Source organism: Enterococcus sp. LJL51 (assembly GCF_054871795.1).
Genome location: NZ_JBTXLW010000001.1, coordinates 403,701 through 461,371 on the forward strand (window position 1 = coordinate 403,701; position 57,671 = coordinate 461,371).

General features: G+C 39.0%; 57 protein-coding genes, 1 riboswitch and 4 other annotated features (1 of these 62 only partly in view). Of the genes, 18 read left to right on the top strand and 39 right to left on the bottom strand.

Annotated elements, in window-relative coordinates; genetic code table 11:
* Positions 1–277: 277 nt before the first annotated feature.
* The 10 genes from ACYSNQ_RS01915 to ACYSNQ_RS01960 form a co-directional block, all read right to left on the bottom strand.
* Entirely contained in the window at positions 278–1,573 is a 1,296-nt protein-coding gene (locus tag ACYSNQ_RS01915) for a PTS sugar transporter subunit IIC (RefSeq protein ID WP_426081082.1), read from the bottom strand.
* Positions 1,574–1,690: 117 nt separating this feature from the next.
* The gene (locus ACYSNQ_RS01920; RefSeq protein ID WP_426081084.1) at positions 1,691–2,392 is read right to left on the bottom strand and encodes a DUF4310 family protein; all 702 of its coding nucleotides are present in this window, start codon (positions 2,390–2,392) and stop codon (positions 1,691–1,693) included.
* A gap of 165 nt (positions 2,393–2,557) precedes the next feature.
* Complete coding sequence (locus ACYSNQ_RS01925) at positions 2,558–3,337, bottom strand: DUF4311 domain-containing protein (protein WP_426081085.1); 780 nt, start codon at positions 3,335–3,337, stop codon at positions 2,558–2,560.
* Positions 3,338–3,361: 24 nt separating this feature from the next.
* The gene (locus ACYSNQ_RS01930) at positions 3,362–3,715 is read right to left on the bottom strand and encodes a DUF4312 family protein (protein ID WP_426081086.1); all 354 of its coding nucleotides are present in this window, start codon (positions 3,713–3,715) and stop codon (positions 3,362–3,364) included.
* Positions 3,716–4,087: 372 nt separating this feature from the next.
* A complete protein-coding gene (locus ACYSNQ_RS01935; RefSeq protein WP_426081087.1) occupies positions 4,088–4,444 on the bottom strand; it encodes a glycine-rich SFCGS family protein in 357 nt (118 codons plus the stop codon).
* Positions 4,445–4,472: 28 nt separating this feature from the next.
* Positions 4,473–4,814 (bottom strand): PRD domain-containing protein, encoded by a 342-nt coding sequence (locus tag ACYSNQ_RS01940; protein WP_426081088.1) that lies wholly within the window; start codon positions 4,812–4,814, stop codon positions 4,473–4,475.
* Between the two features lie 4 nt (positions 4,815–4,818).
* Positions 4,819–6,687 (bottom strand): BglG family transcription antiterminator, encoded by a 1,869-nt coding sequence (locus tag ACYSNQ_RS01945; RefSeq protein WP_426081089.1) that lies wholly within the window; start codon positions 6,685–6,687, stop codon positions 4,819–4,821.
* A gap of 3 nt (positions 6,688–6,690) precedes the next feature.
* Entirely contained in the window at positions 6,691–6,888 is a 198-nt protein-coding gene (locus ACYSNQ_RS01950) for a hypothetical protein (protein ID WP_426081090.1), read from the bottom strand.
* 316 nt (positions 6,889–7,204) lie between these two features.
* Positions 7,205–8,194: a Gfo/Idh/MocA family protein gene (locus ACYSNQ_RS01955; RefSeq protein WP_426081091.1), complete on the bottom strand. Its 990-nt coding sequence runs from the start codon at positions 8,192–8,194 to the stop codon at positions 7,205–7,207.
* A 238-nt stretch (positions 8,195–8,432) separates the two neighbouring features.
* On the bottom strand, positions 8,433–8,774 hold the full coding sequence (locus tag ACYSNQ_RS01960; protein WP_426081093.1) for a type II toxin-antitoxin system PemK/MazF family toxin: 342 nt from the start codon (positions 8,772–8,774) through the stop codon (positions 8,433–8,435).
* Between the two features lie 612 nt (positions 8,775–9,386).
* On the opposite strand from ACYSNQ_RS01960, the gene ACYSNQ_RS01965 reads away from it, so the two are divergent.
* Entirely contained in the window at positions 9,387–9,722 is a 336-nt protein-coding gene (locus ACYSNQ_RS01965) for a hypothetical protein (RefSeq protein ID WP_426081094.1), read from the top strand.
* A gap of 82 nt (positions 9,723–9,804) precedes the next feature.
* On the opposite strand, the gene udk is transcribed toward ACYSNQ_RS01965, so the two are convergent.
* Positions 9,805–10,428 carry a uridine kinase gene (gene udk, locus ACYSNQ_RS01970; RefSeq protein WP_426081095.1) on the bottom strand — a complete coding sequence of 208 codons (624 nt, stop codon included), beginning with the start codon at positions 10,426–10,428 and terminating at the stop codon, positions 9,805–9,807.
* 437 nt (positions 10,429–10,865) lie between these two features.
* On the opposite strand from udk, the gene ACYSNQ_RS01975 reads away from it, so the two are divergent.
* Positions 10,866–11,318 carry a GNAT family N-acetyltransferase gene (locus ACYSNQ_RS01975; protein WP_426081096.1) on the top strand — a complete coding sequence of 151 codons (453 nt, stop codon included), beginning with the start codon at positions 10,866–10,868 and terminating at the stop codon, positions 11,316–11,318.
* Positions 11,319–11,386: 68 nt separating this feature from the next.
* Here the strand turns inward: ACYSNQ_RS01975 and ACYSNQ_RS01980 are convergent, their stop codons facing one another.
* The gene (locus ACYSNQ_RS01980) at positions 11,387–12,076 is read right to left on the bottom strand and encodes a YjjG family noncanonical pyrimidine nucleotidase (RefSeq protein ID WP_426081097.1); all 690 of its coding nucleotides are present in this window, start codon (positions 12,074–12,076) and stop codon (positions 11,387–11,389) included.
* A gap of 20 nt (positions 12,077–12,096) precedes the next feature.
* Entirely contained in the window at positions 12,097–12,819 is a 723-nt protein-coding gene (locus ACYSNQ_RS01985) for a 16S rRNA pseudouridine(516) synthase (protein WP_426081098.1), read from the bottom strand.
* A gap of 299 nt (positions 12,820–13,118) precedes the next feature.
* Between ACYSNQ_RS01985 and ACYSNQ_RS01990 the strand changes: the two genes are divergently transcribed.
* The 3 genes from ACYSNQ_RS01990 to ACYSNQ_RS02000 all read left to right on the top strand — a co-directional run bounded on the left by ACYSNQ_RS01990 (position 13,119) and on the right by ACYSNQ_RS02000 (position 17,049).
* Entirely contained in the window at positions 13,119–13,733 is a 615-nt protein-coding gene (locus tag ACYSNQ_RS01990) for a 50S ribosomal protein L25/general stress protein Ctc (protein ID WP_426081099.1), read from the top strand.
* A 253-nt stretch (positions 13,734–13,986) separates the two neighbouring features.
* A complete protein-coding gene (locus ACYSNQ_RS01995; RefSeq protein ID WP_426081100.1) occupies positions 13,987–16,410 on the top strand; it encodes a VaFE repeat-containing surface-anchored protein in 2,424 nt (807 codons plus the stop codon).
* Between the two features lie 315 nt (positions 16,411–16,725).
* Positions 16,726–17,049, top strand: coding sequence for a DUF960 domain-containing protein (locus ACYSNQ_RS02000; RefSeq protein ID WP_426081102.1), 324 nt, complete (start codon positions 16,726–16,728; stop codon positions 17,047–17,049).
* Between the two features lie 262 nt (positions 17,050–17,311).
* On the opposite strand, the gene ACYSNQ_RS02005 is transcribed toward ACYSNQ_RS02000, so the two are convergent.
* On the bottom strand, positions 17,312–18,949 hold the full coding sequence (locus ACYSNQ_RS02005; RefSeq protein ID WP_426081103.1) for a peptide ABC transporter substrate-binding protein: 1,638 nt from the start codon (positions 18,947–18,949) through the stop codon (positions 17,312–17,314).
* Between the two features lie 165 nt (positions 18,950–19,114).
* Positions 19,115–19,342, top strand: a binding site (T-box leader).
* Between the two features lie 84 nt (positions 19,343–19,426).
* Positions 19,427–19,676 (top strand) — a binding site (T-box leader).
* 119 nt (positions 19,677–19,795) lie between these two features.
* Here ACYSNQ_RS02005 and ACYSNQ_RS02010 point away from each other — a divergent pair.
* The 3 genes from ACYSNQ_RS02010 to ACYSNQ_RS02020 are packed head-to-tail and all read left to right on the top strand — an operon-like array spanning position 19,796 to position 21,922.
* Entirely contained in the window at positions 19,796–20,437 is a 642-nt protein-coding gene (locus ACYSNQ_RS02010) for an amino acid ABC transporter permease (protein ID WP_426081104.1), read from the top strand.
* A 16-nt stretch (positions 20,438–20,453) separates the two neighbouring features.
* Positions 20,454–21,089 (top strand): amino acid ABC transporter ATP-binding protein, encoded by a 636-nt coding sequence (locus tag ACYSNQ_RS02015; protein WP_426081105.1) that lies wholly within the window; start codon positions 20,454–20,456, stop codon positions 21,087–21,089.
* Between the two features lie 14 nt (positions 21,090–21,103).
* Entirely contained in the window at positions 21,104–21,922 is an 819-nt protein-coding gene (locus tag ACYSNQ_RS02020) for an amino acid ABC transporter substrate-binding protein (RefSeq protein WP_426081106.1), read from the top strand.
* 157 nt (positions 21,923–22,079) lie between these two features.
* Here the strand turns inward: ACYSNQ_RS02020 and abc-f are convergent, their stop codons facing one another.
* The 4 genes from abc-f to ACYSNQ_RS02040 form a co-directional block, all read right to left on the bottom strand.
* Entirely contained in the window at positions 22,080–23,687 is a 1,608-nt protein-coding gene (gene abc-f, locus ACYSNQ_RS02025; RefSeq protein ID WP_426081107.1) for a ribosomal protection-like ABC-F family protein, read from the bottom strand.
* Between the two features lie 347 nt (positions 23,688–24,034).
* Entirely contained in the window at positions 24,035–24,436 is a 402-nt protein-coding gene (gene fosX / locus ACYSNQ_RS02030; RefSeq protein WP_426081108.1) for a FosX/FosE/FosI family fosfomycin resistance hydrolase, read from the bottom strand.
* Positions 24,437–24,707: 271 nt separating this feature from the next.
* The gene (gene leuS, locus ACYSNQ_RS02035; RefSeq protein ID WP_426081109.1) at positions 24,708–27,221 is read right to left on the bottom strand and encodes a leucine--tRNA ligase; all 2,514 of its coding nucleotides are present in this window, start codon (positions 27,219–27,221) and stop codon (positions 24,708–24,710) included.
* Positions 27,222–27,342: 121 nt separating this feature from the next.
* Positions 27,343–27,568, bottom strand: a binding site (T-box leader).
* A gap of 47 nt (positions 27,569–27,615) precedes the next feature.
* A complete protein-coding gene (locus ACYSNQ_RS02040; protein ID WP_426081110.1) occupies positions 27,616–29,646 on the bottom strand; it encodes a LysM peptidoglycan-binding domain-containing protein in 2,031 nt (676 codons plus the stop codon).
* 300 nt (positions 29,647–29,946) lie between these two features.
* Here ACYSNQ_RS02040 and ACYSNQ_RS02045 point away from each other — a divergent pair, with 300 nt between their 5' ends.
* From ACYSNQ_RS02045 to mnmM, 5 genes are all read left to right on the top strand, one after another.
* Positions 29,947–30,597: a DUF1700 domain-containing protein gene (locus ACYSNQ_RS02045; RefSeq protein WP_426081111.1), complete on the top strand. Its 651-nt coding sequence runs from the start codon at positions 29,947–29,949 to the stop codon at positions 30,595–30,597.
* 1 nt (position 30,598) lies between these two features.
* On the top strand, positions 30,599–31,648 hold the full coding sequence (locus ACYSNQ_RS02050; protein ID WP_426081112.1) for a DUF4097 family beta strand repeat-containing protein: 1,050 nt from the start codon (positions 30,599–30,601) through the stop codon (positions 31,646–31,648).
* Positions 31,649–32,029: 381 nt separating this feature from the next.
* Positions 32,030–32,680 (top strand): phosphatase PAP2 family protein, encoded by a 651-nt coding sequence (locus ACYSNQ_RS02055; protein ID WP_426081113.1) that lies wholly within the window; start codon positions 32,030–32,032, stop codon positions 32,678–32,680.
* Positions 32,681–32,696: 16 nt separating this feature from the next.
* Entirely contained in the window at positions 32,697–33,665 is a 969-nt protein-coding gene (gene mnmL, locus ACYSNQ_RS02060; RefSeq protein WP_426081114.1) for a tRNA modification radical SAM protein MnmL/YtqA, read from the top strand.
* A complete protein-coding gene (mnmM, locus tag ACYSNQ_RS02065) occupies positions 33,665–34,228 on the top strand; it encodes a tRNA 5-(aminomethyl)-2-thiouridylate-methyltransferase MnmM (protein ID WP_426081115.1) in 564 nt (187 codons plus the stop codon). Before mnmL ends, mnmM begins: the two co-directional genes overlap by 1 nt.
* A gap of 197 nt (positions 34,229–34,425) precedes the next feature.
* On the opposite strand, the gene ACYSNQ_RS02070 is transcribed toward mnmM, so the two are convergent.
* The 5 genes from ACYSNQ_RS02070 to ACYSNQ_RS02090 all read right to left on the bottom strand — a co-directional run bounded on the left by ACYSNQ_RS02070 (position 34,426) and on the right by ACYSNQ_RS02090 (position 40,957).
* A complete protein-coding gene (locus tag ACYSNQ_RS02070) occupies positions 34,426–35,349 on the bottom strand; it encodes a sensor histidine kinase (RefSeq protein ID WP_426081116.1) in 924 nt (307 codons plus the stop codon).
* 1 nt (position 35,350) lies between these two features.
* Positions 35,351–36,022 carry a response regulator transcription factor gene (locus ACYSNQ_RS02075; RefSeq protein ID WP_426081117.1) on the bottom strand — a complete coding sequence of 224 codons (672 nt, stop codon included), beginning with the start codon at positions 36,020–36,022 and terminating at the stop codon, positions 35,351–35,353.
* 63 nt (positions 36,023–36,085) lie between these two features.
* Positions 36,086–37,156 carry an acyltransferase family protein gene (locus tag ACYSNQ_RS02080; RefSeq protein ID WP_426081118.1) on the bottom strand — a complete coding sequence of 357 codons (1,071 nt, stop codon included), beginning with the start codon at positions 37,154–37,156 and terminating at the stop codon, positions 36,086–36,088.
* A 316-nt stretch (positions 37,157–37,472) separates the two neighbouring features.
* Positions 37,473–39,242 carry an ABC transporter ATP-binding protein gene (locus ACYSNQ_RS02085; protein ID WP_426081120.1) on the bottom strand — a complete coding sequence of 590 codons (1,770 nt, stop codon included), beginning with the start codon at positions 39,240–39,242 and terminating at the stop codon, positions 37,473–37,475.
* On the bottom strand, positions 39,239–40,957 hold the full coding sequence (locus ACYSNQ_RS02090; protein WP_426081121.1) for an ABC transporter ATP-binding protein: 1,719 nt from the start codon (positions 40,955–40,957) through the stop codon (positions 39,239–39,241). The genes ACYSNQ_RS02085 and ACYSNQ_RS02090 overlap by 4 nt, the downstream gene beginning before the upstream one ends.
* A 229-nt stretch (positions 40,958–41,186) precedes the next feature.
* On the opposite strand from ACYSNQ_RS02090, the gene ACYSNQ_RS02095 reads away from it, so the two are divergent.
* Positions 41,187–41,843: a TetR family transcriptional regulator gene (locus ACYSNQ_RS02095; protein ID WP_426081122.1), complete on the top strand. Its 657-nt coding sequence runs from the start codon at positions 41,187–41,189 to the stop codon at positions 41,841–41,843.
* A 67-nt stretch (positions 41,844–41,910) separates the two neighbouring features.
* Here the strand turns inward: ACYSNQ_RS02095 and ACYSNQ_RS02100 are convergent, their stop codons facing one another.
* From ACYSNQ_RS02100 to ACYSNQ_RS02170, 15 genes are all read right to left on the bottom strand, one after another.
* Positions 41,911–42,153, bottom strand: a complete 243-nt coding sequence (locus tag ACYSNQ_RS02100) for a GlsB/YeaQ/YmgE family stress response membrane protein (protein ID WP_426081123.1) — start codon at positions 42,151–42,153, stop codon at positions 41,911–41,913.
* 49 nt (positions 42,154–42,202) lie between these two features.
* The gene (locus ACYSNQ_RS02105) at positions 42,203–42,730 is read right to left on the bottom strand and encodes an Asp23/Gls24 family envelope stress response protein (RefSeq protein ID WP_426081124.1); all 528 of its coding nucleotides are present in this window, start codon (positions 42,728–42,730) and stop codon (positions 42,203–42,205) included.
* A 71-nt stretch (positions 42,731–42,801) separates the two neighbouring features.
* Positions 42,802–42,996: a DUF2273 domain-containing protein gene (locus ACYSNQ_RS02110; protein ID WP_426081125.1), complete on the bottom strand. Its 195-nt coding sequence runs from the start codon at positions 42,994–42,996 to the stop codon at positions 42,802–42,804.
* A gap of 13 nt (positions 42,997–43,009) precedes the next feature.
* Positions 43,010–43,570, bottom strand: coding sequence for an alkaline shock response membrane anchor protein AmaP (amaP, locus tag ACYSNQ_RS02115; protein WP_426081127.1), 561 nt, complete (start codon positions 43,568–43,570; stop codon positions 43,010–43,012).
* A 154-nt stretch (positions 43,571–43,724) separates the two neighbouring features.
* Complete coding sequence (locus ACYSNQ_RS02120; RefSeq protein WP_426081128.1) at positions 43,725–44,009, bottom strand: hypothetical protein; 285 nt, start codon at positions 44,007–44,009, stop codon at positions 43,725–43,727.
* 214 nt (positions 44,010–44,223) lie between these two features.
* Positions 44,224–45,009: an alpha/beta hydrolase gene (locus tag ACYSNQ_RS02125; RefSeq protein ID WP_426081129.1), complete on the bottom strand. Its 786-nt coding sequence runs from the start codon at positions 45,007–45,009 to the stop codon at positions 44,224–44,226.
* A gap of 28 nt (positions 45,010–45,037) precedes the next feature.
* Complete coding sequence (locus tag ACYSNQ_RS02130; protein ID WP_426081130.1) at positions 45,038–46,513, bottom strand: MDR family MFS transporter; 1,476 nt, start codon at positions 46,511–46,513, stop codon at positions 45,038–45,040.
* A gap of 184 nt (positions 46,514–46,697) precedes the next feature.
* Positions 46,698–47,885, bottom strand: coding sequence for a methionine adenosyltransferase (metK, locus tag ACYSNQ_RS02135; RefSeq protein ID WP_426081131.1), 1,188 nt, complete (start codon positions 47,883–47,885; stop codon positions 46,698–46,700).
* Positions 47,883–47,998: riboswitch (SMK box riboswitch) on the bottom strand. (Overlaps the previous gene by 3 nt.)
* 434 nt (positions 47,999–48,432) lie before the next feature.
* Positions 48,433–48,864, bottom strand: coding sequence for a hypothetical protein (locus ACYSNQ_RS02140; RefSeq protein WP_426081132.1), 432 nt, complete (start codon positions 48,862–48,864; stop codon positions 48,433–48,435).
* Positions 48,865–49,035: 171 nt separating this feature from the next.
* Positions 49,036–49,731: a DUF1003 domain-containing protein gene (locus ACYSNQ_RS02145; protein WP_426081133.1), complete on the bottom strand. Its 696-nt coding sequence runs from the start codon at positions 49,729–49,731 to the stop codon at positions 49,036–49,038.
* A 356-nt stretch (positions 49,732–50,087) separates the two neighbouring features.
* Positions 50,088–50,456, bottom strand: coding sequence for a 50S ribosomal protein L7/L12 (gene rplL / locus ACYSNQ_RS02150; RefSeq protein WP_426081134.1), 369 nt, complete (start codon positions 50,454–50,456; stop codon positions 50,088–50,090).
* A gap of 59 nt (positions 50,457–50,515) precedes the next feature.
* Entirely contained in the window at positions 50,516–51,013 is a 498-nt protein-coding gene (gene rplJ / locus ACYSNQ_RS02155) for a 50S ribosomal protein L10 (RefSeq protein ID WP_426081135.1), read from the bottom strand.
* An 87-nt stretch (positions 51,014–51,100) separates the two neighbouring features.
* Positions 51,101–51,236 (bottom strand) — a sequence feature (ribosomal protein L10 leader region).
* Positions 51,237–51,381: 145 nt separating this feature from the next.
* A complete protein-coding gene (rplA, locus tag ACYSNQ_RS02160) occupies positions 51,382–52,071 on the bottom strand; it encodes a 50S ribosomal protein L1 (protein ID WP_426081136.1) in 690 nt (229 codons plus the stop codon).
* A 110-nt stretch (positions 52,072–52,181) separates the two neighbouring features.
* Positions 52,182–52,604, bottom strand: coding sequence for a 50S ribosomal protein L11 (gene rplK, locus ACYSNQ_RS02165; protein ID WP_426081137.1), 423 nt, complete (start codon positions 52,602–52,604; stop codon positions 52,182–52,184).
* Between the two features lie 169 nt (positions 52,605–52,773).
* Positions 52,774–52,971, bottom strand: a complete 198-nt coding sequence (locus tag ACYSNQ_RS02170) for a hypothetical protein (RefSeq protein ID WP_426081138.1) — start codon at positions 52,969–52,971, stop codon at positions 52,774–52,776.
* A 150-nt stretch (positions 52,972–53,121) separates the two neighbouring features.
* On the opposite strand from ACYSNQ_RS02170, the gene sdaAB reads away from it, so the two are divergent.
* The 4 genes from sdaAB to ACYSNQ_RS02190 all read left to right on the top strand — a co-directional run bounded on the left by sdaAB (position 53,122) and on the right by ACYSNQ_RS02190 (position 56,484).
* On the top strand, positions 53,122–53,790 hold the full coding sequence (sdaAB, locus tag ACYSNQ_RS02175) for an L-serine ammonia-lyase, iron-sulfur-dependent subunit beta (RefSeq protein ID WP_426081139.1): 669 nt from the start codon (positions 53,122–53,124) through the stop codon (positions 53,788–53,790).
* 88 nt (positions 53,791–53,878) lie between these two features.
* Positions 53,879–54,739 carry an L-serine ammonia-lyase, iron-sulfur-dependent, subunit alpha gene (sdaAA, locus tag ACYSNQ_RS02180; RefSeq protein WP_426081140.1) on the top strand — a complete coding sequence of 287 codons (861 nt, stop codon included), beginning with the start codon at positions 53,879–53,881 and terminating at the stop codon, positions 54,737–54,739.
* 301 nt (positions 54,740–55,040) lie between these two features.
* Positions 55,041–55,709, top strand: coding sequence for a TetR/AcrR family transcriptional regulator (locus tag ACYSNQ_RS02185; protein ID WP_426081141.1), 669 nt, complete (start codon positions 55,041–55,043; stop codon positions 55,707–55,709).
* Positions 55,699–56,484, top strand: coding sequence for a CPBP family glutamic-type intramembrane protease (locus ACYSNQ_RS02190; protein WP_426081142.1), 786 nt, complete (start codon positions 55,699–55,701; stop codon positions 56,482–56,484). Before ACYSNQ_RS02185 ends, ACYSNQ_RS02190 begins: the two co-directional genes overlap by 11 nt.
* A gap of 322 nt (positions 56,485–56,806) precedes the next feature.
* Here the strand turns inward: ACYSNQ_RS02190 and ACYSNQ_RS02195 are convergent, their stop codons facing one another.
* Positions 56,807–57,671 carry the 3' portion of an amidohydrolase gene (locus ACYSNQ_RS02195; protein WP_426081143.1) on the bottom strand. 446 nt of this gene lie beyond the right edge of the window, so only the last 865 of its 1,311 coding nucleotides appear in the window; the start codon falls outside the window, past its right edge; its stop codon occupies positions 56,807–56,809.

Genomic DNA, 57,671 nt, shown 5'->3' on the forward strand with positions numbered 1-57,671 from the left:
TTATAAATTCTGCAAGAAATGGTCTACATGACCAGCTGCTGGTAAGGTTTTATCTCACCTATAAAATAGAAGCTTTTAACGAAATAACACCTGTGCAAAAATCCAATAAACTTATTAAACTTCATTCAGCCAACTGAAAGGGCTGTTTCCCAAAAGTTTAGGCAAAGATACTTCTATTATGTCTTGTTTCTCTAGCAAAATTTATCTATTTGGATTGAAAAGGGTCGAACGACACAACTGTGTCATTCCACCCTCCCCCATGTATTTGTCAATACTCTTATGCTTTTTCTGCTTCCAGCTCTTTATCAAGCTGTTGTTTTTCATAAATTTTGAAAAACGGATAGTAAATTGCCAGTGTAATCACAAAGTTGATACATACTAGTATGCCTGCCATTACACTATAATCCGTACTCAGCCATGCAGCAATTGGTGCCGGCAGGGTAAAGGCTAAACGCACAGCCATCATAGGAACCACATTTGATATTGTCAGGAAATAAGACAAGGTTGTTGTCACAAGCGGCGCAACAATAAATGGAATCCCAATGATTGGGTTCATAACAATCGGCGTACCAAAAATTACAGGTTCATTAATGTTAAAGATTCCGGGAAGGAAAGATAGTCTTCCTAAGCTTTTTAGATATTTCGATTTTGAAAACATCATTAGTATAACAAGTGCCAGAGTTGTACCCGCACCACCAATCCAAATGAACCACTGTAAGAATTGCTCAGTGAATATATTTGGTAAAGCGTCAGCACTAACTCCACTGATAAACGCTTCGTTATTTTCAGCAATCGACATGTCCCAAAACGGACGAATAACCGGCCCCATGATAGCAGGACCATGAATTCCCAATACCCAGAAGAAACAGATTAAGAACACTGTCAGCAATCCGCCAAACAAACTATTTCCAGCCAATACGCCTTTCAACGGCATTAGTAGATTACTTAAGAAGCCGTTCAAATCAAACCCAACGATATGACGTAGCCCCCAAAACAATAACAGGATAACGGTTCCCGGAATCAAAGCTACAAAGGAATTGGATACTTCAGGCGGAACGCCATCAGGCATCTTAATCGTAATGTTTCTTGAAACAAAGAATCGGTAAATTTCTACAGTCAGAAGTGCTGCCACGATAGCGCCAAATAATGAAGCTGCGCCTAAATTCGCCAAATTAATATAACGCCCTGCATTAATCACCTCTGGAACATCTTCAAAAACCCTTGTAGGAGGTGCCGCTGTTACTAAAAAGGCTACCAGCGCTAAAATCCCACACATTAGCGTATCTAGTTTATAGCTTTGAGCTAAAGAAGAGGCGATCCCAAATGTTGCATATAACGCCAAGATTCCCATCGTATATCTTGATGGAATATCCATTACAGCTTGATAAGGTGCAATGAACTCCATATAGGAATCAATCGGGATATTTTGAAAAAGTGTAAAAAATGAACCCACAATGGTCAATGGCATTGTCGCAATTAACCCTTTTCTAATGGCAACCATATGTCGTTGTGAGCCAAATTTGTTTGCTACAGGCATTAAATGTTGTTCCATCCATAATACAAATCCGTTCATTTTGTTCCCCCCGCTACTAAAGATTATAATGTTATAAAATTATTTCGTTTCCATAATAACACGATACTCTTTTAATGTAAACGGTTTTTACTGTTTCAATGAAGAATTCTGCACTAATTATTGAGTCAACTCAACTGGGAAAAATGCGCCGAAAATCATGGCTCCAAGGATTGCGCCTCCAGCAATAGGTTTTTTCCATGCATAGAAAATCATTGCACCAATTGTTGAACCAATTCCGATAGGAATAGATGCACCTGCTGCACTTAAGATAATCAACGGTCCTAAGAAACGTCCTGATGCATTTCCAGCGCCCATCATTACGTCTGCACCAAATGTTGATCCACCTTGATTAATTGTAAACTTACGAATCAAGATAATGATACCGCCGACAAGTAAGCCCAAAACTGCACCTGTAATTAAAGCTAATGCAAAGTTTTCAATAGGTGCTTTGATGTTCATACTTAACAGAATTGCAGGTACACCAATACCTAATCCAGTTAAAATTGATCCACCTAAATCCAGAATTCCGACTAAAGAGCCTTCTAATATTCTGGCAAACAGGAAGCTGGCTCCAAAAGCTGCAGCTGCACCATATGAACCACCATCAAGCCCTGCCTTCAGCATTGCAACAATGGATACTTCGTTAAAAGCTCCCACACCATGTACTACATACATATGAGTTCCAGCAAAAACAGCGGCAGCCATTAATCCAACTAATATTGGAAATGACCAGTCAGCATACCAAAAGCTTTTTGCTTTTAAAGCTGCCTGAATTTCTATTTCATCTTGTGACCATTCTGCTTTTTCTTGTTCATTCATTTTTTTCTTCCTCCTTACTTATATAAATCATGCAAAGAAAAGATATCATCTGCCGTACCGTTTCATTTTAAAGCTAGTGAAACTGACTGTTAAACGTCCATCATACACAGAAGTGACAACTTCTCATATAACAAAAACTTTCACATGATTTATACGGATATCTAATTATTTCACAGTGAATACATTATGCAGATCATTTAACCAGTTTGGAATGTCCAGTCTGAAGCTTTCAATCATCTGCAGGTCAAAACCACGGAAGAAGCCACTGAATACAAAGAGTAAAATAATCGCTGCCATCATTCCTTTAGTCATACGAGTCCAACCTAGTTCATCAACGCCTTTACCGATTAGAATCCCCAAAACAACACCTGGAACTGCATTGCTCATTACTAATTGAGACAGTCCGCCAAATAATGTACCCCAAAAGCCTGTGCGCTTGCCAGCATCCAAAGCCGCCAGCCAGAACAACACCGGCATAACTGTATTAATCAAAATAGTTGCTGCCGGAACAAGTACAGCTACTGCTGTAACCTGCAGTGATTCCGGAATTGCCGCTGCTGTGCTGTTCAGAAAAGCAACGGTGATGATTCCAGCAATAGCTCCAGCAATCCCCATTTTCTTGGGATCATGAACAGTTTGTGTCACATCTTTATTTTTAATTAGCAATGCTGCTGCTGCCCAGTTTGGTACGATTCGGTGCGTCACATCCTGTGTGAACGCTCCAGCGCCAACTGCTGAAGCCCATGCATTGAAGAAAAATCCCAAACCAAATGAAAAATGAGAAGCTGGGTCTCCCTCTGCGGCATTCATCTCTCCTAATGTTCTAAACGCTCCTAACCCCTGTGTTTGCGGCGCATGGAACATTCTTGCTGCTCCAGCACCTGCTGCAAAGCCAAGTAGTCCGCCAATAATAACTGATTTAAATAGAATAACTATTAAGTCCACTTGCTTTTTCCTCCTTACCCTCTTTTAAATTTTCTTCGTTGTAAACGGTACAGCCACCCCATTAGGATCTGTTCCATCAACTATTTGGAAGGGAACATCCGCCATAGCTATTTTGCTGATTTCCACTTCCACATTTAACTCCACTTCATAACTTGTTCGTTTTCTTGGAAAGAAGAAGAACAGAAAGCGTTCTGTATAATTCTTCTCTACCGCAGAAAGGATATCAATATCAATGGGCTCAATTCGTACCAAGACATCTGTTGACTCTTTTAAGATTTTTTTCGATACATCACTTAAAGCACTGGCAAATGCTGCCGCTTTATTCTCCCCTTTACCTGAGACCTTCACGATTTGAGTAGTTTTTTCCGTTGCGCTCACTGTTCTTCCTCCTATTAATTTTTGTCCACAACAGCCCTGCTTCTCTTTATGGCTGTTGTCTTCTTTGGTGGTCCGGTAGCCAGCATCTCTACGCAGGTACATCCTGCTAGAATGATGGTCCTCCTATTAATTTTTGTCTACAACAGCCCCGTTTCTCTTTTCTGCTGTTGTCTTCTTTGGTGGTCCGTTAGCCAGCATCTCTACGCAGGTACATCCTGCTAGAATGATGGTTCTCCTATTAATTTTTGTCTACAACAGCCCTGTTTCTCTTTATGGCTGTTGTCTTCTTTTATCGTTTGCTGATTAATCTTGCTTATAACTTCTAACTCTTGACCTATTTTCAAAAAAACAGAATCGCTTTTTTAACAATGATTATTCACCATGTTTTTTGACAAAAGCTTCTGTCAAACGCTTCCCAAGCTCTTCCTGGTCCATAAATCCAAAGCCCAGTACAGTTTTACCATCATTAATAGCGGTGATCCCCTCTTCGATTGAGCGCATGCCGTGACGTTCCGGGTAGCCGTATTTATTGGCAGCGGTTAAGGCCCCTGCACCACCGCTTCCACAAAATGAGATGCCCATGTCGGCATTTTCCTGCTGCATAATATCGCCTAAACGCATATCAGCGCCCATTCCTGGAACAACAACTGCACGTCCGCCTGCTGCTTCAACACCCTTTGCGACATTTTGACCTTTACCTAAGCGATCTGCGATTACTACTGTTATCATGTTTATTCCTCCCAAATTTAAATTATTTTTATTCAGCTATATTTTGTTTAGCAGCTTCAAAGTGTATAGATAAAACATACATTTCATCCACTGGTAAATTACCGATATGTTCAACAAGTGCTCCGGCAATTGACAGAGCTTCTTTCGACACCTCTTCAAACATTGCCGGGTCAACACCAGTCATTTTTTCATTTGCTTTTGAACGTTTAATCATCTCATTTACATGATTAATCAAAATCGTCCACTGTAGTTCAGTTGGAACAACTGAAGCTGCTTCCAATAATTCTTCTGTTTTTCTTATTGACTCTTCCAGCTCCTGTTTATACTCAGATTCATTCACAATTTTTTCTGCATCGTCTGTTAATTTCATCTCTTCACTCCTCTCTGATGTAATTCAATAAAGCTGTGATTTCCGCCTGATTAACTGTTAGGTTACTTTTAGCGAATATCTGCTCAATTTGCTCGACTAATTGCTGTTGAGCCATCAGGGTTTCTTTTACGATGTTCCCTTCATTTTCATATTGACCATCAAAAATGATTCGATGGACCATCAACATCACGTGAAGTAGAAAAGCTTCTTTATATTCTTCATTCAGCTTTTCGTTAAAAGCTTTCAGCAACTCTTCATAGATGATGTACGCCCGCATCAGAATATCCCGGCTTTCTGCTTCCAGCCCCCTATTTTCTTTTAAGGGCTGCCTTGGAATCAGTCTAGGAATACTCCCTTCTCGAACACTGGTCAGAATCTTATTGACCTCTTCCTGAATTTGCTGTATATCACCTTCTGAAGGCAACGGATTGACCTTGATAAACGGCCGGTTAGCAACCTCAATGGGAAAAATACTTAAAACCAAATCAGGATTTTTTTCTTCGATGATTTCTGCTGCATTTAATACAGAAGCAAAACCAGCAATTTCAACATTGGATACCTCCTCCAATATTTTCTGCTCAATCAGACTGGTCACTCCCAAGCCGGTTGAACACACATAAACGATTCTTACAACATTAATCTCATGCTGAGTTTTCTCATATGCTACAAGAAAGTGCAACGCAATATACGCAATAAATGAATCGTTAATGAAAAGCGCCGTATTTTTAATATCCCTGCTGCTGGCATGTGTTATTGCTGTAAACAACTGTGGATACTTCGCCTTAATATCATCGACAAAGGGATTGTATTCATTGATGAACAAATGTTTTTTTGTCAGACGCAAGGATAGATGGGCAAATAAATTAGTGAATAGCTGCCTATCCCTATAAAACGGAAAATTAATTTCTTCAGAAACATCCTTGATTAACTTTTCAGTCAGCTGTGCTACATCCTGATGATTTCCCGCTATAAATACATCGCTATAGATATAGAGATATTCATCAGCCAGCAGAGGCAGCTCGTAATGCTCGAACACATTACTCATCAGTAAAAACGGCAGTTCCTGCTTGTCCTTCAGCTCTTCCTGATTCGCCAGTATTTTGTACCCATTCATTGTATGATTCAGCTGCATTCTTGATGCAGCAATTGCTACTCTTAGGGTAATTGAAAGGATCTCAGCATAGTTGAACTGATCGAACAAAGATGGATCCAACAGTTTGGTCATCTCATTCAGCGCCACCTGATAGATTTCCTGGAAAATTGTATTTGCTCCTATACGGACATCAATCAATCGTTTTTGATTACCTGACTGAACAAAGCGGCTCATAATTTGATAGATATCATATTCAGTAATTTCTTTTTGACTGATGTATTCCATTAACAGCCGAACCTTATTCTCTTCTCCCTGAATAGAAAAACCTAGACGGCTCTGCCGCTCAAGCTCCAAGTCATAACCTTCAATGAATTCTTCCAAACGATCTAAATCCTTTAGAACTGTATTTCGACTAACTTGAAGTTCGTCTGCCAGCTCTTGCGATGTTAGATAATCTTTCGTCAGAACCATGCGAAAGATTAAGTGATTCATTCGCAGCTCTTGATCCGGATAGGTTTCAAACCGATCAACCTCTAAAACCTCATTTTTTAATGTCAGTCGTTCTGAATCAGGAAGCTCCAGCCAAATTCCTTTGTTTCTTCGTGACTGAAGACTAATGCTTCTTTCCTGAAACCATTCACGGACATTGTCTAAATCATACTTGATTGTGCGAACACTCACATTGAAAGCTTCAGCTAGCTCCTTTGTTGTAATACTGTCTTCCAAGTCCAAAAGCATTAGTAAAATATTGATTTCTCGTTTTGATAAGTGCAGTGACATTCCTTACTCACCTTCATTCCTTCTCCTTACATCTGCAACTATAGCTTGATTTCCTTTAGGGAACAACACAAAAAAGTTGCACTTTTGTAAGTGCAACTTTATCCAAATGTTTTTTGTAACGGCAAAAGAAACCAGACCTGCTTTCCACTTAAATCCTTCGTATTCATTTTGAAAACGCTGTACAGTCAAGTCTTTTTTCATATAATTAAGTGCAATCCCTTAAAAAAATATCGGATTGTAAAAGGTTGCACTTACCTCCATTTCTGGTTAGGTGCCCTTATTTTAAGTACAAAAAAAAGAAGATAAAATATCTTCTTTTTTTCTACAGTACCCATATTAACATACAGATAGATGGATTTTCTCCACAAAAATTCCATCCGACACCTACAATCCGGTAGTGATGAGTGAACATCCGTGCCTCTGTTTCAACTAACCACCAGCCGATAAATCGGAACAATCAAGATTGTCTGGTTAAGTCAACTCGTCGCATGTCCTAAAGTCTAACATAATTTATTTTTTATTTCAACTTTTCTTCGTCTAAATCTCCGTCTTTAAACCATTGTCTATACATACTTTCTACAAGACTAACTGTTTCTTTTGTTATTTTTTCAGTCATTATCGGGCTTTCTTTCAGCCCTTTTTCAAGACACTCATTCACATGGTCAACTTCAAAGGAGAACTCGCTGTCAAATTCACTTGTTAAGTATTCCTCTGAGCCATCCTCATACCGAACTACTCCTTCGGCAGATTTCCAGAAATTCGGAATCTCAATACGTCCCTTTTCACCATAGATGACCAGTTCATTAGGTAAATCCAATTCCACTGTAATAAAAATACTAGCTAGTATCTGGTTGGGAAAGGTTACGGCTAGCTCGAAACGGTCATCTGTTTTCCCAGGTACTATAGAAGCTTGTCCTGAATAGCTTTCAGGCGTCGCATTTAGTACATACTGTATGTATTCTAACGGATAACTGCCGGAACCATGAAGGGCTCCTCCACCCGCTTCCAGAGAATGGAACCAAGGCAGATGGTCGATATTAGGATAGGCAGTGACTGAACGTATATACTTGATTTTGCCTATTTTTTCTTGCTGAATAATGTCTCTTACCATTGCTGTCACCGGTAAAAATACTGCTTTTTGTGCCTCCATCAAAAAACAGTTCTGCTGCTTTGCCAGCAAGAACAGTTCCTCTGCCTCAGCTAAGGTTAATGTGAAAGGTTTCTCCAATAGCACATTTTTTTTATTTTCCAGCGCTAGTTTAGCTGCAGCATAATGCCCTTTATTATAGGTTGCAATATAAACAATATCGACTTCTTCATCCTGACATAGCGCTTCATAGCTGCCGTAAGCTTTCGGTATCTGCAGTTTCTCAGCCAGTTGCTGAGCTCTGCTGAGCTCTCTTGCTGCAATCGCAACAGCCTCTCCAGCTGCACTTTCCCTAATTCCCTGTACAAACCTTGGTACGATTTGTGCTGTACTCAAAATACCATAACGAATCTGTTTCATGCTGCCGCCTCCTTTATTATTATGTTTACACTACACTGAAAATAAAGAAAACTCAAATCTTGACTAAATAAAAATAAGGGCTGAGACAATAGTATGCCTTCTGCCCTAAAATCGAATAAATCTTGTTTCAAATTTGATTACAAATAAAAGGTAAACATCTAAAACTTTCGGGTTTCACCGTAGTTTTCAGACATGTCCTTAGTCATTCAATCGTTTTCTATGTATCTACCAAAATGGTCTATCGGATGCCAATGCTTACTTTCAGCGCCTGATTTACTTTTTCCATATCACCTTCATGAAGTTTACAAATTTTCTGCAGAATCCGCCCTTTATCCAGCGTTCGAATCTGCTCCAGCAAAATCAGAGAAGGGGTCATCTCTTCCTCGTGTGGAATGTTAACCTTGACCTGGGTTGGCTGCATCTTTTTTCTAATATTTCTAGTAATGGGTGCTACAATCAGTGTTGGGCTGAACAAATTTCCTTTATTATTTTGAATAATTAAAACAGGGCGAATTCCTCCCTGTTCAGAACCCACTACTGGTGAAAGATTTGCGTAAAATATTTCTCCCCTTCGAATCATCTTTCTTATCTCCCTCTTTCCAAGAAAAACCTTTTTTACAAATTATAACATGATTCGTACAGAAATGTTTTTCAAGAATTTCCAAAAAAATGCAAAAAATTGATAATCGATAGCAGAATATACGACAATTTATCAAAAAAACCTGTTTATTTCTTAAAATAAAAATCTTTCTGATTATTTTAACGTATTTTTGGTTTTTTCAAGATGATTCATCAGATTATTAGAATATTGTTATTACATATGATAAGATAATATTTGTAGTACTAGTTATTTTTTCTCTTGTGATTCCCATTAAGGATTTTATATACGAAACTAAGAACAGACACTGCTTCAACCGTTTAGAATTCTTTTCTTGGGTTAGCTTGTCCATTTAACTCAACCAAAGCTCTTACGCTGAACAGCAGAAAAATCCACATTCATTTCCACTGAAGATTAATGAGCTAGCCAACGTACAGAAATACAGTTGGCTTTTTGAATTAGCTAACGTAAATAAGCCCGTTTTGTGGAAGCCCAAACAAGGTTATCGATTGATTTTATTTAATGGAAACTATCTGAATTTACTCAAGGGATGAAATATGTTGGAATTACCAAATTCAATAGAAGGAGTACTAGATGAATATTTATTCGGTTAAAGTTTCACCTAATCGACCATTTAACAATTCTGAGCTCACTTATTTACTAGAAAGATGTGCCATTCTTTCAAAAAAGGCCAAGGCACTGGATTATATTAAGGAATGTCATTATAGATACGACAGTGAAACCGAAACTTTCAAATTCGATTTTGTCTGTATTCATGATAAACACTTTTCTTTTAGCATCGTAAAAGATGACCGATTAGATGATTATATTTTTTCCATGCAAAAATATGAGAAATGGTCTGTTTTAAAAAAAGAATTTCTTAAGTCTCTAGCAGTTATTCATCAGCTGCATACAGAAGCGCATAGTTAGAAAAAAATATATACAGTAAAAAACCGAAAGCCTTCTAGTAGCTTTCGGTTTTTCATATTCTTCCTGGCAATTCAACTTAAAATCAGCCGAGGATACTTTTAACTTTTGTTGTAATCAAATCTATCGCTACATGATTTTCTCCGCCTTCGGGCACAATAACATCCGCGTAACGCTTTGTTGGTTCAATAAATTGATGGTACATAGGCTTAACCACTGTCAAATACTGTTCGATCACTGAATCCAGTGTCCGTCCCCGCTCTTCCATATCTCTTTTGATACGGCGAATAATTCGAATATCATCATCTGTATCAACATACAGTTTGATATCCATCAGCTCGCGAAGTCTTGGATCTTCCAGAATCAAAATTCCTTCAAGAATAATTACTTCCTTTGGTTCCTGAATAATAATATCAGAACTTCTGGTATGCGCTACATAATCGTATACTGGTTTTTCAATTTTTTCATAGCTCAGTAATTGTTTTAAATGATCAATCAGTAAATCTGTGTCAAAAGCAAAGGGATGGTCATAGTTTGTAGTTAATCTTTCCTCAAAACTCAAATTACTTTGGTCTTTATAGTAAGAATCTTGTTCCAGCATCATAATTGAATGATTCGGAAAATGGTTAAAAATCGCCCGGCTAACACTCGTTTTTCCGCTGCCGGATCCACCTGTAACCCCAATGATTATCGGTTGCTTGTTTTTCATGCAGTTAAACCTCTTTCTTTATTCAGCAAATAGCCATTATCACTCCTTTCTATTATAATAAAAAGACAGAAGAATGCTACTGAAAATTCATTTTTTTTAGAATCAATTACGTAAATAACGTTAAAGTCTCTATGCATGAAGAATTTTTAGCTGCCAGTTCTACTTGTGCAGGAACCTTTAGTAGAATGGTAGGCGTACGAAAATAAGAATGATTGCGATAAGCAAGCATTTCCTTACTATGAGCTAGCTGCCAGTTCTACTTGTGCAGGAACCTCTAGTAGAATGGTAGGCGTACGAAAATAAGAATGATTGCGATAAGCAAGCATTTCCTTATTACCCAAGAACTTTTAGAGGAAAAATCGGCACACAAATATCCTGTGCAATCATCAGAATTCATACTTGTTAAGGAATTTAATTATTTTCAGGAGGAAAAAACTATGATTATCCACTTAACTAAAGAGTTGACTAAACAGCACTACCAGTTGCTTTTGGAAGCTGATCCTTCAAAAAAACTAGTTGATGATTATACAAAGCGGGGGCAGGTCTATACTATTTCTGATGCGGATTGTCTTATCGGCATCATCGTTTTACTGCCAACAAGACCAGACACACTTGAAATTGTCAATCTTGCAGTTAATGAACTATATCGAAAACAGGGCTATGCACAGCAGTTGATTACCCATGCTTTTACAACTGCTAAAAAGCACGGCTATAAAACAATAGAAATCGGAACTGGAAGCACTAGCTTGAATCAGCTCTACTTATATCAAAAATGCGGATTCCGTATGACAGGAATTGATAAAGATTTCTTTATACGTCATTATGATAAACCTATCATAGAAAACAACCTACAGCTTAAAGATATGGTGCGCTTAAGTCTTGACCTATAAGAAATAAGTAAATAGCCCTTTTACCGTTATGTTTATAACGGTAAAAGAGCTATTTACTGCTTCATTTCTCAGCCTAATATGGTGAACAGCTCATCCAGCCGGCTGATTTCATAAGACGGCTGAATTTTTGTTTCAGTTTGTTTAGTTACTTTTGCAGGGTTTAGCCAAACTGTTTCAATATTGGCCTGATTTCCCCCGGCGATATCTGAATTCAAAGAGTCTCCGATAATCATGGTCTTTTCCTGCTCAAAATTTGGGATACGCTCAAAGACATAATCAAAATATTCCTTCATTGGTTTCTGATAGCCTACCTCTTCCGAAACAAAAATATCTTTAAAAAGAGGCAGCAGCTTTGAATCCGTCAACCTTTTATACTGAGTTGAAGCAATGCCGTTTGTTACTACATATAAGTCATAATCTGCATGCAGCTGTTCCAGTATCTGCTTGCTGTCTCCCAATAAATCATGACCGTTACTTAAATGATTCATATAGCGGGCGCCTAGTTCTTTCCCGTCAGCTTTTCTTCCCAACTCTTCAAATAGTAAACCAAAACGGGTTTCACTAATCGTTTCTTTTTTTACTTTGCCCCGTTCAAAATCCTCCCATAGTTGACGGTTAATCCGATCATATTTCTGTCGAATTTCGTTAGTCAAAACTAGTTTTTCCTCTGAAAACAATGTGTATAAAGCCTTCTTTTCAGCAGCTTTAAAATCCAATAAAGTATCATCTACATCAAAAAGCAATGTCTTATAATTCATTTCCCCACTCATTTCTATAGTTATTTCTTGAAGTATAACATTAGCAGCTTCAATTCTTCAGGCTCTAATCGCCGATACTCACCTGGTTTCAGCTTCGAATCTAAAAATAAGCTCCCCATACTTAGACGTTTCAGATAGATCACCTTTTTGCCAACAGACAAAAACATTTTTTTAACTTGATGAAACTTGCCCTCCTGAATATCAAGATATGCCAGGCTTTGCTTAGAGGAACTGGAAAGAATATGCAGTTCCGCAGGCTGACATTGTTGTCCACCAGTAAAAGTGATACCTTCCGCAAATTGGCGGCAGTCTTCTATGCTTAGAGGTTCGTTTACTATTACCTCGTAACGTTTAACAACTTTTTTACTGGGATGAATCAGCTGATAACCTAGTGGCCCATTATCCGTAATCAAAAGTAGTCCTTCGGTGTCTCTATCCAGTCTTCCCACTGGATAGAGTTTTTCATTTTTGTCCCTATCTGCCAGAAGGTCCAGTACGGTAGTATGCTTAGCGTCCTTAACCGCTGTCACAGCCCCCTTCGGCTTGTTCATCATAAAGTAAGAATGACCAGTTGTTTTCAATGTCTTCTCAAAAATTTTTATCTCCTGAATGACCGGATCAACATTCATCCCTTCACTTTCTGCCGGCTTTCCATCTACTGTCACTGCCTTCCTTAGAAGCAGTCGTTTAACAGCCTTTTTCGAACCTATCTTTTCTCTCTCCAACAGCTTATCTAAACGCATCGTATTTTCCTCAATCTACTCATTCAATAATCATTAATTATACATAAAATTGGTTAAGTTACAAACAGAAAATATCGCTTTCCTTGACTTAAAGTCAAAAGCACGTTAAGGTTAAAGAGTAAAGTGAATCAGCGGTTTCTCAAAAACAGCGTAATGACCTGGAAGAGAAAAGTATTATAGTCATATTTCAGGGGATAATTCTGTTGTAATTATCCTCTTTCTGTTTTCCTTGAAATTTTTATGTTGTATTTTTGTTTAACCAATTAAATTCACTCACTATTGAAGGAGGAATTTAGGTTATGTCAGTATCATTAGAAGTTACAGAAAGAGCCGTCCGTCCCCGTTCACTTAGAAATGAGCTACGTCACTCAGGTAAAATCCCAGCAGTTGTTTACGGCTATGAAATCGAAAGTACGCCTATTACAGTCGACGGAAAAGAATTAGCCAAAATTTTACGCGACACTGCTGCGAACACAGTAATTGCGCTATCCCTTGAAGGGAAAAAAATCAATACGTTAATATATAAAACGCAACTGGATACTTTCACTGGTCAAATCAAACACATTGAGTTTCTGGCTGTAAATATGAAAGAAGAAACTGAAGTAGAAGCTGAAATCTCTTTAGTCGGAGAAGCGGAAGGTGTTAAAATTGGTGGTGTACTTACTCAAAACTTATACACTGTCCTAGTATCAGCAACACCAGAAAATCTACCTGAAAAAGTTGAAGTTGATATTAGCAAGCTAGCCATCGGAGATGCCTTAACTGTGGCTGACCTTCCTAAAAATGATGCCTTTACGATTGTCACAGATGGTGAAGAACAGGTTGTCAGCGTCACTGAAGCACAATCTGAAACAGCGGAAGATGAAGTACCGGCAGCACCGGCTGAACCCGAAGTTATCGGTGAAGAAGAATAGAATAGTCTCCTAAGCAATCTGTGAGCCATGCGGCTCGCAGATTTTTTTATTTTTAAGTTAATTCATTTCAGTTTTTTTTACGAATTTATTCTTGAAAGGCAAATTAAGAGTTCATAGAAAGGAGGAAAGCAACAGTTTAAATTTTCCTGATTAATCACCATACTTAACTTGCCTTCACGCTTCGTAAAATGAATCAATGCTAAAAAAACTTTTCAAAGCACTGATTACCTTATAACTTGAAAGGAGAAAATAAATGACAAAATTCCCAAGCCTTAGAAAGGGGTGGTTGGCACAGCTGAAAAAGGCAGCCGTCTGTTCCACGCTGCTTTTCTCACTGTTCCAAAGCCCTGTGCTTGCTCAAGCACTCACTCCATCAGAAGTCCAGCAAACAGAAGAGAATACCTATATTGAAAAAGAAAATTTCTCTCTTGATACTCCTCTAACAGCTAATCCCCCCTCCTCAACAGCACTCCCCGCACTTGATTCTCTAGTGCCTCATCTTCAAGTTATCCAGAAGAATAGAGCAGAAATAAACGGTTTTAACCTTCAAGGTCTAACGCGTCAGGAAATCATTGAACTGGCTGAACAGCGCTACGGCGACTATGCAGCCGCCGATCCTGGTTTCGGCCTACAAGTGACGACTGAATTCGGCGAGACTATTGATATCCCTTTTTCCAGAAAAGGCGGAAAAGCCTCCGGAACTGCCAGTGAGATGTACCCTTATACGTGGCATGTAACACATGAATCTCAAGGCAGCTCTTGGTACGGCTGGGGTTCCTATCTTGAAATCTATCATATTGATGGAAAATTAGCTTATTGTGTAGAACCAGGGGTCGTTTTTCAGCCCGGAGCAGGATTTACTCAGCAGACAGAATTCGCTGGAATGACTCCCGAGCAAAAAGAAGAAGTTAATCTAATTGTGAACTTCGGTGCAAAAGAAACAGACTCTGTGGAGTTCAAAGTTGCGACTAACTTTGCTATTTGGGAAGCAATGGGCTATCAGCTGCAGGACCTTAATCTGAGTAATTACGCTGACTATAAAAAAACAATCTATCAAAACATTGCAAATTACCAAAAAAAGCCAGCTATCCACCAAAAAGAATACACTGTAAAGGTTGGTGAATCATTAACAATCACAGATGATGAGAACCTGTTAGCCGGATTTACACTTAGCAGTACACCATCTTTCAGCATCAGTCATGATGGAAACTCTGTCACGGTCACCCCAAGTGCTGTCTCTAAAAGTGAAACCATTCATTTCTCAAAAGAAGGGTATTATTCCGGCAGCCAGTACTTTTACGTAAAAAACAACGCCCAGTCGGTAACCACTGGCGGCAGTGCTGTACCGACAACTGTTTCTTTGAAAATCAATGTCTTGGCTAATCCATCCGTAGGAACTATTTTAGCCACAATTGATGGTGGTAAAGAAATCGACAGCCGTAAGGAACAAATCCTTGAAGACCAGATTCAGTATAAGAACTTCCCCCCCGGTCCTTACACCCGGCTAACAAAGCTTCTTAAGCTTAACGAACAAAATGAAGCCGGCGAAGTCGTCTTCCAACAGGCAGATTCTATTCTTATTTCTCAGTCGGACGGGATAGATTCAGCTCGTTTAATCATTCCAGCTGATACGTTTAAAGCCAATAGTAAGTATGTCTGTTTTGAATATTACTATACAGGCTCAGAGATGGAGGAGAAGAATCTATTTGCACAACACACAGACGCTACAGACGCAGATCAGACAGTTTATACAAATAGCTTGCCGATTGTAGGGACTGTGATGGCTAGCATCGATGGTGAAAAGCTTATTGATAGCCGCAAAGAAAATATACTTATCGATTTTATCGACTATCAGTACTTCATCCCTGGTGAGTATACTCGAGTTACTCAACTGATTAAGCTTGATGATACACAAAATGCCAGTCAAATTATTTACGAGCAGGTAAGTGAGGTTCAGATAGATGAAGCAAACGGTCAAGATACAGCAGAACTAATCATTCCAGCTGATACATTTTTACCAGGAGACAGTTATGTCTGCTTTGAGTATTACTATACTGAAAAAAATACTGATGCAGAATATCTTTTTGCTAGTCATACGGACCCAAAAAGCACCAGCCAGACAGTCTATGCAAATGAATTACCTCTTGTAGGTACTGAACTGCTCACCAGCGAAGGGGGCAAAACCATTGATGCAACCGTCGACAATCATTTGGAGGATTGGATTACCTATGAAAACTTTCTTCCCGGCACTTACACTCGAGTTACTCAGCTTCTAGAAATTGTCAGTGGAAAAGAGCCAAAAATCGTCATTGAAAATAAAGACGTGGTCACGATCGAAGCTTCTTCTGGAACGGATAAAGCCGTGTTCAACATTCCTGCAAATACACTTAATCCAGCAGCTAAGTATGTTTGTTTCGAATATTACTATACAGGAGAAAGCACAAAAAAAGAGCAGCTGTTCGCAGAACACACTGACTCAAATGACGAGAAACAGACGATTAACACAGAGAAACTTGCTGTTAAAGAAATTGAATCAGAACAGAAAAAACAAGCTTCTAGCGGCTTGCTTCCAACTACTGGAGAAATAAGCGCTCAGTTTTCCTTGATTATCGGTCTAGTATTCCTTCTGATTCTCAGCTTATTTGTCTATAAAAAATCAAGAAAAGAAAAATCTTAATCTCTTATCTTAGAGAAAATTCTCTGGTTCAAGACAGAAAAAAGGAAAGTTATTATTGTTTGCTGTATACTACTATGTAAATCCTATTAAAAATGTAAGATAGTTTTATTTCCATTTATCCAGTCTCTAGCACAAACATCGTTGTTGGAAAAGTTGTCATTTAACTCAAACAACCATACAGATATTTAGAAACTATCCAGCTTTTTCTTTATGGGCTTATTTTTCTATCATGTGTTTCTGTATAGCAGCGCCAGCATTCATAATGGGAAATTTTTAGCAGGATTTATAGAGTAAGTGAAACGAGGAGGGATTCTTATGTTTGAATCATTTGACAGAAGCCGCAGCCGCTATGCTTCCTTTGGTGTTGTTTCCAGTCTTCCAGGAGAATTGATTGACAGTATCTGGCTGATTATAGACTTGAATTTAAAAGGAGTTATTCCGTTAACAAATATGCTGACCTTTGATTTAGTCAACAACAACGGAAAAATTACTCTGCGTTTCTCTCAGGAGTTCAGTGATGTAGAAATGGCTGTAGATTTAGCCTACAACTACTCTCCTGATTATCCAGATCGAGTGTTTGCATTTGATGATGGAAAAAGAGAAACCATCCTGTTGCCAACCGAAATTTCAGAACATTAAGAAATAGAACAATAAATAAGCTGTCTGAAAACCGAAATTGCTTTCAGACAGCTTATTTTTCTATGTCAAGCTGCATTGATGGGACAACATTTGGCGATGATTGCTCTCCACAATCATCTTCATTTTCGTCCCCATACCATTCTGGTATATGCACATGCTATTTTGTTAATAGGTAAAATAATCACTGGATTTTCTTGGAAATCAGAAAATCCAGTGATTATCGTATTTAAATGTATTAATTATTTATGGTGTTCCGTTGCTCTTATTCTTCTACATAAGCAGTCCGGTAAGAAATCGTCCGTCCAAATGAAAATACCTGAAGCTCTTTTAATCGATCAGATTTTAAATAACCAATCGCTCCCTGATACAACGGTAAAACTGCGGTATCTTGCTCTATAAGAATTTTCTCTAAATCCAGCAGTTCTTTCCAACGCTTCTCCGGCTCATTGGCTAAAGTAATTCGAGCATCGTTCAACCCAGCATCATATTTTGGATTATCATATCCAGCTGTATTTAAGCCGCTTTTAGAGTCGTAAAATTCCAAAAAGTTAATTGGATCAGCATAATCTGGCGTCCATGTACCAAAAACCAAATCAAAATTACTATCCGTCTGCAAATCAAGTCGGTTCTGCAGGGGAACTGATTTAAGAACAATTTTCAGTCCAGAAAGATTTTGCTGCAGCTGTCCTTGAACAAACTCAATCGTCTTTTTGGCAATAGCAGAATCAGCAGATAACAATTCTAGTTCGATTTCTTCTTTTCCAAGCTCCTGCTTTGCCAGCGCCCATTCTTTTTTAGCTGCTTCTAAATCATAGGCTAAAAAATCACCATTTTCTTTGCGGAAGTCTTCTCCAGTTTCAGGATTTTTCGCAAAATCCTTAGGAACAAATCCGTTTAGCGCTGTCGAGCCATCTCCTAAAATATCGGTCGTAAATGCTTCTTTGTCAATCGCCTGCAAAATTGCCTTACGAGCATGAACATTTCCAGTTACTTCACGTTTATGATTAGGGCTTAAATAACCCACTAATGCCTTAGGAACAAAATAGGCTTGTGGCGAATCCTTGTATTGAAGTGCATACGTATCAGCCAGCCCGGTATAATCTAAATCCCCATTATCAAAAAGATTTGCTCCAGTAGAAATTTCTTTTACAACCTGCACGTTGATAGTATCTAGCTTTACATTTTTTTGATCCCAATAATCAGGATTTTTAGATAATGTCCAGCTCTCAGTCGTTCCATCCCAACCGGAAATCAGAAAAGGACCATTCCCTACAAAATCATCAGAAGAAGTACCGTAAGCTGTCCCCTTATCGTTGGCAAATTTTTCATTTTTCGGCATAAAAGGTGTACCCACCAAAGCTTGAGCTAGATAAGGTGCTGGATACTCCAATGTCAGCTCTAAGGTTTGATCATCTAAAGCCTTCACACCAAAATCATCCAAGGAAGCCTTTCCTTCACGAATTTTCCTGCCGTTTTTAAATATATCCATCTGATTGCTGCTGCTTGATCCGTAAGCGGGGTCAACAACATTTTTGAAAGCAAACACAAAATCACCTGCCACAACAGGATCCCCATTTGACCATTTTGCTTCTCTTAATTTAAAAGTGTAAACCTGACCATCCTCACTGACTGTGGGCTCTGCTGCTGCCATTGCCAATTCCGGATCTTGGTTTTTATTCAATCGGTACAGCCCTTCAGACACCTGACCAATCATATCTGAGCTATAAACATCTGTATACTGCGCACTGTCCAATGTTGACAGCTCACCTCCGGAAGCCACATTGATTACCTGTTCTGCTTCATTTTTCTCTTCAGTAGAATTACTACTGCTTTGCTGACCCGTACTGCATGAACTCAAAATCAGAACCGCTGCTGCTGCCAGTAAACTAAATTTTTTCATCCTCTTTCCCCCTTTGAAACCATTCGTTCAACAGCTCACAAAATACCAGCTGTTATTTTGTTTTCTTCTCTTTATTTTACCTGAAAAAAATTGATTGCTTAACTTATATGCTTACAAACATTTATTTTTTTAGTTGACAGAAAGGAAGACGGGTGATAAAGTTATAAAAAAACAGAGAACAGAAGAGTAGCTTTGCTGATTGAAACAGAGAGTCTTTGGCTGGTGGAAAAAGACACAATACAAAGTGAACCACATCTGGGAGTTGATTTGCTGAAGGAAGTAGGCAGATTCGGGTAAGCCCGTTACAGCATAAAGTCATACATTGACTTTTTAAGACTGTTACTTGTGAGAGTACAGTGAACAAAGGTGGAACCACGATATTTCGTCCTTTGGCATTTATTGCCAAAGGACTTTTTTATTTTCAATATTGCAGCAGGCAGTACGTTATGCTATTGCTGCCAAGTCATTAAAATACAATAAAAACTAATGCACAGAACAAGTAGTTCCCGATTACTTCTGTCCAGAGAATGCCTTATTTGCTGAAAGAGGCAGCTGAAGTCCGGTAATGAACACATCTGAAAAAGTCAGTTTCTGAACAAATATAGTAGGAAGCTGCGGAACGCTCACCGTTACTGAGGAAACATTCAGAAAAATCTGAATGTTCACAAGATTACTGTTCGAAAGTCAGTAGTGAATTGAGGTGGAACCGCGAATCTTCGCCCTCTTGGCTAACGCCGAGAGGGCTTTTTTTATAAATCAGCTGAACACTCAGCAAAAAATCAGAACATCTATATAGATGACACTAAAGATTGGAAATTTATATAGATAGCTATTGGAGGAAGTAAGATGGAATATGTATGGGAAATTTTACCTGCTTTATTAAGCGGGGCAGCAATGACGATGAAAGTTTTTATCTTTACTTTATTAGGATCAATTCCTTTAGGGATTGTCGTTGCTTTTGGATTACAAACACGCTTCAAACCGCTAACCTATTTAATCAATACGTATGTCTGGTTAATGCGGGGAACACCTTTACTGCTGCAGCTGATTTTTGTTTTTTATGGCTTGCCTTTAGTAGGCATCGTTTTTGAACGTTATGATGCTGCTCTTTTTGCTTTCATTTTAAACTATGCAGCCTACTTTGCCGAGATTTTCCGTGGTGGCATTCAATCTATTCCCCAAGGTCAATACGAAGCCGCAAAGGTACTGCGGTTAACCAAACTGCAGACGATTCAGAAAATCATTTTGCCCCAGGTAGTAAAAATTGTTCTGCCTTCAATTGGCAACGAGGTAATTAATCTTGTTAAAGATACTTCGTTGATTTATGTCTTGGGTTTAGGGGATCTTCTAAGAGCCGGAAAAATTGCGATGAGCAGAGACGTGACAATTTTACCGCTGGCATTAGTGGGAATTATCTATCTACTATTTACAGCACTTCTAACACTTGCATCTAAAAAAATCGAAAAATACTATCAGTATTATAGATAATCGAGGAGGTACAGACATGTTGACAATAAAAAATTTAACCAAACAATTCGACGGTCGAACGATTATCGACCAGCTATCTATGGATATCCCTGACGGAGAAATATTAACCATTGTTGGTCCTTCCGGCGGCGGTAAAACTACTTTACTACGGTGCCTTGCCGGGCTAGAAACAATTGACGCTGGTGAGCTTAGAATAGATGGAGCAGTTTTTGATCCTGTTATGATGGATAATGCTGACCAAGTAGTAGGAATTGTTTTTCAGGATTTCCAACTATTTCCTCATCTCTCTGTTCTTGACAACGTTACCTTAGCGCCTGTTCTCTCCCTAAAACAATCCAAACAGGAAAGCATTAACGAAGCGTTGGAACTGCTTGACCGGCTAGGTCTTTCCGGAAAAGAAACACTCTATCCTTATCAACTTTCCGGCGGGCAAAAGCAGCGGGTAGCTTTAGCTCGTGCATTAGCTATGAAGCCAAAGGTTCTAGGCTATGATGAACCAACAAGTGCACTAGACCCGGAATTACGGCAGCAGGTAGAAGCAGTTATTTTAGGCTTAAAAGAAGAAGGAATCACTCAGATTGTTGTTACTCATGACATGCACTTTGCGGAGAATATCGCTGATCAATTATTAACGGTTGCTCCGGTTCAATAGAAAGGAACATTTTTATGAAAAAAACTTTTTTCTTATTTATTCCAATCGTTCTGCTCCTGACTTTATTTTTTACCGGCTGCAGTAGAAAAAGAAGCAACGCTGATCAGTGGCAGCGAATTGAAACAGAAAAACGCATTATCATTGGTCTGGATGACTCTTTTGTTCCAATGGGTTTCCAAAACAAATCAGGTGAAATTATTGGCTTCGATGTAGATTTAGCAAAAGCTGTTTTTGATTTATACGGCATAAAAATTGACTTCCAGCCGATTGACTGGTCAATGAAAGAAAATGAACTGCAAAATCAAACTATCGACCTTATCTGGAACGGCTATTCCAAAACAGCTGAACGGGAAGAAAAAGTCCTTTTTAGCAACGATTATATGAAAAATGAACAGGTTGTCGTTTCATTAAAAAAGAACAAGATTAATCAATTTTCCGATATGAAAGAGAAAATCCTTGGTGTTCAAAACGGTTCATCTGGCTACCACAGCTTTGAAGAACAGCCGGAAATTCTGAAAAATTTTGTTAAAGATCAGACACCTGTTTTGTATGACGGTTTTAATGAAGCCTTTATGGATTTAAAATCAGGTAGAATTGACGGGCTGCTGATTGATCGAGTGTATGCCAATTACTACCTCTCTCATGAGGATAATCTTTCTAACTACTCTATCGTGACTGGGGCATTTGAAGGAGAGACCTTTGCCGTGGGTATCCGCAAAACAGACCCTGAACTAGCAGATAAAATTAATGATGCTTTTGAAACACTACAGAAAAACGGTCAGCTGGAAAAAATCTCAAAAAAATGGTTTGGCGAAGATGTAACAAGTCATTAGCTTTTCGGACTACATTTAAAAGCTATGCTGAATGATACTGTCATTATCTATAAAAACTTCGTATTTATGATTCCAATAAAAATAACAGCAGCCAGACAGCTGTTCTCAATGAACTGCTTGTCTGCTTCTGCTGTTTTAGTTCTACGATTACTTCTCATTACTTTTCTTGATTCATGATTTCTGCATAGTTTCCAGTCTCTTTAGTAATGTTCTGGTGATCGATTACTAGAAAATGCTGAAACATTTTTTCCAGGAAGAAACGGTCGTGTGAAACGGCCAGCAAAGTACCTTTAAAATCACTTAGAATCTCCTCGACTTCTTCCCTTGTCTCTATATCCAAATGATTGGTAGGCTCATCGAGTAATAAAAAGTTAATCTGCTGCTGCATCAGCTTTGCCAGCTCCAGCCGAATTTTTTCTCCGCCGCTGAGAAACCTGAGCTGCGTCAGCACATCTTCTTTATAAAAGGAATAGCCAGCTAGAATTCTGCGGCTTTCCTGTTCACCTAAAGAGCATTCATACATAAATTCCTGTAAAATCGTTCGCTGAGGCTGTTCATACTGAATCACCTGAGGAAGGTAGCCGATTTTCACATTACTTCCCAAACGAAGTTCTCCATCACTTAGTTCTTCCACTCCCAGAATCAGCTTCATTAAAGTTGTCTTTCCGGCACCATTTCCCCCGATGATGGCTGTACACTCCTGCCAGAACAAGGTAAAACTACTGTGACCAAATAAAGTACGGGAATCATAGCTTTTGGCGATATCCTTAACAATAAGAACTTCCTTTCCAGAACGATCTGCTTTTTGAAAAATACCGCTTCCTAGATTTTGACTATCTACTTTAGGCTTTGGTACTTTTTGCATTTTTTCCAGACGATGTTCCAGCTGCTTTGCTTTTTTAAAGAACTTTTCATTATCGCCCTCATGCCCCCATTGTCTAAATCTTCTGATTGCCAGCTTCATTTTTTGAATTTCCTTCTGCTGTTCTGCAAAATCTCTTCGCAGTTTTTCCAGACGTTCTTCTTTCTGCTGCTTATATGCGGAATAATTTCCTTTATATTCCCAACCAGCACCATCTTCTATCTCAACTATTTTTTCTACAACTGTATTCAAAAACTGCCGGTCATGAGAAACAATCAGGCAGGTCGCTTTTTCATGAATAAGGTACCCTTCAAGCCAATTGATACGCTGGACATCCAGATGATTGGTAGGTTCATCCAACAGCATGACTTCCTGCTGCTGCAATAGAATTCTGGCTAGATTAACAATAGTCTGCTCGCCGCCGCTAAGCTCATTAAAGCGGGAATTCAATAAATGGGCAACTGATAATCCATTTGTAATCATTTCCAGCCGGTTTTCAATATCATACCCGCCAATTCCCTCAAACTCTTCCTGATAACGACCATAGCGCAGCAAAAGCCGGTCAAAATCTGCCTGAGGATTAGCCATCTGCTCTTCCAAATACTTGAGCTGCTTCTGAAGTCCATTGACTTCTTCAAATGAAGCTAGCAGATATTCCCTAACCGTCTGCTCAATTGCTTCTGGGACCTGAGCCAAATACCCGACTGTTGTATTCTTTTGAATACTGATTGTTCCTTTGTCTATTCCTTCAATCCCCGCAATCATTTTCAGAATTGTCGTTTTTCCAGAGCCGTTTGCTCCTACAATTCCAATCCGTTCCCCCTTTTCAATCTTTATATTTAAGTTTTCAAATAATGGATACGTGCTGTAATTTTTTTCTACTCCCTGTAATTGAATCAACATTGTTTTCCTCTTTTCTGCCATTCAGAACCTTGGAAATGTATCTTATAATGATATAAAAAAAGCCACAGGAAAGAAATACCCATGACCTACTACGTTATTTAATTCATTAATCGAATTCGCATGAATAAGTCTGAATGGTCTGTTTATTTGATTATTTTTCTATTTTTGAACACACTTGTCCCTTGATAGAAAAAATTGGAAATAATGTTATAGCAAAAATAAATAAATCCAAGAAAATCAAATACTCTATATGTTATTTTTGACATAACGACCATCACGCTTATTCACCACCTTATCTTTTTCTTATTTTCATATTGTAACATGAGGAGAGAAGCCATGCAATCTGTCTATTGCTGATAACGTCCTAGTCTCTCCTCAAGTGTTCCCGTATGCAGCTCAAATAGGTGGTTATCATAATCGTAAAAATAAATAGAACTGCCTTCTCCTTCAACTCTACTCCGACCATCTTTAAAATCTAAGCCTAACGCCTCGATTTTTCGGATATAGTCATCTAGATCATCCTGCTCAATTTTAAAAGCAACATGATTGTACGTCCTCGTTGGTAAGCTCTCACCTTCCATAACTGCTATCCATAGCTCACCAATTAGAAAAAATTTTTCCTTGGAAACTGAAAAAGTCTGCTCGCCGCTTGAATAAACCTCTTTTGCATCAAATAGTTCTTGGAAAAACCGAGCGGCTTTTTCTATATCCTTCACAATGAATGTCAGATGACTCAAGCCTTCTATCACTATCCCTCCTTAAATATCCTTTTCTTTTAGAGTAAAATTGGTTTGGAACAATAATAAATCCCCAACCTCTTAGTATACCTAACTCAGAATAAACGGTGGTCCCAAAACCGCTTCTTCGAAAATAAGCCGTACTCTATTGAAAATGTATGGAATCATTTTCCTAGAGTACGGCTTATTGCTAAGAAACACAGTGAGGTAGTTGATGTTGAACAGTACCTCTCTGATTCTTGAAGTAAAACACTTTTAGTCCAGCTTTATTTTCTTTATCGTTTTAGTTCGCTACAATATTTACTAGTTTATCCGGAACAACAATTACTTTACGAACTGTTTTCCCTTCAAGAAAGGACTTAATGCCTTCTGAAGCCATGGCTTTCTCTTCCATTTCTTCTTTACTTAGTCCTCTAGCAATAGCCAGCTTTTCTCTGACTTTTCCATTAACCTGCAGTACAATTTCAACTTCATCCTCGACTAGCTGACTTTCATCATATGCCGGCCAGGCAACATAAGCAACGCTGCCTTCATTCCCCAGGATTGCCCATAGTTCTTCACCCAAATGGGGTACAATTGGCGCCAATAGCTGAACAAAGCCTTCCACGTACTCATAAGGCAGAACCTCTGCTTTATTTGCCTCATTAACAAAGACCATCAACTGAGAAATTGCTGTATTGAAATGAAGCTGTTCTAAATCCTCGGTTACTTTCTTAACCGTTTGATGGTAAACTTTTGTCAGTTTTCCATCATTAACTGTGGTAATGCGGTCCCGCATTTTTCCTTGTTCATCTACAATTAGACGCCAAACCCGGTCAAGGAATTTACGGCTGCCTTCCAAGCCATTTTCACTCCAGGCAATCGATGCCTCCAAAGGTCCCATGAACATTTCGTACATACGCAGTGTATCTGCACCATATTTCTCGATAACATCGTCAGGATTGACGACATTTTTTAGTGATTTACTCATTTTGGCTGGAGATTCTTCCAGCTCTTCTCCGTTTTCACTGTTTACCCAGATGCCGTCACGTTTTTCCACCATATCCGTTGGCACTAAAGCACCGCGAGAATCACGGAAGCTTTGACCCAAAATCATTCCCTGATTAAATAATTTTTGATAAGGTTCTTTCGTGGGAACAATACCAATATCATAAAGGAATTTATGCCAGAAACGAGCATACAGCAAATGTAGAACCGCGTGCTCTGCCCCGCCGATATAAATATCCACAGGCAGCCAGCGCTTCAGCTTTTCAGGATCAGCAATCATCTGTTTATTATGTGGATCAATATAGCGCAAATGGTACCATGAGCTGCCAGCCCATTGCGGCATTGTATTGGTTTCACGCCGGCCTTTTTTACCAGTCTCAGGATCAACAACATTAATCCAATCCTCGATATTTGCTAACGGTGATTCTCCAGTTCCGCTTGGCTTAATATCATCAGTTTTTGGCAGTACCAGCGGCAATTCTTCTTCTGGAACAGTTGTTGTCGTTCCATCTTCCCAATGAATCACCGGAATCGGCTCTCCCCAGTAACGCTGACGGGAAAATAGCCAGTCACGCAGGCGATAGCTAGTTTCTGTTTTCCCAGCACCGTGTTCCTCTAACCACTGATTCATTACAGTAATTGCTTCTTCTTTATCCATTCCATCAAGAAACTCTGAGTTGATATGAGGACCATCGCCTGTAAAAGCTTCTTGTTCAACATCTCCGCCGGCTAGGACAGGAATAATTTCCAATCCAAAAGTTTTAGCAAATTCATGGTCACGTTCATCATGTGCTGGAACTGCCATGATTGCACCTGTACCATAAGAAGCCAGTACATAATCAGCAATCCAGATTGGGATTTTCGCACCATTGACTGGATTTACTGCATAAGCACCAGTAAAAACTCCAGTCTTTTCTTTCGCTAAATCTGTTCGGTTCAAATCTGATTTTTTCCCAGCCTCTTCAATATAAGCTTCCACTTGTTCTCTTTGTTCGTCAGTTACTATTTCCTGTACAAGCGCCAATTCAGGGGCTAATACAGAATAAGTGGCACCGAATAATGTATCAGGACGCGTTGTAAAAACAGTAAACTCCTTATCTGTTCCTTCCACTTTAAAGGTTACATTTGCACCTTCAGAACGGCCAATCCAATTTCGCTGCATTTCTTTAATATTTTCCGGCCAGTCAACAAGATCTAAATCGTCCAGCAAACGGTCTGCATATTTCGTGATTTTCAGCATCCACTGACGCATAGGCTTGCGGATAACATCATAACCGCCCCGCTCGCTTTTTCCATCGATAACCTCTTCATTTGAAATAACGGTTCCCAGCTCCGGTACCCAGTTTACAGCTACTTCTGCTTCATAGGCCAGCCCTTTTTCGTATAGCTTAGTGAAAATCCACTGTGTCCATTTATAATACTCAGGATCCGTCGTATTAATTTCACGATTCCAGTCATAGCTGAAGCCCAATGAATTGATTTGTCGTTTAAATGTTTCGATATTTTTCTTTGTAAATTCTGCCGGATCATTTCCTGTGTCCAGTGCATACTGCTCTGCAGGTAGTCCGAATGCATCCCAGCCCATTGGGTGAAGAACATTATAGCCCTGACTTCTTTTCATCCGAGATAAAATATCTGTAGCTGTATACCCTTCCGGATGGCCGACATGAAGACCTTGTCCTGATGGATAGGGAAACATATCCAACGCATAAAACTTTTCTTTTTCAGGATCATCATGGGTATTAAACGTATTGTTTTTCGCCCAATATTTTTGCCATTTTTTTTCAATCTTTTTGTGATCGTAATTCATTTTTCTCCTCCAATTATTCATTTTCAATACATTTGATAAATACTGGTATCCCTTACAGCTGTTATGCACAGGGCGTGTCTTTTACCTGATAAAAATAAAAAACGTCCTATGGAAAACAATCCCATAGGACGTTGAATGCCAACGTGGTACCACCTAAATTTGTCTATCCGCTTTGTTTGAATAGACCTTTAGCGTGTTAACGGACGCCGCCGTTTCTGCCTACTTCAACTCTAATTTTCAGCAAAAATCAACTTCAAGGCGAGTTCAAAAGCTTCTGTGCGCATTTTCACCAGCCATGCGCTCTCTAAAACAGAGTTCTTTCTACTACTCCTTATCATCGTTGTATTGATATATGACGTTATACTAACAAATTTTCAGAAGGAATTCAATCCTTTTACGCAACTTTCAGCTGTTGCCCGATATAAATGGTATCTCCAGATAAATTATTCAACTGTTTGATTCTCTGAACGGTTGTTGAATACTGCTGCGCCAATCCCCATAATGTATCTCCGCTCTTCACTGCATGGGTTTTACTATTCGAACTGCTGGAGCCTCCCGAGTTATTCGAAGAAGAACCAGAGCTGCTGGAGCCGCCGCTGCCTTTTTTAACAACAAGGCGTTGCCCAGGATAAATAATATCTCCGCTGATATTGTTCCAGCTGCGTAGATTAGCAATGCTTACACCGTTTATGTTTGCGATGACCCACAGGCTATCCCCTGATTTTACCGTATAATATGTGTCTGTCGTTGTACCTGTGCTGCCGCCGGAATTATTGTTGCCGCCAGATGAGGATGAACCCCCACCAGTATTTCCGCCAGAGCTGCCGCCGTTGCCTTTTTTGACAATCAGCCGCTGTCCAGGATAAATAATATCTCCGCTGATATTGTTCCAGCTGCGTAGATTAGCAATGCTTACACCGTTTATGTTTGCGATGGCCCACAGGCTATCCCCTGATTTTACCGTATAATATGTGTCTGTCGTTGTACCTGTGCTGCCGCCGGAATTATTGTTGCCGCCGGATGAGGATGAACCCCCACCAGTATTTCCGCTAGAGCTGCCGCCGCTGCCTTTTTTGACAATCAGCCGCTGTCCAGGATGAATGATATCACCGCTGATATTGTTCCAGCTGCGTAAATTAGCGATGCTTACACCGTTTATGTTCGCAATGGCCCACAGGCTGTCCCCTGATTTTACTGTATAGTATGTGTCTGTCGTTGTCCCTGAGCCACCTGAGTTATTGTTGCCCCCAGAGGATGAACCTCCGCCGGTACTACCCCCGGACGAGCTGCCTTTTTGTACAGTCAGCTTCTGTCCTATGTATATCACATCACTGGAGAGATTGTTCCAACTTTTAATGTTGGCAATTGATGTTCCATATCTACTCGCAAGAGCCCATAAACTGTCGCCTGAAACAACTGTATGAATAACATCTTGTGTTGTGCTGCCGCCGGATGATGAGCCTCCGCCAGTATTCCCCCCATTTCCGTTTCCACCTGTATTTCCACCAGTGGACGGAGTATCGTACTGTGTAAGATTGTTTGCCGAAATAATTGAATTCAGTTTTGTACCGTAGCTTGGGTCTGTTGCATACCGACCTGTGAGCCACGCTGTTGCATCTGTATAAGAGTTGGTATTGCTCTTCCATGCACCTGAATAGTAATACACACCAGCCTGAAAAGAAGTGTTTCTCAAGACGTAGGCGTTATCTGCAAATGATTCTGTAAAAGATGGATAGCTTCTAAAAGCCTCATTTTTCACGACCCATTGCCCGTTCAAATACTCCCAAGTATTCATATATACAGATTGACCATTATAACTGCCCTTAATGCCAAATAAATTGTAATAAGGTGCTTGTGACAATGAGCTTGATCCAGAGCCGCTTTCCAGAATTGCCTGAGCAATCATCACAGAAGCGTATAAATCATTAGCGGTGGCTACAGATTTTGCATGACCAGCAATACTTGCAACAAATGAAGATGTTGTTACAGCACTTCTAGCAGAAGCTGCAAACGGGCTGGCTCCAATAATTTCATCCGTTGAAGAAGGTTTCTCTTCTTCCGGCAGTACAGGGGCCTGTGTCTCTTCGCTTTCTATACTATCTGTCGTCTCTGTCGGTAATTCTCCTGTTTCTGTTTCATTCGTTTCTTCTGTTTGTGTGGTCTCTTCTGTAGTTTCTTCAGTTGTTGCTGTCTCTTCCTGTTGAAGCTGTGTTTCAGTCGTTAAACCATCAAGCAACGGGCTAATTTCTGCACTGTTACTTCCACCCTCTGTCGCCTCCACCGCTTTTGGCAGTATAATCGTTGAGCCGGCAATTGATGATAGCGCTAGTGCTGATCCAAGCATTGTCGTGCTTTTTTTCAGCTGTTCCGCTGTGCGATAATTTTGTTCCGCTTTCCTTCTTTCTTTGCGTGATAATTTTTCCATAATTAAGTCCTCCGATAGTAGTAAAAAAGAAAATTACTCAACTAACAGTATACCTTTTTTTAAAAAAAATTAAAAGATATAATCATTCATCAGCTATTTATCTTTAAATTATATAAATCGAATTTGATGTTATATAAGAATTATATTTTTTACTTACTTAACGACTACGACTAAAGACCTATTTCCACCTTTACCTTAGACCGATTTTACTCAAAACCACTTGTTATTCCACCAATTAGAATTTATAGTGTATTTGAGAGAACTACTACAGAAAGATAAAAATGAAATGAGGGAGAACTTATGAATAAAGAACATTTTCTGATTGAACTGAAAATATATTTAAAGCCATTATCCTATCAGCAGCAGGCAGCTGTTTTAGACAAATACGAAGAGATTTTTGACGAACGAATTGCTTCTGGAGAAGCTGAAGAGCAAATTGCAAAAAGCTTAGGCAAACCTCGTTCTATTGCAGAAGAAATTTTACAGGAATTCGATATTGAAGTTCCTGAAAAACGTTTGACAAGAGATGGCTGGCAGGAATTTTCGCCTGTTCAGGATTACGACCCCTATGAAAAAGATATGTATGATCACCCTTACGATGATCACTATGACTACAAAAGACCTGATAAACCTGGTGTTCGTGTGCTGAAGATTTGTGCACTACTGGCATTTGATTTCCTATTTATGTTTTGGATGTTTTTCGCTTTTGCAGCAGTTGTCTTCTCTTGCTGGCTGGCTGCAGTGCTCTTCCTGCTATCACCGATACTTGGTGTCTATTCAGTCATTGTCGGCTTCAATGATGCCGGACTGTTTCAATTATTCTTTAGCGTCTTCTTGTCTGGAGCCGGAGTAATCGGAATAATGATTTTAACTCCATTGACCAGATTGTTCTTTGCATCACTGAAGCGCTACATCAAATGGCATGGAAAAGTGTTCGGAGGGAGAGGATAATATGAAAAAGACGACAATTTTCTTTTTAGCTATTGGGATCCTTGCGATGGGTGTAGGAGCTGTTGGGAGTGCTGTTTTCTACCAACGCGCTAAAACAAGTATGGTAGAAGTAAAAAACGAAGAGTATACTGTTAAAAATACGGATAAAATTAAGGAACTCCACCTGAAGCTATCAGGAGATACTGATTATGTCATTGAATCATCAGCAACAAATAAAATTGAAATGGAAGCACGAAGCAGCGTTACCGAACCATTAAAAGGTTCTTTAGATGTCAATGAATCTGGAGATAAGCTGACCGCCACCGTGAACGGTAGTACTAAAAACAAAGGCACAGATCATTTTCAATTCCGTATGTTTCATATAGAGTCTTCCCATGTAACATTGACTGTACCTTCAGATATTGATCGTGTCGTTGTTGATGGAGATGCGACTGGCAGTGTATACTTATCTAATTTTACAGCAAAAGAGCTGGATGTAGACCTCGATCACTCAGAAATTTCACTTGCTGGCTCAACTGCTGAGAAAGTTAATCTGACAAGTAAAAGCGGCGACATTGATATTTTTGGCGAAGCAACAATTGATGAACTTACTATAAAAAATGATCATGGAAAAATCGATGCCTATGAACTTTCAGGAAATACGATTGATTTAACAACTTCAACAGGTGATATCTATCTGACAAACATTAAGAGTACAACGACTAAAGCTGAATCGAAAAGTGGCGAGTTTCATATTCAGAATCTTCGCGGCGAAGCTGATTTATCTGGGAAAAACGGCTCAATTTACTTGTATGGTGAAGAATGGCCTAAGGAGCTCAAAGCGATTATGGAGCACGGTGATATTGATATCGAACTCTACGAAGAGGTAGAAAACATTTCAATTAAAGCTCAGTCCGATTTAGGTGATGTCAGCATCTTTGATACAGAAAATAATACTTATTCCCGAGGAAAAGACGGTTCAAAATTTGAACTTAAGACAGCAACTGGAGACATCTATGTCACGGGCGTTGGGGCATATCCTGAAGATTACATGGATGATGACTGGGAATAATCTATATTATCCGACCCATTTCTTATCGCTTCTAACTATTAATTAACCCAATCACAAAAAAGAGCTGCGGCAAAAATGGTCAGCTCTGTGAAAAAGCCGAAATATACTGGAAAATAGCCTAGCCTGTTTTCCAGTATATTTCGGCTTTTTTTGAGGAATTTGCGTTTAGATTACATTCTTTCGATTTTAAAAACCGAAAACATCGTTTGTGTCTCCCAGGTTCCAACCCGTTTTCTCTTTTCTTATAGGACAGTCTCAGCAAAAGTTTTTCGTTAACATTTTATTAAACAGAAATCGACAGTTTCTCAAATCTCCTACAATAAGCTATACTGTTATTCGTATGGTTAAATTAATCAAAATTTTTATAAAGGAATCGACGCTATGAAAAACAAACTCTATTACCAATTTGCCGGGAGCTGCTTTCTGCTGATTTTCATTTTTCTAGGCTATTTGGTAAAATTTTATCCTGAATCGCTGCACAACTTCGACCAGGCAGTTACTGGTAGTATTCGAGGTCCTTATCCAGCTCTAAATCAATTTTTCATTTGGTACACAAAGCTAGCGAATCCTTTGACCGTTGCAGTCTTGGCAGTCTTGACTTCCGGGGTTCTGTTCTTAAAGAAATACTACGCAGAAGCAATCTGGCTATTCGCCAATACAGCCTTTGCTGCTGGTGTTCTCAATCCGCTGGTTAAGCTGCTGTTCATGCGTGAAAGACCTACGCTTGAACATCTGGTCATCGAGCACAGCTCCAGCTTTCCAAGCGGGCATTCCACCGGTAGTGTTCTTCTTTATGGTACAATCATTTTATTACTGCCCTTATTTATAGAAAAAAAGATGCTTTGCCGCATCCTGCAGGTAATATTGGGTATCATTATTCTATTTATTGGTATTAGCAGAGTTTATCTGGGTGTTCACTTCCCCAGTGATATACTTGGCGGATTTTCGTTTGGACTTTTCTGGCTGCTGATGACCTACCCTATCTATCAAAAATTACGCTTTACTTTACGCTTCAAAAATAAACAACCTTGAGAAAGAAGAAGATAATATGACTTTATTTCCTTATACAGATGATGCCAATAAACGTTATCATACATGGAATTATGCGTTGCGTAAGCAATTTGGCGGAAAGATTTTTAAAGTACCTGTTGATGGCGGATTTGACTGTCCAAACAGGGATGGGACTGTTGCCAAAGGCGGCTGTACCTTCTGCAGTGTATCAGGTTCCGGCGACATGATTGTGGCCCCTCATGATCCTCTGCCAGTCCAATTTCAAAAGGAAATACAAATGATGCATGGCAAGTGGCCGAATGTTGATCAGTACATCGTCTACTTCCAAAACTTTACTAACACACATGCGCCTGTCGAGGTCATTCGTCACCGCTTTGAGCAGGTGGTCAACGAACCTGGTGTTGTAGGTCTAGCAATCGGTACACGCCCGGATTGTCTGCCGGATGATGTCGTTGATTATCTAGCCGAACTGAATCAACGCTATTATCTTTGGGTAGAGTTAGGACTACAGACAACTTTTGAAGACACTAGTGCAGCAATCAATCGTGCCCATGATTACCAAACCTATTTAGATGGCGTAGAAAAGCTTAGAAAACACGGCATTCGTGTATGTACTCATCTAATTAACGGTCTGCCAGGTGAAGATAGGCAGATGATGCTGGAAAATGTACGGCGGACAATTCTTGATTCAGATATTCAGGGAATTAAGCTTCACCTGCTTCACTTAATGACAAACACAAAAATGATGCGGGACTATAATGAAGGACGTCTACAATTAATGACCCGGGAAGAATATGTTGAAGTAATCTGTGATCAGCTGGAAATGATTCCGCCGGAAATTATTATACACCGTTTAACTGGCGATGCTCCTTACGATTCTCTCATTGGTCCGATGTGGAGCTTAAAAAAATGGGAAGTGCTAAACGCGATAGACAACGAAATGAAAAAACGGGATAGCTACCAAGGGAAATACAATGCCCGAAAAGAAGTAAAGGTGATGATTTAATGCTGCAAACTGCTTTACACTTCAGCCATACGCTGCTGAAAGAGGTTATTGAGCCGGGTAATCACGTAATCGATGCAACGATGGGTAATGGACATGACACAGAACTATTAGCTTCTCTAGTCGGCAGCTCTGGAAAAGTTTACGCTTTTGATGTTCAGGAAACTGCTATTGCCAACACGGCAAAACGGCTTGAAGCTGCTCAGCTCTCCAAACAAGTAGAATTACTTCATCAAGGACATGAAACAATCAGTGAGGCTTTGCCTTCAAATACTACTGTTAAGGCGGCTATATTTAATCTAGGGTATTTGCCAAAAAGCGATAAAGAAATTATCACTCAGCCAGCAACTACAGAAATAGCTGTAAATGCTGTTCTAGAGCGGCTAACAGCCAAAGGGCGAATTATTCTCGTCGTTTATTATGGACATGAAGGTGGAGAACGGGAATTGGAAATGGTTCAACAGCTTTGTCAAAACCTGCCACAAAAGCTCTACAATGTGCTCACTTATCAATTTATCAATCAAATGAACCAGCCGCCTATTCTATATTGTATAGAAAAGAAATAGAAAATCAGCTGCTGATTCCGGCTAAAAGTGACAATAGAACAAAAGTGCTTTACCTAAAAAAATAAGTCAGGCGATACAAAAAATAGCTTCTCCTATTTTCTGTATCGCCTGACTTATTTCCGAAGATATGGTAGCTTTCAGAACACTGTCCATTCGATTTCAAGGGATAAACTCTTACTAGTGTCATCCCCCTCTTTTTAATTACTTTTAGATAATTGAATCATAAATCCTTTTGTATATTCAGGAACTGTATGGACCACAGAGATGGTTCCCCCATGACGTTCAATAATCGTTTTCGTAATGGCTAGTCCTAAGCCGCTGCCTTTTTGACGGGCAGAATCCTTTTGTATAAACGGTAGAAAAATTTCTTCAACTGTTTCCTTACTTAGCCTCTCTCCTGTATCGGCTATGACGACCTCAACAAGATCATTTTTAACAGTTAGCTGAACCAATACCTTGCTGCCGACAGGATTATGGGTATATGCATTCACTAAAAGATTATTAAGTGCTCTTGTCAGTTCTGTACGGTCAGCCTCCAGCCATACCTCTTCTTCTGGAAAGTCCAGCACCAAAGCAATCTGTCGTTCTTCAAACTGGTTATAAAGAGAAGCGACTGATTCTTTCAGCAGCCGTTGCAAATCTAGTTTTTCGAATATAAAAGGATAATCAGTACTTTCAAGCTTTGTATATTGAAACATCAATTCCAACAGCTCATTTGACTGCTTTGATTTTTCATAGATTGTTTTAAGCAGCTCCTTTTGTCTTTCCGGCTCTGCTACTTCCCCTTCTGCCAAAGCCTGTGCAAAGCCCATGACAGAAGTACTAGGTGTTTTAAGATCGTGAGCAATATTTGCAAACAACGTCATTTTCTCTTTTGAATAACGGACATTTTCTTCTTGAATCTTTTTACTAATCAAACGGATAAAGACAAAAAGAAATAGCAAGAAGAATACAACCTTAATCACAATCACACCACCATAGCCAGCCAGCATTAGTGAAGGTCTCTCGTGATACGTATTGGTATAATAGATAAAAACAGTATCAACAATTGTATACAGAATAATCATTGGTATCGTCAAACCAATAAACAGAAATATAAGAAAGCGTCGCAAACCCTTCATCTTACTTCTCCAATCTATACCCCAGACCACGAATGGTCTTGATATTATGCTCACCAACTTTATTTCTCAGCTTACTGATACATACTCGAATTGTATTATCATCCACTACATAGCTGTCTTCCCAGCCGGCTTCAAAAATTTGTTCTTTGGTAAAAACCTGTCCCGGAGAATTCATCAATAAAAACAATACCTTGAATTCAACTGAGGTCAGGGGAATCTCTTCCCCCTGACGAATCAGCAAACACTGTCCCATGTCAAGAGTCAGCTCTCTGACAACGATTTGTTCCGGTTGACGCTGCTGCTGATTCAGTTCATAATTTCTTCGAAGAGCTGCGCGGACTCTAGCTGTTACTTCTAGGGGATCGAAAGGTTTTGTAATATAGTCATCCGCCCCCAGCTCTAATCCAAATATTTTATCGGTTGTATCTATTTTTGCAGAAATAATCATGATTGGGATACTACTTTGCTCACGAATTTTTTTTGTCACTTCAAAACCGTTCAGTTCAGGCATCATAATATCCAATATTATCAAATCAATAGCTTCTTTCTCCAGCACTTCCAAAGATTGCTTACCGTTCGCAGCTTCAAAAATTACAGTTCCGTCGCGTTCCAAATACAGCTTTAGTAAATCAATAATTTCTTTTTCATCATCTGCAATTAGTATATTTGCCATCCTGCCGGTCTCCTTTATATGGTATTAACACAAGGTTACCATAGGAAGCTCGTGCTGACAATTTCAGTTTTGAACATGCTGCGGCTTGATTGCCGGTGCATTTTTACGCGCCCGCAGTTTCCCAGTAATACTGATTATTCCTGTACTTAGCAGATGAGTAACACTCACTACCAGCAGAAACTGAAGTAAACCTGTGGGAAGCAGCCATTGAACTGAAAGCTGTGCCAAAAGCAGCTGACTGAAAAATAAGACAAGCGGATGTAAAAAATAATAATACTTGCTTAATTCCCGCAGTTGTCTATAATTCCAGTTCTTCGGAACCCGCAGAGAAAGCGTCCACAGAAAAAATACTGGACTAAATAATAGCTGGCTGAAAAGAAAATTTGCGTCTGTTCCTGGATTAAAAAACAGCAGCATTCCTTCTAGAAGAGATATAATACTTAGTAAAATCAGAAGACGTCCGGAATATAATTGAATTACCGCTAATTTATTGCCATAATCATGTAATAAGAAGCCTAAAACAATAAATACAAAGCCAAAAAACAGACCGTTTCGTGTTGTAATAAAAAATTGCTGATACAATTTAAACAGATCCCCTAGCATTGTTCCATTTAGCAAACCACTATATGACTCCAGACACCCTAAACTATACAGCACTATGCTGAACCCTAACAGCTTGACATAGCCTAGACGCTTCAGCAGGAAATGAGTCAGAACAAGAGCAAACATCGTTGCTGGAATATACCAGAGATGATAATAGGTTCCTACATAAATCAGTCCGACAAGTAAAGCCACTGGGTAAAGCAAGATTGGCAAGTCAAACTGCTGACTAATCCATTGAAGTCCCAGTGGTAAAAACAACAGACTCCATAACAGGTAAGATTTTCCCATTGTTAGAAGGTAGCGTTGAAGATAGCCTTCTGATTTCGTCATACCCTTTCTGACAAAAAAACCAGCCGTAATAAAAAAGTAAGGAACTGCCAAACGGCAGATAATATTTTTTATAATAAAATTATAGAGCGGGCTGTCCACAACTGCGTCACAGTGAATACAAATGATCATAATTGCCGCTGCATATTTGACTAAATCAATTCCAGTAAAGTTTAATGTTAAGATACGTCTTTGAGTATTCATCCTATCTCCTCCTTTGATAGGTATAGAATACGATTAGACCATTAACCTACTAACAGCCAAACATTAACTGAACATTAATTATTCCTGCTGCTGTTTTTCTCACGCTAACTTTAAGGCATATCAAAATGCCCAGCAAAAAATAAGCCGGAATACACTGAAAATAGAAGCTATTTTCGTATATTTCGGCTTATTCCTAAAGAATCTTCTCTGGCTACACTTGTTATTCAGTTTTTAAGATTAAAAATAGAATTAACAGAACTAAGTTTTCTATGCTTAGAAATTGAAACAGCATTCCTTAGTATTTAATCCCATAAGTCTATTCTAAAACAAATTGATTGTGGTATAGTTCGGAATAAAAACCATGCAGCTTCAACAGCTCGTTATGGTTTCCTTCTTCAATTACTTTACCATCCCGCAAAACAACGATACGGTCTGCGTTCAAAATAGTTTTCAGACGATGGGCAATCACAAAACTGGTTCTCCCCTTAATTGCTTCTTCCATTGCTTTTTGAATTTTCGCTTCTGTTACAGTATCAACATTACTAGTCGCTTCATCCAAAATCAACAGAGCAGGATTAGTTAAAATCGTACGGGCAATACTAACCAACTGCTTTTGTCCTGTACTAAAAATATTATTTTCTTCTGTAATCTCTGTGTCATAGCCCTTTTCAAGAGACAGGATAAATTCATGAATATTTGCCTGCTTTGCAGCTGCAATGATTTCTTCTTCCTGTGCATTCGGTTTCCCAAAAGCAATATTTTCTCTAATCGTTCCTGAGAAAAGCACAGAATCCTGTAAAACAATTCCCACATGGGCACGCAGGCTGCTCAACTCAATGTCGCGAACATCTGTATCATCAAAGGTGACTGAGCCGCTATTAACATCATAGAAGCGGTTCAGCAAGTTCATAATGGTTGTTTTACCAGAACCAGTTGGTCCTACAAGCGCCACCATCTCGCCTTTGTTCACTTTGATTGAAACATCTTTCAAAATAGGAACTTGTTCATCGTAGCCAAAATCTACATTATTTAATGCGACAGACTCATGAACACCAGTAATTTCTTTACCGTTTTCAGGATTAACCTCATCTGGCTCATCAAACATTTCATTCAACCTTCTCGCACCAGTTACAGCCAGCTGAATCATGCTGTAGCCCGATGATATCTGCATTAACGGCTGATAGTACTGTTGTGAGTATTGAACAAATGTCACAATCAGACCGAGACCTGCTGCCCGGTCCACCTGGCCGTTGAGTGCTAGCCAGCCGCCAAAGAAGATAACAATCGCTGTATTAACCAGAGACATTCCCTGCATCATTGGAAACAGCAGGCCCGAATAGACCTGTCCTTTAAAGGTTGCCTCCCGAACTTTTTTATTCTGCTCCATGAAACCGTCAATGGTCTCGTCCTGAAGTCCATAGGTAATAATTACCCGCTGACCGCTGATTTTTTCGTCCATATATCCATTCAGTCTGCCAACTTCATCTTGCTGAATATCTACGTATTTTTTGGCTTTTTGAATAATCACCACAGCAATAAAAACCGCAACCGGTGTTGAAGCAATCGTTGCCCACGCCAGTTCAACATTTTGCTGGAACATCATAATCAGCACACCAACAATCAACGCAGCATTCGTTAGAACCTGCAGCAATGCCTGATTGAGACTATTTTGAATATTATCTAAGTCACTGGTGAATCGACTTAAAATCTCTCCATCCTTATGAGAATCGAAAAAGCGGATTGTTAGCTTTTCCAGTTTATTAAACAATCCTAAACGCATTCTGTTAGTCGATTTCCCAACAACTTGTGTAAATAAAATACTATAGACAAAATTCGCCGCACTGGTTAAGACATAAAAAATGACCAGCTTTTGGATAACTCCAATAAATGCTGTTTTATCATCTTTTCCCTGCATAAAGCCTAAAACATAATTTGTCAGCTCCTCGATTGCTTCACCAATAAATTGAGGTGCTTTTACTTGCAGATAGGTAGCTGCGACAATCGTTACAGCAATGATGAAAAAGGATAATTTATACTTTTTCAAATAATGATAAAAGAATTTACTTGCTTTAACTAAGTCCGTCATTCTACCTCATCCTTTCCTCTTTGCGTTTCATAAATCTCTTGATATACCTCATTTTCAGCTGCCAGCTGCTTGTGTGTTCCTTCTCCCACAAGCTTCCCTTTATCCAACACCAAAATGCGATCCGCATTTACTACGGAAGAAATCTTTTGCGCAATGATAATCGTTGTTGTATTCTCCAAATCATTTTCCAGAGCTTCTTTGACCAGACTTTCCGAACGAGCATCCAAAGCACTCGTACTGTCATCAAGAATCAGTATTTTAGGATCGCCAATAACCCCTCTGGAAATTGACAGGCGCTGCTTTTGTCCACCCGAAAAATTACTGCTCCGTTCCTCTACTGGAGCTTCATAGCCTAGAGACAGCTTTTCAATAAACTCACGGGCTTGAGCGATTTGAGTCGCTCTGGTCATATCCCCTTCATCTGCATTACGTTTCCCGTGCCGCAGGTTTTGAGAAATTGTTCCTGAAAATAGGATTGCTTTTTGCAGAACGAATGAAACGGTCTTTCGCAGACTATGCTCATTAATTTCGTGCAAATCTACTCCGCCAACTTTCACAGTTCCTTCCGTCGGATCAAAAAGACGGGGAATCAGCTGTGCCAAAGTCGACTTTCCGGCACCTGTAGCACCAACTACGCCAATCATTTCTCCTGGCTTAATGGTGAAGGATACATCCTTCAGTGTATCGGTATCATCACCTGGATAATGGAAGCTGACATGGTCAAAAACCACACTACCGTCAAGCTCCTGCTCAGGTACTTCAGGATACGTAATTGCTGGAACGGTGTCCATAACTTCCTTAATCCGTTTGATAGATACTGCTGCACGAGAAGTCATCATCATCATCATACCGCCGATAATGATTGCCATCATAATCTGCATAAGGTAGTTCATAAATGAAGCAATGCCGCCAATCAATGTAGGGTCATTCTTCGCCAAATCACCCACAAAGAAAATTGCCCCTGCTACCGCTAGATTAGCAACCAGCATAAACGATGGAATCATCACCGAAAATAAAGTTCCTACGATGACATTGTGCTTGGTTAAATCGTTACTTACCTTACCAAACCGTTCCAGCTCATTTTTCTCCTGCACAAAGGATTTTACTACGCGAATCCCCATTAAATTCTCTTTTGCGATACTATTCACTTTATCAATCAGATTTTGAATAATGGTAAAGTGCTTGCCCATCTGAGAAAACGACAGCATAGTGATAATAATGACAGCAACAACCAGCAAAACAATAATCCACCATAGCTGGGGCAATGTTGTCATCGCCAGCGCAAAGCTGCCGATAAAAAGAATCGGTATTCTAAACAATGACTGCAGAGCAATCATAATAACATTTTGAATTTGTGTAATATCATTTGTTAGTCGAACAACCAGATTTCCTGATGAGAATTCTTCTATATTAGCAAATGAGAAGGTTTGAATTTTTCGGAAGACTGCTTCACGAATATCCGCACTTACTCCCTGAGCTACTTTCGCAGAAAAAATTGTGTTAATTACACCTGCAATAAGTCCCAGCACTGCGATTCCAATTAAATACACGCCTAATGACTGCATCTTATTGTTATCTTCTTTAATGATTGCTTCAAGCACCTGCTGCAGCAGCTTAGGCTGCCAGAGAGCAGACATGACCATAATAATCACTGTAAATAAAGCAATAATTGTTTCCTTCTTATACTTTTTTACGTGGTCCATAACAATGTTCATCAATTCCCCTACTTTCTTTTTAAACTCAGCCTATTTTCGCCTCATTTTCAGCAACGTTTTTATAAGAGAGGGAATGTGTTATTATAAATATGAATCGACTGCAGCGAGACACGGGCTGTTGCCAAACCATTTAATTTAACACTGTAAAATAGACTGCACAATAATTTACCATATTTTAAGGAGTAAATACAAGCAGTTTACACAAAATTCATGCTAAAGGATGAAAAAAATGGAAAACAAGCTCTCCAAAGAAAAAATTATTGCAACAGCTTTTCAATTATTAGATGAAACACCAAATATTGAAAAGCTTTCTATGCGCAACATCGCGAAAAAAATGGGTGTTCAAGCTCCAGCTTTATACTGGTATTTTCAAAATAAGCAGGCCCTTCTTCAGAGCATGGCCGAAGAAGTGGACAGACACTTTCAGGAGCCTGAGGAGCAGGAAGACTGGCGACACACCCTATTTTTATACATGGAAAATTATTATGAGCTGTATCAGAATTACCCTTGTGCGCTTGAAATCGAACTACATACCATACCGTCCTACCCTTCACGTCTAATACGTTATGATAAAATGCTGGCAATCCTAAAAAAAGCAGGCTTCTCTATTGAAGACAGCTTTACAGCTGTGAATTCACTACAGCATTTATTGCTGGGATTATTGGTAGATGTTCAGGAGGAACAACAGCTTTATCATAAGATGGTTGATGGTGATGACTATTTAAATCAACAGGTTGTTTTAATGAAACAGTACCTTCACGAAAATCAATTGACAAACATAGAAGAAAGCCTTCAATTTCGACAAAAGCAACGCCAAAAGGATACCTTCAAAAAAATGATTACAATATTTCTAAATGGTTTGGCTGTCGAGTCAGGAGAACATTAAAAAAACGGGAATGCAGCAGATTGCTGCTTTCCCGTTTTCTGATATGATAATAAAAGCCTGTCGGTAATTAGTTTCTGCCTAAGAAAAAGCTGACTACAGCTACTAAGATTACAGCTCCAACGATTGACGGAACTAATGCCATTCCTGCCAAGCTTGGTCCCCAGTGTCCCAGTATACTTTGTCCAATTGCTGAACCAATTAAACCAGCTGCAATATTCGCAATCCAGCCCATTGATTTTCCTTTATTCGTAATCGCTCCTGCAATCACACCAATTAACGCCCCTACTAAAAGTGACCATATTAATCCCATCTTAATTTCCTTCTTTCTATAAGTAAGTATCGACTCTAGTTTTTAATGATTACTCTACACGCGGTTCCATTTGTTCTTTGGCTTTATCTGCCCCTCTACCAATTGCCTTTTTGGCTTTATCTGTTTGGTTTGAAGCAAACTCACCAGTATTTTCAGCAAAATCGCCAACTCTGTCTTGAACCGTTACTGAATCTTTTTTGTATTGCTCTACTGTTTTAATATCAACAACATTCACATTAACTTCAATCACTTCAAGACTAGTCATTTTTTTCACTTCTTCAACAATTGTTGCTTGAATATCTTTGAATAGTTTAGAGATATCCTTACCATATTCTGCAACAATGTCTAAATCAACGGCAACTTGTTTCTTCCCTACTTCAACATCGATACCAGAGGTAACATTGTCAGTATTTACAAGCTTCTCAGCAATATTTGAAAAGAAACCGCCGTTCACTGTTAGAAGTCCATCAATATTTTCCAAAGCGATGCCGATGATTTTTTGAATAACCTTATCATCATACGTCAATTCACCTTTAATTGTTTGTTGATTTGTCATTACTGTTTTTTGAGTGTCCATTCTTTTTACCTCCCAATTTTTTTGTTCTAATATATAAATTTAATATTATAACCTAGTGATAATTAGCCTTGTTACGGCTTTTGTTTAAACAAGCGGTCCGCTAAACCCGTAGCTTTCAAGTAAAATCCTGCATAGACTCCAACTACCATCAGGATAAGGATTAAAAGTGTTTTAAAAAAGCCCAGAGTCATCAGCAATACTGCTAAAATCAAACCACCAATACCGCCAATAATCGGCCACTTGTATTCGTCAAAAATCTCCTTCATCTTGATCACCTCTCTACTCAACTCTGGATTTCTTCGATTCTTCTGGGACATAATCGACAAATTCAATCACTATATCAATCGACCTGTCAGTTACACCCAGAAGAGTCTGCAGCTCTTCTTTCATTTGAACCATTGCCTGTTCTGCGCTGGGAACAATTCCCTGATATTCACCGAACCTGCCTAAAACTTTAACTGCTATTTTATTCTTTGTCATATTAACCTTTATCTTCGGCTTTTCAATGAACTGTCTTTGATCTAGATTTGCAGCGACATAGCTTTCAATACTTTTCTGTTCAATTTTTAATTGCCCATTCAAGTCCCTCACTATCACAGATTTTTCCTTTTTAGGCCAGAACAGAACAACAAAGAAAGATGCTACAAGTAATACAAACAAAACTACACTAGCCCAAAACAGATAGCCATTCAGCACTGGTCCAATAAACAATGAATAAGTCAGTTTCTGTTCGGGAAATGCTAAGATACCAACCTGATCGTTATAAATAATTAAGGGGATCAAAAGTGATAGCCCAATAATGATGATCAAGCCTAAAATGACCTTTTTGCTTCGATTCAATTTCTCTCCCTCCATTCCAACTTTCTAAAAAACTTTACATTTTCATTGTAGAGTCACTTTTTGCTTTTTTCAAAAATAACGACTTGCATTTCAAAAAAAAAACAACAAGCAAATATATAAATATCTGCCTGCTGTTGTTCAAATAGCCATTATATCAATGTTTATCTTCGTTTATCAAACTAATTTCTTCAAAAGAAATTAGTTTAGTCTTTTCAACTTTTTTCTTTCTCTCAGCCGTAAACTGCTTTTCATAGCTTGCCAGCATCGACTCGTTAAGCTCTCGAGCCTCCTCTAGAAAGCTTTTTAGTCCTTCAAACTGCTTTTGAATATCATCAACCTGAAGCAGTGCGTTTCTAACCTCTTTTGGTTTTGTTGGATTTTCTTTCATCAACTGTTGTCCAAACTCACTTCGCCATTTTCGATAATTTTTTTCATCCATTTCAAAATCTCCTTCTTAAAATACGATTATTATTTTTCAGTTCTAGATTATCTATACATTCATTCTATAAGTTAATTTTAAAATGAATATAAAAACATTTTCACTTAATGACAAAAATAACAATTATACTTCAATCATAAAAAGATATGCCACGGATGTCAACTTTAATTAACAAATAATCTGAATTAAAAATTTCAATAACTATGAATACAAGTTAAGCTAACGGTAGCCAGGAGATAACGGTTTGCAGCCATTTATCCCAAAAAATCCAGTCATGGCCTCCAGGGGAAGTCTCAAAGAAATGGTCATAATTATCTGATTTCAACATATTTGCCACGTACTGACTAGCCGGTAGTAACGGATCTTCTTCACCGCAAGTGATAAAAAACTTGGGAAGCTCTTCTTTGTTTTGAATTTTTTTATTCAGCAGATAAACTAAATCATGTTCAGAATCTTTCAGTTTTTCCAATGGACCAAAAACACCTTCCCAATAAGCTTTACTTCGTATCGAAAGAAGGCTGTCTACTCCAGCAGCAATATGAAGCGGTCCCGACAAAGAGGCAACTGCGGCGAATTTTTCCGGCTGCATCAACCCTAGCTTCATAGCCCCATAACCACCCATAGACAATCCAGCAGCAAATGTTTTTTCTCTTTTTCGGCTAAGCTGCGGGAAAAGCTCCCGACAAATTTCCGGAAGTTCTTCCGAAAGAAATGTCCAATAATTCATGTCATAGGTTGTGTCTGCATACCAGCCTAAATCAGTGGAAGGCATCACTACAGCCATTCCATAATCAGCTACATAGCGTTCAATATTTGACTTTCTTTCCCAAACACTATGGTTGCCCCCCATCCCGTGAAGCAGATACAATACAGGAACATCTTTTCTGTTTCCCACACTGTCTGTTCCGAAAATCTTCTTCGTCTGCTGAGGTAAAATTACATTCATCATTACTTCCATACCTAATACATTTGAATAAATATTTGCTTGTAAAAATGCCATTACAATCCCTCACTTTTTCAATGTTACTTTATTTTAACACTGTTTGCGCTTTTTTTCGCTGCAAAAATAAAACCATTGAGAGGGCCGCAACAACTAAAACAATCCCCGTCAGAAAAACCGAATGAAGACCACTATACAAAATTGTGCGCAAAGGCTGCAGCAGTTTCGCAGGAATTTGATGCGCCGTATGAGGATTTACCAGCTGGTTCATCACACTGGAATCAACATCCAAACTACTGTTTTTTAGATTAACTGCCATTGCCGCATTAAGCAAGACACCAAAGATAGAAATCATTACAGTCTGTCCAATAGTCCGTGATAATGTGTTGAAGGAGGTTGCTACACCAACTTCATCGCTCGACACACTGTTTTGTGCAGTAACCGTCGTGGTTGTAATCGTTAACCCAAATCCTATTCCCAAAATTGAAGAAATAACAAAGAATAAAAATACAGGTGTCTGAACAGGAACAATTGTCAAACTCAGTCCGCCAATCAAAATAATGGATAGTCCTAGAACTAAGACATTTTTAACCGTTGTTTTTCCCATTAAGCTGCTGGCATAGAATGAACCGATCATCCAAAGGATAGACATAGGCGCCAATGCCAAGCCCCCAAGACCTGCGCTGGTTCCTAAAACTCCCTGAAGCCACATCGGAATATACACTTCGATACCCATTAGAAATCCGCTGATTAATGCTGCCACGAGATTAACCAGCATAAAGGTTTTATTTTTAAACAGATGAAGAGAAATAACCGGATCTGCAGCACGTTTTTCAGTTCTGACAAATAGAAGGCAGAAAATTATAGTCAATGCTAAAAACAGTAGAATATTGAGTGAGAAGCCGCCTTCCCCAATCATCTGAAAAGACAACAGCAGCGTCAACAATACCAACATAAGCAGACCACTGCCGAGAAGATCCATTGGCTGATTGGAGCTCTTTCTTTTTGGTTCAACAAGATATACACTGATTAATGCCAACAAAGCCAGACCAATTGGAACATTGATAAAAAATATCCAGTGCCAGCCAATTGTATCAACAATAAAACCACCGGCTAATGGTCCAAAGACACTCGCAACTCCCCAGGCGGCACTGTTCAAGCCCAATATTTTCGCCCGCTGTTCCATCGGATAAATATCTGCAATTATCGTTAAGGCTACCGGCATTACAGCTCCCGCACCGATCCCTTGAATCGCCCGGGCAATAATTAGCGTCAGCATATTAGGGGCGAGACCGCAAAAAGAAGATCCGATAATGAATACAGTAATCCCAATCAGAAATACCGGTTTGCGGCCGATTTTATCAGCCAGCTTTCCATAGATTGGCGTCAGCATGGCATTCGTTAATAAATAAATAGAAAATACCCAGTTCATAATTTCCATGCCCTCTAAAGAACCGACAATCGTCGGCATCGCTGTTGAAACAATGGTTCCTTCGATTGCGGTCATGAAGGTTGCTGTAAAAACACCAAGTGTGACTAGTTTTATATTTGTTTGTCTTTCCATATTGTGCTCTCCTCGTTTTTTAAATTTCATCTTGCTGTCCAAGTCAGCCTATACCAATAAGAAGTTTGAGACATAATTAAATACCCAAACTTTTTTCTAAAAACTCCGAATAAAATGAAATTATCAATTTTTTTTAGTCAAAGAAAAAGAAGCGCTCTGTTAATCACTTAACAGAGCCGCCTCTTTATTCCCCCAAACTAGCTTTTAAAGCCTCGACTTTGTCTGTCTGCTCCCAAGGAAGTTCGATATCTGTACGACCAAAATGTCCGTATGCTGCTGTTTGTTTGTAAATCGGACGGCGTAAATCCAGCATTTCAATGATGCCCGCCGGACGTAAATCAAAATTCTCACGGACAGCTTTAATCAATCTACTTTCAGGAATTTCACTTGTACCAAAGGTATTAATCGAAATAGATACTGGCTGAGCCACACCAATTGCATAAGCAAGCTGTACTTCAGCCTTTTTAGCTAAACCAGCAGCAACAAGATTCTTAGCAATATAACGTGCAGCATAGCTTGCTGAACGATCAACTTTTGTTGCATCCTTCCCGGAGAAAGCACCGCCGCCATGACGAGCGTAGCCGCCATACGTATCAACGATAATTTTACGGCCAGTCAACCCGGCGTCTCCTTGAGGACCACCAATCACAAAACGTCCAGTCGGATTAATAAAATATTTCGTTTCTTCGTCTAACCATTTTTCCGGTATAACTTCTTTTATAACTAATTCTTTGACATCTTTTTGAATCTGCTCCAGTGTAACATTCTCATCATGCTGTGTGCTGATGACAACAGTATCTACCCGTTTCGGCTGTCCAGCTTCATCATACTCCACTGTCACTTGAGATTTTGCATCTGGCCGAAGATAAGGCAAGGTATCCGCTCTTCTCAGCTCTGCCAAACGACGTACTAAACGATGACTTAAAGAGATAGGCAATGGCATTAATTCGGGTGTTTCATCCACTGCAAAACCAAACATCAGTCCTTGATCTCCAGCACCAATCTCGTCCTTTTCGTCCGCATCACCGCGAACTTCCAAAGCTTCATCTACTCCCTGAGCAATATCTGGAGACTGCTCATCAATTGCTGCAAGAACAGCAACTGTTTCACCATCAAAGCCATATTTTGCTCTTGTATACCCAATATCCTTTACTGTTTGACGTACAATTTTCTGGATATCCACATAAGCTGTCGTTGATATCTCTCCGAAAACCAACACTAAACCTGTTGTAACAGATGTTTCACAAGCAACTCTTGCCATAGGATCCTGAGTCAGGATGGCATCCAGAATTGCATCGCTAATCTGATCCGCTACCTTGTCCGGATGTCCTTCTGAAACGGACTCCGATGTAAATAAATGTTTCTCTGCCATAATAAGTATTCCCCCTAATTAATATTCGGTTACAAGGCATCTTTACATAAAAAATCAACCGGTGTTCTCGGTTGTCTTTACACTGTAAATCCTTTCGGGAACTTGTAACGATACCAGTATAGCAAATAATTCTGAAAAAAGCTCATTTTAAATGAAAATAAATTCGATTCTATTATTTCTTATATAATTAATCAGATAATCCTTTAGATCATCGGTTCCCAAAATGCCTAATCACTAATCTATTCCCAAATCTGTCAGAAAATCAGAAATTAACAGCTATTTTCAAGACGCTTACATCAACTTGATTCACTATAGGGCTTGTCAGACTAAAAAAGCGACGCCAAATGGCTCAGCAGACACGAAAGGACTTGGCAAAGTTTATTTCTTCAAAATAAAAAAGCCTGAAACAAAATCAGAAACTTCCTGTTTTTTTGTTCCAAGCTCTATAAATTTCTTCATTTTACCACTTTTTATCTACTTTAATTAAGGACTACAAAAAATAATTACAATCATCGTTATTACGATACACTTTTCAAAAAAATAAGGTCTACATTTTGTGTACACTGTGGGCGCTCTCTATTCCGCCACAAGCTTCTTTACACGCCTGATTGATTAATTCAAACGACGTTCTAATCCGATCTAAACCATGAGCAAATTTGTCATCATCCACAATCATACAACTATCATCCATTGCATCAATCCAATAATAGACACCACGTTTATAGGCATCCAACCCTTTACATAAAAGCTGAGTAGCAGCTTTTTCTCCATAAGGAACAAGTACTTTTCTAAAATTCTCATCCTCGATAAACAAACGATTCACGTTATTCCTGCAAAAGACGTAAGTATCCTTCTTCTTTCTATTTACAGTTTGTTCATAGCCTTCTTGCTGAATCTCTTTGGAAATCGTTGTGAAAATTTCATTGTATACCTCAACTCTCTGCATTACTGATAGCACTGTATCTGTATAATCAAACATCAAACTCTCCCCTTCCAAGCAAGTCAAACGAACTGCTCATATTGTCATTATAATAGCGAAGGGGTCATTCTATCAAGTAATATGGTATGACAGAAACATAATGTTCTTTATAAAATACTTAAAAGCTTCTATTTTAGGTAACGTCCGTTATTTTTATTTAAAGCTATAAAATCAGTCTTTCTCAGTTTTTTTCATTTCTTCCAGCTGTTCCTGCAGCTCTCCTAAAAGGGCCAGTTGAATATTCTGAATTTTGACCATCTGCTGCCACTGATCATTAATCATATAATCCATTTTTTCGTGCAAAACGTTGACTTCTATTTCCGCTTTCAAATTAACCTTATAGTCTTTCTTTGCTTGTTCTCGATCTCTGTCTTCTTGTCGGTTTTGACTCATCATAATAATCGGTGCCTGAATAGCTGCCAAACAAGATAGCATCAAATTTAACAGGATAAACGGGTATTTATCAAATGGCTGAAAAATCAAAGCTGTGCTATTTAGTACAATCCAAGCAAATAGAACAAAAAGAAATATAAAAATAAATGGCCAGCTTCCTCCAAATTTAGCAATTGCATCAGCTGTTCGCTGCCCTAGACTAAGCTTTTCACCTGTTCTTTTATTTAGTTTTTCTACAATCACTTCATTCTCTTGAAGATGTTTATGAATCAAATGGTTTAGCTGTTCATTTTTCAATGATTCATCCGATAATAGTTCCCGAATATAGTTCATTCTGTAATTTAAAAGCTCTGGATAAGTAATAACCGATTTCATCGTCAGTTTGGGGTTGTGCTTCAGGATAAAGCTGCTGATTTCTTCTTCTACATCCGCCATTGGAATAGTTTCCAGCTTATTTTTATCTTTTTTATTCATACTATTTCAACTCCTTATCTTTACTCACATAATACCTTTTCTCTTTATTTTTCAATACTATTTTGATTTAGTCATGGGTTTGGGAATGTTTTAAGAAGATTACAGGTAAAAGGCCATTTATTGATGACTGGGGCGCATACAGGCAAATAACGGAGATTCATATTCGAAGAAAATCGGCCTCTTGAAGGGGATACAAGATGGGTATCGAGGAGGGTTCATTGTTCTTTTTTCAACGGAATAACAAATGAACAAAACTAGAATGTCTCTGATTTTTTCTTAACGACACAAATTGCATAAAACAAAAAAAGACGGCATCTTTCTTGGAAAGATACCGTCTTCAACTCTATCTAATAGAATTATTTTAATGTTACAGAAGCGCCAACTTCTTCTAAAGCAGCTTTTAATGCTTCAGCATCGTCTTTAGAAATGCCTTCTTTAACTGGTGCAGGAGCTCCGTCAACTACAGCTTTAGCTTCTTTCAAGCCAAGACCAGTCGCTTCACGAACTGCTTTGATAACTTTAACTTTTTGGTCGCCAGCTGCAGTCAATTCTACAGTGAATTCTGTTTGTTCTTCAGCTGCTCCACCTGCTGCTGGACCTGCTGCTGCTACAGGAGCTGCTGCAGATACGTCAAATTTTTCTTCAATAGCTTTAACTAATTCACTTAGTTCTAAGATAGTTGCTGTTTCTAGTTCAGCAATAATGTTTTCAATGTTCAATGCCATTTTTAATTTCCTCCATTTAAGTTTTCACTTATTAATTTTTTTATGATGCTAGGCTGCAATTAAGCAACTTCTTCTTTTTCTGCCACTGCTTTGACAGCGTAGGCAACGTTGCGGACTGGTGCTTGTAGAACAGACAACAACATAGATAGTAAACCGTCGCGGCTTGGTAGTTTCGCAAGAGCAGTAATTTCTTCCAAAGAAGAAACTTTGCCTTCGATAACTCCCCCTTTGATTTCTAATGCTTTTGCGTCTTTAGCAAATTCATCCATAATCTTAGCTGGAGCAACTACATCTTCGTTACTGAATGCGATAGCAGTAGGACCTGTGAATACTTCATCAAGACCTTCTAAACCAGCTTTTTTAGCTGCACGTGAAAGGATAGAATTTTTAATAACTTTCATTTCAATGTCAGCGTCACGCAGTTGTTTACGTAAGTTCGTTACTTCTTCAACAGTTAAACCACGGTAGTCAACGATGACTACAGAAGCTGCTGCTTTGAATTTTTCAGTTACGTCATCAACTAGACCTGCTTTTTTAGCGATTGCTGCTTCACTCATTTATTTCACCTCCTGATTTTGATGGTGAAGTTTTGAGGCTTCAAACATATGGAAGCACTGTTATACAGCATTTTCTTCAAAAAGCTGTATAAACAACAAAAAACTCCATGCCACCGTAGACATAGAGGGACCTTTTGATATTGATAATTATCAATGCCAGCGTCCTCGGCAGGAAATTAAGACGTATGTCACCTGCTGTCTTCGGTACAGTTATTCATTAACCTCAACTACCTTACCATAGATAAGGCAGTTGAGTCAATAATTTTTTTAATTATTCAGCTTTTCTATCAATCTAGCTTCATAGTCCAGATTATTCGGTAAATAGACAAATTTCCTCACAATCTAAACGGGCTATTGCACTTTTCTAATTAGAAAGAAAATTGGTCAACGTGGATTCCAGGTCCAAATGTAGTTGTCACTGAAATATTTTTGATATATTGACCTTTTGCTGCTGAAGGTTTAGCTTTCAACAATACATCGTTAATTGTATTGAAGTTTTCAATCAGTTTGTCTGTATCAAATGATACTTTTCCGATTGGAACATGAATGTTACCAGCTTTATCAACACGGTAAGTTACTTTACCAGCTTTTACTTCATTGATTGCTTTTGTTACGTCCATCGTTACAGTCCCAGTTTTAGGGTTAGGCATCAGACCTTTAGGACCCAATACGCGACCTAGTTTACCAACTTCAGCCATCATGTCTGGAGTTGCAACAACTACGTCGAAGTCAAACCAGCCTTGTTGGATTTTGTTAACCATGTCAGCATCGCCAACATAGTCAGCGCCAGCAGCTTCTGCTTCTTTCGCTTTTTCACCTTTAGCAAATACTAAAACAGTCTGTGTTTTACCAGTTCCGTTTGGCAGTACAACTGCTCCACGGATTTGTTGATCTGCTTTTTTAGGGTCTACATTTAGACGGTAAGCAACTTCAACAGTTGCGTCAAATTTAGCAATACTTGTATCTTTAGCCAAAGCTACCGCTTCTGCTACTGAGTAAGCTTTAGTACTATCAACTTTTTTCAATGCATCTTGCAATTTTTTGCTCTTTTTAGCCATTTTGTTTCCTCCTAGATTGTGGTTATAACGGTAGAACCTCCCACGTAATTCATATCTTTCAATATGAAACCGACTGAGAAGCTACTTCTTTAGGATGTCCTGTGTAAAAATTATTCTACAGTGATCCCCATGCTTCGTGCAGTTCCTTCAACCATGCGCATTGCTGACTCAACGTTAGCTGCGTTTAGGTCTGCCATTTTAAGTTCAGCGATTTCTTTTACTTGATCGCTAGTTACTTTAGCTACTTTATTTTTGTTTGGTTCGCCTGAACCTTTATCGATTTTTGCAGCTTTTTTCAACAATACTGCAGCCGGTGGTGTCTTTGTAATGAAAGTGAATGAACGGTCTTCATATACAGAGATTACTACTGGAATAATCAAACCTGCTTGATCAGCTGTACGAGCATTGAATTCTTTAGTGAATCCCATAATGTTGATACCCGCTTGACCTAATGCTGGACCTACTGGCGGAGCTGGTGTTGCTTTACCTGCAGGAATTTGCAATTTAACTAATTTTTCTACTTTTTTTGCCACGAGACATACCTCCTTGAGTCCGTGATGTGGTTAATTGGAGATGAAGATTTCTCCTCCCACTAGTCTCTCCTGAAAACACCAGGAATAGACGTGTACAAAAATGCACACTTAGATAGTATACACGGTTTGCCTTTTTTTTTCAATGCTATTTCCAAGTATTTTTTCTCAATCAGCCTGCCATTACGTTTCCTATCAGCAGCTGATAAAGCGGCAACGGTAAAAATTTTCTAAGCTGAATCAGCTGCCGGCTTTTCCCTACACTATAGCGAAACTTAGAACTTCGATCAATTGGCGCTTGATAGATGACTGCGGTTACTTCTTTCGATGCTGTTTCCTTTTGACCATTTTGTTGAACACTCTCCTTCACTTATATAGTTTGTCAACTCTTTAAAAATATTTTCTATGTATTTTCTCAACACTTTTTTCTTTTTATCTCATGTGATAAACTACATGCGGTGCTATTCTATATAATAATAGTAGAAGTACGGACTAAGTTAAGGATAAAGGAGAGAAAACCATGGAACAGCAACGCTATAAAAGTGTTTTCGATATCATTGGACCTGTAATGATTGGTCCCAGCAGTTCACATACTGCCGGCGCAGCCCGAATTGGGAAAATCGTACGAACCATTTTCGGAGAGCAGCCTGACACTGTAGATATCTATTTATATGAATCATTTGCTAAAACCTACCGAGGTCACGGGACGGATATTGCCTTGGTTGGCGGACTTCTTGGGATGGAACCGGATGATCCCAGGCTGGCCGATTCGCTGAAAATCGCGCATGAGCAAGGCTTGGAAGTGTTATTCGTTCCTAAAAACGAGAAAGCAGATCATCCTAATTCTGTTCAGCTGTTAGTTTCCAAGGGAAAACGCAAGCTATCTGTGACAGGCATTTCCATAGGCGGCGGTAATATTCAGATTTCTGAGCTGGATGGCTTTAAAATTTCTTTGAATATGGGAATCCCTACTTTTATTATTGTTCATCAGGATGTTCCTGGGATGATTGCCAAAGTGACAAATCAGCTTTCCGAGCTGGGAATCAACATCGGTACGATGACTGTGACCAGAGAATCCAAAGGTGAAAAAGCCATCATGATTATTGAGGTTGACCAGCGTTCTGCCGGGATTGTTGTCGAAAAACTAACCGAGATTCCTGATATTCACAACGTAAACTATTTTGACTAATGTCTTTAAAACGTTAAAGCAGCGCAATGCTGCAGGAAAAAAATATAGAACAGTCATTTTGACTACTTAAATAGAGGAAGGTGATAGGATGTTTTTTTCTATAAAAGAGCTTGTGGAGCAGGCGCAAAGCTTCTCCTCTGTAGCTGAATTAATGATTACAATTGAAATGGAAACACATGAATGTCCTCGTGAGCGGATTATCGAAACAATGAATAAGAATCTAACTGTAATGAAGCAGTCCATCGTTGAAGGGGTGAATGGTGTAACCTCTGTCACCGGTATCACTGGCGGAGATGCTGCTCGTCTAAACAATTACATAGCGGAAGGAAAGTTTCTAAGTGGTGAGACGATTCTTACTGCCGTCCGCAATGCAGTCGCCGTTAATGAGGTTAATGCAAATATGGGCTTGATATGCGCAACGCCTACTGCCGGTAGTGCCGGTGTTGTCCCGGGTGTTCTAATGGCTGCCATCCACCGTCTACAGCTGACTCACGAACAACAGCTTGATTTTTTGTTTACTGCGGGTGCGTTCGGACTGGTCATCGCAAATAATGCTTCTATCAGCGGTGCTGAGGGAGGCTGTCAGGCGGAGGTAGGTTCTGCCAGTGCTATGGCAAGTGCAGCATTAGTTTGTGCGGCTGGCGGCTCCCCAGAACAAGCTGCTCAAGCGGTTGCCATTACACTTAAAAATATGATGGGGCTTATCTGTGATCCGGTAGCTGGACTGGTGGAGGTTCCTTGTGTAAAACGCAATGCACTTGGCTCCTCTCAGGCATTCATCTCTGCTGATATGGCTTTAGCTGGTATCAACAGTGTGATTCCTCCTGATGAGGTAATAGCGGCTATGTATCAGGTTGGCCGTCAAATGCCAAGTATTTTCAAAGAAACCGCAGAAGGCGGTCTAGCTGCGACACCAACCGCAAAACGATTAACTGACAACTTAAAATAGCAGTTAGGTATTTCATCAAAATCCTATTAAGGGATTCAGCTTTAATGAGTATACTAAAATTCATACAAAGTGCATTACAATATTTCGAATGAATTTCGGTATATTCTTAAAGCAACTGCTTCTTCTCCATGCTTTAATTTTATGTAGATAATTCAAGAAGTTTAGGATTTTATTTTATCCTAAACTTTTTTTATTCCCAAAAAAATGAACATACTCTCATTTTTATATTGCCATCTCCGGAACAGTCTGTTATTATAATAAATGAGATGTGTCTCATTTTTAAAAACAGGAGGAATTTATTATGCCCAAAGTAACTGAAGAGTATATTCAAACAAAGAAACAGGCTATCATTAATGCCTTTCTAGCCGTTTGTGAAAAAAAAGTATTGTATGAAATAACCATGACGGATGTAATCAAGGAAATAAACATCAGTAAAGGAGGAATTTACCGGTATTTTGAAGATTTAGACGATCTTTTAGTAAGCTCCTTGAATCAGCAAAGCAGCAACGAAAATTTTTATACAATTTTAGATAAAATAATCAAACCAGAAACTTCTTCGTCTGACAATCTTCAAAAGCTATTTGTATTTCTAGGTGAATATGTTGAAAGCAACGTTTCAGTAATTGGAAAAATCCAATATGAACTGACAGCAATGCTTGCTAGTCAGCCTGATCGGCAAAAAAAGATTTTAGGCCGATTAAATGAACAGGCGCAAGGACAATATTGGATGAAGCAAGTCATGATCCAAATTTCTAAAGGAATAGAATCCGGAGAATTTACCCCTCTATTTTCAATTGAAGTAATCCTATCGTTTATGAGTGGTGCAATTGACGGTATCACCGGTTCTATCATCAATCAATGCTATTACCAAAAAATAAAGAAGGAAACACTCAATATTCCAAAGCTGTTTGAAGCATTGAATATATCTGTATTATCATTATTAACGGGAGGAAAATCAAATGAATCATAAGCGAAGTATTTCACATTTTTTAGCTTTCACATTCACTTTATCATGGAGCCTATGGGGAGGGGCAATCTTCTTGACCCAATGTCTGCATATGCCCTTTCAACATCCAATTGTCATGATTTTATTCATTTTCGGTGGGATTTCACCAGCTATTAGTGAATTAATCATGCATAAAAAAAGCAGCAGCAAAGATGAGTGGCAGCAATTTTTAGGGAATATCCTCAATTTTCGTCATTCAGTATCTATTTATTTAGTTATAATCCTTTTAGCTTTTAGCTTTGCCTTTTTACCTGTTTTACTTGGCGGAGCTGTCCAAAAGCTGCCGATTTATCTTGCGTTTCTTGAGTTTCCTATTATGATTATTGGGGGAGGAATCGAAGAAATAGGGTGGCGGGGTTTCCTGCAGCCTGCACTCCAGAAAAAATATTCAGTTTTTGCTAGCGATACGATTGTTGCTGTTATCTGGACCTTATGGCATGTACCCTTATGGTTTATTGCTGGCTCCAATCAATCAACAATGAATTTTCTTTATTTCTCTGTCGCTTGTCTTTCTCTTTCTTATTTACTGGGTGGTCTTTATAACTATACCAACAGTATCTATCTATGCATTGTCTTTCATGCTCTAATCAATGCCTTTTGGGATGTGTACGTGTTAAATGGACAGATGTTCTCAGCTTTTGTACTGCTGATAGTGTCAATACCGTTTGCTTTATTTTTGAAAAAGACCAGAGAACAGCAAGTTCACTCAAAAAAACAGGAGCAAAAAGCGGACATATAGTTTTCTTCTCTCAACTAACTTTTTAGAGTTTTTTCAAATTCAAGCAAGAAGCACCTATGCTGAATTCACTATATGATGAGTTCAGCGCAGGTGCCTTTAGTGAGTGAAAAAATATTTTTCCTTCGAAGTCACAGAAAAACCTGTACACTGAAATTTGAATGAAAAACAATGAAAGAGCTCATACTCCTCAATGGCAAAAATTACCAACTCGTGGAGCTGATCATAACAGAGGAGAAGTTTATTTCTTTCCACAGATTCTCAGATTGTGGATGAACCTTTTCAAGAGTCACTTTATTCTTATTTATTCTTTCTATCCGCTTTCCTACATTCTTTTTTTAGCTTCTACTACAAAATCACTCATTTGCTCATATAGCTTTGCCTTAATCTCCCTCAAGTCATGATTAACAAGCTGATGATTCTTCACCAGCTGCTTTCCATTTACCCAGACATGCTGAACATTTGAGGCATTCGCCGAATACACCAGCACAGAATATGGATCAAACAACGGGAACATATTGACTGACTGTGTTTCAACTATGATAAAATCCGCTTTCTTACCAGCTGCAATTATACCGGTATCTTTGAGATTCAGTACCTCAGCACCTCCTCTAGTCGCCAGCCGAACAATATCTTTCGCTGGAAATAGCGCCCGGTCCAGCTCCCAGGTTTTATGAAAATTGGCAAATAACTTCATTTGAGTAAATAAATCCAATGTATTCCCACTACTGGGTCCATCTGTTCCTAATCCAACGCTTAGACCGGCTGCCAGCATCTTTTTAACAGGAGCGACACCTTTTGCTGATTTCGTATTTGCGCCAATACAATGCGCGACTTTCACATTCTCCCTATAGCCTGCTGTCAGCAGAATATCTTCATCCGTTGCATGAATACAATGCGCCATGATAAAAGGACGGTTCATAAAGCCAATTTGCTCTAAAAGTTCAAATGGAGTCTGTTGATAACGATCACTTAGTTCTTTTAGCTCATAATCCATTTCAGCCACATGCATTGTTATAGGAACCTGATGCTGCTCGCTCATAGCGACAATTTTTTCCAATCCTTTATAGGTATTCGTGTTTGGTGCATGGGGAGCAATTACAGGCGTAACCAACGGATGATTTTTCCACCTTGGCAGAAATTCCCTGCAATACTCTATACCGCCAGACGGCTGTTCGCTATCGCAGGTA

What these genes read in the sequence shown, in the direction of transcription:
- ACYSNQ_RS01945 (WP_426081089.1), bottom strand. Translation starts at nt 6,687, where the DNA reads ATGTCACTGCACTTATCAAAACGAGAAATCAATATTTTACTAATGCTT.
- ACYSNQ_RS01955 (WP_426081091.1), bottom strand. Translation starts at nt 8,194, where the DNA reads ATGAAACAGATTCGTTATGGTATTTTGAGTACAGCACAAATCGTACCA.
- ACYSNQ_RS02085 (WP_426081120.1), bottom strand. Translation starts at nt 39,242, where the DNA reads ATGACGGACTTAGTTAAAGCAAGTAAATTCTTTTATCATTATTTGAAA.
- abc-f (WP_426081107.1), bottom strand. Translation starts at nt 23,687, where the DNA reads ATGTTGATTCAATTACAGGGAGTAGAAAAAAATTACAGCACGTATCCA.
- ACYSNQ_RS01915 (WP_426081082.1), bottom strand. Translation starts at nt 1,573, where the DNA reads ATGAACGGATTTGTATTATGGATGGAACAACATTTAATGCCTGTAGCA.
- ACYSNQ_RS02120 (WP_426081128.1), bottom strand. Translation starts at nt 44,009, where the DNA reads ATGGATGAAAAAAATTATCGAAAATGGCGAAGTGAGTTTGGACAACAG.
- leuS (WP_426081109.1), bottom strand. Translation starts at nt 27,221, where the DNA reads ATGAATTACGATCACAAAAAGATTGAAAAAAAATGGCAAAAATATTGG.
- ACYSNQ_RS01985 (WP_426081098.1), bottom strand. Translation starts at nt 12,819, where the DNA reads ATGCGTTTAGATAAGCTGTTGGAGAGAGAAAAGATAGGTTCGAAAAAG.
- ACYSNQ_RS02050 (WP_426081112.1), top strand. Translation starts at nt 30,599, where the DNA reads ATGAAAAAGACGACAATTTTCTTTTTAGCTATTGGGATCCTTGCGATG.
- ACYSNQ_RS02010 (WP_426081104.1), top strand. Translation starts at nt 19,796, where the DNA reads ATGGAATATGTATGGGAAATTTTACCTGCTTTATTAAGCGGGGCAGCA.
- ACYSNQ_RS01975 (WP_426081096.1), top strand. Translation starts at nt 10,866, where the DNA reads ATGATTATCCACTTAACTAAAGAGTTGACTAAACAGCACTACCAGTTG.
- ACYSNQ_RS02190 (WP_426081142.1), top strand. Translation starts at nt 55,699, where the DNA reads ATGAATCATAAGCGAAGTATTTCACATTTTTTAGCTTTCACATTCACT.
- ACYSNQ_RS01935 (WP_426081087.1), bottom strand. Translation starts at nt 4,444, where the DNA reads ATGATAACAGTAGTAATCGCAGATCGCTTAGGTAAAGGTCAAAATGTC.
- ACYSNQ_RS02070 (WP_426081116.1), bottom strand. Translation starts at nt 35,349, where the DNA reads ATGAAGGGTTTGCGACGCTTTCTTATATTTCTGTTTATTGGTTTGACG.
- ACYSNQ_RS02045 (WP_426081111.1), top strand. Translation starts at nt 29,947, where the DNA reads ATGAATAAAGAACATTTTCTGATTGAACTGAAAATATATTTAAAGCCA.
- ACYSNQ_RS02075 (WP_426081117.1), bottom strand. Translation starts at nt 36,022, where the DNA reads ATGGCAAATATACTAATTGCAGATGATGAAAAAGAAATTATTGATTTA.
- ACYSNQ_RS01940 (WP_426081088.1), bottom strand. Translation starts at nt 4,814, where the DNA reads ATGAAATTAACAGACGATGCAGAAAAAATTGTGAATGAATCTGAGTAT.
- ACYSNQ_RS02015 (WP_426081105.1), top strand. Translation starts at nt 20,454, where the DNA reads ATGTTGACAATAAAAAATTTAACCAAACAATTCGACGGTCGAACGATT.
- ACYSNQ_RS02000 (WP_426081102.1), top strand. Translation starts at nt 16,726, where the DNA reads ATGTTTGAATCATTTGACAGAAGCCGCAGCCGCTATGCTTCCTTTGGT.
- mnmM (WP_426081115.1), top strand. Translation starts at nt 33,665, where the DNA reads ATGCTGCAAACTGCTTTACACTTCAGCCATACGCTGCTGAAAGAGGTT.
- ACYSNQ_RS02110 (WP_426081125.1), bottom strand. Translation starts at nt 42,996, where the DNA reads ATGAAGGAGATTTTTGACGAATACAAGTGGCCGATTATTGGCGGTATT.
- ACYSNQ_RS02005 (WP_426081103.1), bottom strand. Translation starts at nt 18,949, where the DNA reads ATGAAAAAATTTAGTTTACTGGCAGCAGCAGCGGTTCTGATTTTGAGT.
- metK (WP_426081131.1), bottom strand. Translation starts at nt 47,885, where the DNA reads ATGGCAGAGAAACATTTATTTACATCGGAGTCCGTTTCAGAAGGACAT.
- ACYSNQ_RS02040 (WP_426081110.1), bottom strand. Translation starts at nt 29,646, where the DNA reads ATGGAAAAATTATCACGCAAAGAAAGAAGGAAAGCGGAACAAAATTAT.
- ACYSNQ_RS02055 (WP_426081113.1), top strand. Translation starts at nt 32,030, where the DNA reads ATGAAAAACAAACTCTATTACCAATTTGCCGGGAGCTGCTTTCTGCTG.
- ACYSNQ_RS01965 (WP_426081094.1), top strand. Translation starts at nt 9,387, where the DNA reads ATGAATATTTATTCGGTTAAAGTTTCACCTAATCGACCATTTAACAAT.
- ACYSNQ_RS02100 (WP_426081123.1), bottom strand. Translation starts at nt 42,153, where the DNA reads ATGGGATTAATATGGTCACTTTTAGTAGGGGCGTTAATTGGTGTGATT.
- ACYSNQ_RS02185 (WP_426081141.1), top strand. Translation starts at nt 55,041, where the DNA reads ATGCCCAAAGTAACTGAAGAGTATATTCAAACAAAGAAACAGGCTATC.
- ACYSNQ_RS01995 (WP_426081100.1), top strand. Translation starts at nt 13,987, where the DNA reads ATGACAAAATTCCCAAGCCTTAGAAAGGGGTGGTTGGCACAGCTGAAA.
- ACYSNQ_RS01990 (WP_426081099.1), top strand. Translation starts at nt 13,119, where the DNA reads ATGTCAGTATCATTAGAAGTTACAGAAAGAGCCGTCCGTCCCCGTTCA.
- ACYSNQ_RS02090 (WP_426081121.1), bottom strand. Translation starts at nt 40,957, where the DNA reads ATGAACATTGTTATGGACCACGTAAAAAAGTATAAGAAGGAAACAATT.
- rplA (WP_426081136.1), bottom strand. Translation starts at nt 52,071, where the DNA reads ATGGCTAAAAAGAGCAAAAAATTGCAAGATGCATTGAAAAAAGTTGAT.
- udk (WP_426081095.1), bottom strand. Translation starts at nt 10,428, where the DNA reads ATGAAAAACAAGCAACCGATAATCATTGGGGTTACAGGTGGATCCGGC.
- ACYSNQ_RS01950 (WP_426081090.1), bottom strand. Translation starts at nt 6,888, where the DNA reads ATGAAAAAAGACTTGACTGTACAGCGTTTTCAAAATGAATACGAAGGA.
- ACYSNQ_RS02020 (WP_426081106.1), top strand. Translation starts at nt 21,104, where the DNA reads ATGAAAAAAACTTTTTTCTTATTTATTCCAATCGTTCTGCTCCTGACT.
- ACYSNQ_RS02145 (WP_426081133.1), bottom strand. Translation starts at nt 49,731, where the DNA reads ATGAATAAAAAAGATAAAAATAAGCTGGAAACTATTCCAATGGCGGAT.
- ACYSNQ_RS02095 (WP_426081122.1), top strand. Translation starts at nt 41,187, where the DNA reads ATGGAAAACAAGCTCTCCAAAGAAAAAATTATTGCAACAGCTTTTCAA.
- rplJ (WP_426081135.1), bottom strand. Translation starts at nt 51,013, where the DNA reads ATGAGTGAAGCAGCAATCGCTAAAAAAGCAGGTCTAGTTGATGACGTA.
- ACYSNQ_RS01980 (WP_426081097.1), bottom strand. Translation starts at nt 12,076, where the DNA reads ATGAATTATAAGACATTGCTTTTTGATGTAGATGATACTTTATTGGAT.
- mnmL (WP_426081114.1), top strand. Translation starts at nt 32,697, where the DNA reads ATGACTTTATTTCCTTATACAGATGATGCCAATAAACGTTATCATACA.
- ACYSNQ_RS02125 (WP_426081129.1), bottom strand. Translation starts at nt 45,009, where the DNA reads ATGGCATTTTTACAAGCAAATATTTATTCAAATGTATTAGGTATGGAA.
- rplL (WP_426081134.1), bottom strand. Translation starts at nt 50,456, where the DNA reads ATGGCATTGAACATTGAAAACATTATTGCTGAACTAGAAACAGCAACT.
- ACYSNQ_RS02105 (WP_426081124.1), bottom strand. Translation starts at nt 42,730, where the DNA reads ATGGACACTCAAAAAACAGTAATGACAAATCAACAAACAATTAAAGGT.
- ACYSNQ_RS02140 (WP_426081132.1), bottom strand. Translation starts at nt 48,864, where the DNA reads ATGTTTGATTATACAGATACAGTGCTATCAGTAATGCAGAGAGTTGAG.
- ACYSNQ_RS01960 (WP_426081093.1), bottom strand. Translation starts at nt 8,774, where the DNA reads ATGATTCGAAGGGGAGAAATATTTTACGCAAATCTTTCACCAGTAGTG.
- sdaAB (WP_426081139.1), top strand. Translation starts at nt 53,122, where the DNA reads ATGGAACAGCAACGCTATAAAAGTGTTTTCGATATCATTGGACCTGTA.
- ACYSNQ_RS02080 (WP_426081118.1), bottom strand. Translation starts at nt 37,156, where the DNA reads ATGAATACTCAAAGACGTATCTTAACATTAAACTTTACTGGAATTGAT.
- ACYSNQ_RS02130 (WP_426081130.1), bottom strand. Translation starts at nt 46,513, where the DNA reads ATGGAAAGACAAACAAATATAAAACTAGTCACACTTGGTGTTTTTACA.
- sdaAA (WP_426081140.1), top strand. Translation starts at nt 53,879, where the DNA reads ATGTTTTTTTCTATAAAAGAGCTTGTGGAGCAGGCGCAAAGCTTCTCC.
- ACYSNQ_RS01920 (WP_426081084.1), bottom strand. Translation starts at nt 2,392, where the DNA reads ATGAATGAACAAGAAAAAGCAGAATGGTCACAAGATGAAATAGAAATT.